Raw genomic sequence first — 56752 nt, 5'->3', positions numbered from 1 at the left:
CCGGCCGCAACGGTCAGCACTGCGGCCTTCGAGAGACGCTTCACGAGCTTTTCCTTTCCTTGTTCACTGGTTGTGCGGTCTGGTCAACGACGCTCGAGGCGGGGCGGATGCGGAGCATCACCCGAACAGCCGCCGGAACGGGGCGCCCAGGATGCTGAGCTGATAACCAGAAACCTGGGGGATCGTCAGATCTACTACCGGTCAAGGAGCTCCGCAGATGCGACCTTCCTTCCGGCGGACCGCCTCCGCCGCCTTGATGACGGCCCTTCCCGCCCTCGCCCTGGCGACGCCCCTGCCGAGCGCGGCGGAACCGCGGCCCGGTCCGCCGGGCGCGATCCCGGACCAGTACATCGTGACGCTGCACGACGGCACGGCGCCGCAGACCGTCCTCGAGGGGTTGGGTGTCCAGCCGTTGTTCACCTACCGGCATGCGATCGCCGGCTTCGCCGCCCGGCTCACCCCGGCCCAGGTGCAGAGGGTGCGTGCCGCGCCCGGCGTGGACGAGGTGGAGCAGGACGCGGTGGTCTCCATCCCCCTCGGGGAGGACGCCCCCGCCGACAGCGACCTGGAGCCTCCGTACCCCGGTGGCCTCCCGGGTGAGCCGACCGGACCCGTCGATTTCCCGCAGACGGCCACCGCCCCCGCGGCCCCGGCCCAGGGACCCGGGCCGGGACAGGGGCCATTCCCGGCGGGGCCGGTTCCACCCCCGGGGCAGGCGACGCCGGCACGGTCCGGCCCGCTACCGCCGGCGCCGGATCAGACGGTGCCGTACCAGCCGGCGCTGGGCTCGGTCGCCCCGGCGCCGGTCGCCCCGGAGCCCCGGACGAGAGGGCTGCGCGGCCTGGGCGGTTTCACGCCCTGGGGACTGACCCGGATCAACAACCGGGCCCTTGGGGGAACGGGCTTCGAGGTGCGTGCCACGGGCGCCAAGGTCACCTCGTACATCGTCGACAGCGGCATCGAGTTCTCCCACCCGGACTTCGGCGGTCGTGCCGTTCCCGGCTACGACGCGATCGGCGACGGCCTGGACGGCGGGGACTGCAACGGCCACGGCACCCATGTGGCCGGGGTCGTCGGCGGCTACTACACCGGGGTCGCGCGCAAGACGGCACTGGTGTCGGTACGGGTCTTCCCGTGCGTCGGGCGCACCTCCAACTCCGCGGTGATCGCGGGCGTCGACTGGGTGGCCGGGCACGCGAGGAAGCCCGCCGTGGCGAATCTGTCGCTCGCCGGGCGCTGGTCGCCGGCCGCCAACAGGGCTGTGGAGGGCCTGGCAGCCGCCGGGGTGTTCCCCGTGGCCGCGGCCGGGAACGACAACCTCAACGCGTGCTTCGTGTCACCGGCGAGCTCGCGGACGGCCTTCACGGTCGGGGCGATCGACCAGGAGGACCGCCGCGCCTGGTTCAGCAACTGGGGCACCTGCGTCGACATCCATGCACCGGGCATGGGCATCCTGTCGGCGTACCTCAACGGGAGCTTCCGCGACATGGACGGCACGTCGATGGCCGCTCCGCACGTCACCGGGATCGCCGCCCTCTACAAGGACACCCACGGTGACGTGTCCTTCAAGGACCTCAGCGCGTGGCTCACCGGTCACGCCGTCCGCAACGTTCCCATCGACGGCGGCTACGGCACCGCGCGGCTGTCGGCCTACACCAACGGCCTGTGACATGGCGGGGCCGCCGGAGGGAGTGCCCTCCGGCGGCCCCGGGAGATGGGACGGTCCGCGTCAGCCGTTGATGCAGACGTTGCCCGCGACGGGGTTGAGCAGGCCGAGCCCGTTCAGGCCGTTGCCGCAGACGTTGATCGGAACGTTGATCGGCACCTGGACGACGTTGCCGCTCAGGAAGCCGGGGGAGCCGAAGGCGAGAGCGCTGGCGTTGGCGCCGCCGCGGCCGAAGCCGAAGGTGTCGAAGCCGTAGCCCCTTCCGTAGCCCTTCTCGTAGCCCTTGCTGTGGCCGTAACCCTTGCCGTGGCCCTTTCCGTAGCCCTTGCCGCCGCCGTCCCAGCCCTCGGCGAGGGCGGTGGTGGCGGAACCGAGGACGAGGGCACCGGTGGCGGCCGTCAGGGCGACGGCCTTGGAGAAACGCTTCACTTCTGTTCCTTTCGGACTGGACGGACCAGAGGTCTTGATCTCATAACTACCCAATTTGTCCATGAATGTGCACTATCACCCGGATAGTGCTACCGGATGGCGCAGTGCGTGGTCGATCGTCAGCCCCGCCCTCCGGGACTGGCGTTCGGGTTTCCGCAGGACGAGGGGAACGGGCAAGGAGGCGCCGCGGTGACGGTAGGTCAGGTCGCGTGGACGGGCTTCTCCATCGCCCTGACGCCGCGTCGGCCGCTCCGTACGCGACCCGGCCCTTCAGCGCCGCACCAGGTGCCGGCGCATCGCGGCGATCCGGGTGGTGGCGCGTCGCCGGGGCGCGCGGTGCCGGCCCCTGCCCCTGTGCCGGACCTCCCGTGCGGCCGACGCGGCCGACGCGGCCACCGCGGCCCGGCGCCGCGGCACACCGGACTGCCGGGCCAGCAGCGGGGCCGGGGTGGTCAGCAGCATGGCCGCCGCCCAGGCGAGGGGCGCCGGGTCGGCGTGGCCGAGGGGGAACGCGGCGAACAGCGCACCGGCGAGCAGGGCCGCCCACAGCAGGGGGACCCCGAAGGCGGCGAGCCGGTCCGGGCGGGCCGGGCCGGTCCCGGCGTTCCTGCGCGGCGTGCGCCGCAGCAGTGCCCCGCCGAGGGCGGTCAGGTGGAGCGGGGCCGCCAGCGCGGACACCGCCGCCCCGGCGGCTCCGGAGCAGCCCCTCGGCCGGTGGGGGCTGACGTTGCGTCCGCGGATGCCCAGGCAGAGGGCGATCCGGAACGCGGCGGCGGTGCCGTGGAGGGCCAGCCACACCGCGGGGTCGAAGGCGGCCCCGGGGGCGCCCACCAGCAGGAGGAGGACGCAGGCGAGCACGGTGACGAGCCAGCCGAGCCCCGCGAGGGGGTAGCGGGTGGCAGCCAGCGTGTAGGTGAGCAGGCTGCCGGGGCGCAGCTTCCACGGGGCCTTCCAGAACTGGCGCAGGAGGGACTCGCAGGCGCCGCGGCTCCGGCTCCGCTGCAGGGCGAAGAAGTCGGCCCAGGAGGACGGTCCGCCGCCGACGGCCACCACGTCCGGGGTGTGCACCGAGCGCCAGGTGCGGCCGGTGACGGGATTGCGGCGGCTGTGGATCGCCAGCCCGGTGGCCAGGTCGCCGGCGGCGGAGTCGTAGAGCCCGCCGGCCTGTCGCAGCGCCGAGACCCGGACGGCGTTCGTGGTGCCGGTGAACAGGGCGGAGCCGTAGCGGTTGGCGGCCCGCTGGACGGACGCGTCGACGAGCAGGCGGTGGCTCTCGGCGGCCCTGGTCACGACCGTGCCGTGGTCGCCGTGGACCTGCGGGCCGACGACGAACGCGATGTCCGGGTCGCGGAAGTAACCGAGCGTCCGCTCGAGGTAGTTGGGCAGCGGGATCTGTCCGGCGTCGACGCAGGCGGTGAACTCGTAGGCGTCGCCGTGGGCGTCGAGCCAGGCGTTGTGGTCGCCGTGCCGGGTGCCGGCGCGGAAGGGGCCCTCGGGCCGGTTCCAGCGTTCGACGCCCTTGCGGGTGAAGTGCCGCACGCCCAGCGTCTCGCAGAGTTCCCGGACCTGCGGGTCGCCCTCCGCGTCCAGCACCCATACGTCGAGCGGGCCGTCGTGCCGTACGCGCACGGCGCCTTCCAGGGTGGCCCGCACCGCGGCCAGGGACTCCCCGGCCGGGGCTGAGGCCAGCAGGGCCACCCGAGTGCCCGGTACCGGGGCGACCGGGACCGGGTCGCGGGCGACCAGGGCGGCGTGGGCGTGGGAGGCGGCGGCGACCAGTCGGCAGAGCCCGACGAGCCCGAGGCAGACCAGCACCGCGACGTCGGCGGCGTACGCCCACTGCGGCACGGACTCGAGTGCCGTCCAGTGACGCGGCTGCAGCAGCCAGGCCGGCACACCCAGCGCGGCCAGGGGAGCCGCGACGAGCAGCAGCCGGGTGCGGGCCCGGTGGCCCTCGCGGTAGATCAGGGAGCGGTACCTGACCCGGTACAGGACTCCTGGCCGCGGCGGGTCGCTGAGAGCTCCGGCAAGTGTGCCGTGGCGCGCGTAGTCGTGGGGGCGGGGAGCGCCGGTGTCCGGCGCCGACCGGCCGTCGTCGCCGGTGGCCGGTGAGGGGACGAGCCCGCCGGTCCGGGCGGGCGTCTTGCGCATGCTGCTGGGCGTGATCGTCACGGCGACCCCGTAGGAGGAGGGAGGAGGAGAGAGGTGAAGGAATCACCGGAAGGTGCGAGTCAGGACAAAAGCCCTGATGGGCACTGAGAAAGTAGCAAACGGCCCTAGACTTGTCCGACAAGCCGACAATCGGCGTGGCGTGTGTGCGAGCGTTGCCCGCTTTACCCGGCGCGGATAGGCTGTGTTCGCGATACCGATCGCTATGCGAAATATCGAACAGGTGCCGGAGAGAGCGAGCAGAGATGGGACGTCTCGTACCCGCCGTGACCAGAGCCCTGGACATCCTGGAGCTCTTCCTCGAAGGCGACGGCACGATGTCCGCGCCCGAGATCACCCGCAGGCTCGGTCTGCCGCGCACCACCGTGCACGAGCTGGTGACGACCCTCGCCGCGCGCAGCTATCTGGTGCCGCAGGCCGGCCAGCCGGGCCGCTACCGCCTCGGCGTGCGCACGTACCAGCTGGGCAGCCGCTACGCGGAGCAGCTCGACCTCGCCGCCGAGGGCCAGCAGGTGGCCCGTGCGGTCGCGGAGACCTGCGACGAGACGGTGCATGTGGCGATCCTGGAGGGCGCCGACGTCATCTACATCGCCAAGGTGGACAGCACCCACGCGGTGCGGATGGTGTCGGCCGCCGGGCGGCGGCTGCCCGCGCACTGCACCTCCGTGGGCAAGATGCTGCTGGCCTCGCTGCCGCCGGACGACCTCGACGAACGCCTGCCGGGCGACGGCCCGCTGAAGGCGATGACCGAGCACAGCATCACCACGGCCGGCGAACTGCGGCGCCAACTGGACGCGGTGCGCGAGCGGGGCGTCGCCGTCGAGCGGCGCGAGTCCAACCCCGACGTCTCGTGCGTCGCCGCCCCGGTCCGCGACTCGGCGGGGCGGGTGGTGGCCGCGCTCAGCATTTCGGTGCCGATGATCCGCTGGAGCGAGGAGCGCCGGGTGGAGCTGGAGGAACTCGCCGTCAAGGGCGCGGCCGACCTGTCCGAGCGTCTCGGCTACCGGGGCGGTGCGCGGTGAGCGCCGTCGAACTGGCCCTGAAGGCCGGGGCGCGGCTCGGTGAGGGCCCCACCTGGGACCCGGTCGCCGCGCGGTTGCTGTGGGTGGACATCCTCGCCTCCCGGGTGCACTGGTACGACCCGGCCGGCGGAGGCGACACCGTGATGGCGACCGAGCAGCACGTCGGCGCCGCCAAGCCGCGCGCGGGCGGCGGCGTGGTGGTCAACCTGCGCGACGGGGTGGGACTGTACGACGCGGACGGCGCCTTCCGCTGGCTGCACCGCGACCCCGTCCCCGGGCGGCGGGGCAACGACGCCGCCGTGGACGCCGCCGGCACCCTGTGGGCCGGCACCATGCGCTACGACGAGGCGCCCGGCGGCGGCACCCTGCGCCGGATCGCGCCGGACGGCACGGTCGTGCCGGTGCTGGACGACGTGACCGTCAGCAACGGCACCGACTGGAGCCCGGACGGCTCCCTGATGTACTACGTGGACAGCCCGACCCGGCGCATCGACGTGTTCGACGTCGACCGCGACACCGGACTCGTGCGCGAGCGACGGCCGTTCGCCGTCGTCGAGGAGTCCGCGGGAGTCCCGGACGGGCTCACCGTGGACGCCGAGGGCTGCGTCTGGGTGGCCCTGTGGGACGGGGCGGCCGTCCGCCGCTACACCCCGCGGGGCGAGCTGGACCGGGTGGTGGAGGTGCCGGTGCGGCGGCCCACGGCGTGCGCCTTCGGCGGTCCGTCCCTGACGGATCTCTACATCACTTCCGCGAGCACGGGTCTTGACCCCCGGGAGCTGGCGGAGCGGCCCCTGTCGGGATCGCTGCTGGTGGTGCCGGCGGCCGGGCAGGGGATGCCCGATGTGCCGTTCGGCGGTGGAACCTGTGGTGGTTCGGGGTCGATTCGGGGCTGATCGCCGCCCTGAACCCGCATGTCCCAGGTTTCACAGAGGTTTCACGGGATCAACGGGCTTCTCATATGTACGTCGTATCGCTGCGTCCCATACGCTGCCCGGGCAATGGACTACTGCGCAGCCTGCCGACGGCACATCAACGGCGCCCTCTCTTGCCCGGGGTGCGGAACGCCCGCCCACCAGCTCAGCGAGCAGGGGCCCGCTGACGCGCCCGGGCGGGAACCCGCCACCGGCGACGGAGCGAACACCGGGACCTTCGAGGGCGGCCGTGCGGAGCGCCGCAAGTCCGGGGAGCGGGGCCCGCGCCGCTCCGGAAGCCGGGTCCGCACCCGCCGGGTCCGCGCCCGCCGCCGTTCACGGCTGCTGGTCGGCACTCTGGTGGGCGCCGCGATCGTGCTCGTCGGCTGGAGCGTGGCGGAACTGCCGCTCGCCGGCTATGTGACGGAGGCGAACTCGGCCGCCCCGGAGCACTCGCCGGCCGGCGGCGCCTCCCCGGGCACGGCCGCCTCGCCCCGCAGCGGCGCCTCCGGAGCCCCGACGGCGCCCGAGCACGCGGGCGCCACGGCGTCCGCGAGTGCCAGTGCGAGTGCGAGCGCCTCCGTGTCGCCCAGCGTCTCGGAGAGCGCCGAGAAGCCGCCGTCCCCCACGGTGTCGGTCTCCGCCACGGTCAGCCACACGCCCACCGTCCCCTCCGTGGGCGCCACCCCGGAGGACGACGGGGGCGGTTCTCCCACCTCCGCGGCCCCGCCGCACTCGGCGCCGGCCTCCCCGCCGGTCGCCCCGACGCCGCCGCCGAAGCCCCCGTGCAACCGTTTCCTGTGGTGGTGCACCTGACGGGCGCCGTGCCCGTCCCCCCCCGGATCCTCCGCCGTTCCGTTCCACATCCTTTGCGCGGCCGTGCTCCAGGTGCGGCCGCCGCTCGCCTCCGCCGGCGCTCCGGTGCGCGCGGGGACACGCCGACAGCGCTCTGTTTGACTTACTCGGATCTCCCGCCTCATGGTGACTTGAGAATCAAAAGTTTGGAGGCGTTCCGCATGCCCAAGAGTCGCGAATGGCACCTGGTCGCCCGTCCTCACGGGTGGCCGCAGCCGGAGGACTTCGCACTGCGTGAGACCGAGGTCCCCGCGCCCGGGCCGGGGGAGATCCTCGTGCGCAATCTCTTCGTCTCGGTCGACCCCTACATGCGCGGCAGAATGAACGACGCCAAGTCGTACGCGGAGCCGTACGGGCTGGACGAGCCCATGCAGGGCGGCGCGGTCGGCCGGGTCGTCGCCTCCGGTGCCGAGGACTTCGCCCCCGGCGACCACGTGCTGCACTTCCTCGGCTGGCGCGAGTACGCCCTGGTCAAGGCGAAGAGCGCGGTCAAGGTCGACCCCGGCCTCGCCCCGCTGAGCAGCTACCTGGGCGTGCTCGGGATGACCGGTCTCACCGCCTACGCGGGTCTGCTCCGCGTCGCCGCCCTCAAGGAGGGCGACACGGTCTTCGTCTCCGGCGCGGCCGGTGCGGTCGGCAGCCAGGTCGGCCAGATCGCCAAGCTCAAGGGCGCCGCACGGGTGATCGGCAGCGCCGGCTCGGACGAGAAGGTCGCGCTCCTGCGCGAGGAGTACGGCTTTGACGCCACCTTCAACTACAAGAACGGCCCCGTGGCCGAGCAACTCGCGGCGGCCGCGCCCGAGGGCATCGACGTCTATTTCGACAACGTGGGCGGTGAGCACCTCGAGGCGGCCATCGGCGCCCTCAACCTCCGCGGCCGGGTCGCCGTCTGCGGGATGATCGCCCACTACAACGCCACCGAGCCCGCCCCGGGCCCCCGCAACCTGTTCCGGCTCATCCAGAACCGGCTGCGCATCGAGGGATTCCTCGTCGGCGACCACTACGATCTCCAGCCGCTGTTCGTCGAGGAGGTCGGCGGCTGGATCCGGGAGGGCAAGCTGCGCTACCGCGAGACCGTCGTCGACGGCATCGAGAAGAACCTGGATGCCTTCCTCGGGGTCCTGCGCGGCGACAACATCGGGAAGATGCTGGTGCGTCTGCCGGAGTAGGGCGGGGCGGACGGTGACGGCAACGGGAGCGGAGAGAGGGCCGGAGCCGCAGGTGGCCGAACGCCCGCTCCGCGGCCGGAACGCACGCCGCCGGCCGTCCCCATGGCCCCTTCGACGCGGGCCCGTATCGCGCCGGCGTGCCGCTCGGCGCAGATCCGGGCCCCTCGGAGGGTAAGCGGCGCGCTGTCGCGGGTACGTAGACGGCGAGGTCCCGCACAGCCCCGTCGGCCGCCGCATCTGCCGGTGGCCGGGGGGCTGACCCCATACGCCCCGGGGAGGTCCCTGACAGCCTCTCCGGGGTACGGGCCCGCCGAGCCGGCCCGCGCCGCCGGCCCCGGTTCCGTACGCGCGGACCGGCGCCACCGCCGCTTCGGGCGTCCACCGCGGCGAGGAAGGGCGCCGTCCCGTTCTGCGGGCGCACACCGCCGACCCGGTACCGGCGGCCGCTCGGTGACGATGAGTCAGCTTCCGTGCGGTGCGGTCCCCCGGGCGGACCCCGTCCGATTGCGGGCCGCGGGCCAGGACACGACGCTCGTGCCAACCGCACCGCTCTCCAAGGCGCCCACCCCCAGGAGCCGCGTTGACCGTACGCAAGCGCATCCGTCCGTTCCTGGCAGGCGCGGCACTCCTCCTGGCCGGGTCGTCCATGATCCCGAGCGGCTCCGCGCGGGCCGGCGAACCGCCCGCACCCGCTGTCGCCGACTGCACGGTGAACGGCCGGCCGGTCGCCGGAAGCGCCGTCACCGGCGGCCAGGGTTTCGACGAGATCGACTGCCCGTACGGCGTCCCCGCCGGGGTGGTGGTCGCCGGGGGCGGCGGCATCGACGTCATCACCGTCCGCGGCGGCAACGCGGGGAGCGTCGACGGCGGCGACGGGGCCGACATGATCGAGATCAACGGCGGGAACAGCGGGCGCGTCGCGGGAGGCGCCGGCGGCGACCTGGTCGACCTGATCGGCGACGCCGACGCCAACTCCGGCATCGTCAGCGGCGGGCCGGGCGACGACGTGCTCTTCCTGCGGGCCGAGGACACCGCCGGCACCGGAGTCGTCACCGGTGACACCGGCTCGGACGTCTGCCTGTTCGACCCGGACCTCTCGGGCGCCCGCGACTGCGAGGTCATGGTCTGAACCGTACGGCTCGCGGTTCGCATACCCTGTCGCGCATGCGAGATCTCGCCGCCGGTATACGGCTCTTCGTGGACGGCCAGCGATGGGTGCTGCGGCACGGACGCTGGTTCGGCTTCGGGCTACTGCCCGCGCTGATCACCTTCGTCGGCTACGCGGCGGCACTGGTCGGCCTCGCCTTCTGGGCCGACGACGCCGCCGCCTGGGCCACGCCCTTCGCCGACGCCTGGGACTCGCCTTGGCGCGGCTTGTTCCGCGGGCTGCTCACCGCGGTCGTCTTCGGCGGCGGCCTGCTGCTGTCGGTGATCTCCTTCACCGCGGTGACCCTCCTGGTCGGCCAGCCCTTCTACGAGTCCCTCGCCGAGCGGGTCGACGTCTCCGAGGGCGGCGCCCCGGACGCGCCCGAGGTCCCGCTGTGGCGCGATCTGCTGCGCTCCGCCCGGGACAGTTTGCGGGTGCTGGTCCGGGTCGCGGCCTGGAGCGTCCTGCTCTTCGCCGCCGGCTTCATCCCCGTCGTCGGCCAGACCGTCGTCCCCGTGTTCGGCTTCTGCGTCTCCGGGTACTTCCTCGCCCTCGAACTCAGCGGCGTGGCCTTCCAGCGCCGGGAGGTGCCGCTGCGGGAGCGGATGCGCGTGCTGCGCGGGCGGATGGCGCTCACGCTCGGGTTCGGGGTGCCGCTGACCCTGTGCTTCCTGGTACCGCTGGTCTCCGTCGTGCTCATGCCGGGCGCGGTGGCCGGAGGGACCCTTCTGGCGCGGTCCCTGATGCCGCCGCAGGACGACCCGGAGCGCTCGCGCGAGGACCCGGAGCCGCGACCGGAGCCCGAGGCGCCCGTGCGGCCGCCGCTGGACCTGCGCAAGCCCTGACGTCCTCGCCGCCCGGACGACCGGCGCCGACGTGACCGGGTCGGCCGGCGGTGGCCGGCTCGGCAGGGTGAGGCAGGACACCGAGCGGCAGAACCGGCCGCTTCGCCTCGGCTGAGGCGGACCGCGCGGATCCGTCACCGGTTGCCTCCGAGGATGCCCCGGTCTTCAGGTCGGGGAGGAATCGGACCCCTGCGGAGCAGGGCAGGGGAAGAGCAATCGCCGTCAGGGCGATTGGTCGTCTGCCGGGACGTTGTCGCGCCCGACCTCCAGCCGGTGCACGATCTCGGAGTTGAGGGACCGTCGGTCGCGCTTGGCGACGGCGACGAGCCACGCGTGAAGGTCTGCGGGCAGGCGGAGTGTGATGCGTACTTCTTCATGATTCATGCCTCAACTGTAGTGGTAGGCTGGTGTCATGACGGCACGGCAGACAGTCGCGGAGGGTACGGGGCATGCCCGGTACACCTACCGGCTCCGCGTGTCGTCGACCGCCCGCGCCGGCCTGGAGGCCGAGTGGGCGCGCTGCCGGTGGGTGTGGAACGAGTGCGTGGCCATGTCCCGCAAGGTCCACGCCGCGAACCGCGCCCGCCCGGACGACAAGGTGACGTGCGGCCCGGCCCAGCTCGACAAGATGCTGACCGAAGCCCGCACCGCGATGTCGTGGCTGCGGGAAGGCGCATCGGTGCCGCAGCAGCAGACCATCCGCGACTTCGCCACATCCCGTGCGAAGGCACTCAAGGACATCAGGGCCGGGCTGCCGGTGAAGCAGCGCGCGGGCATGCCCAAACCGAAGAAGAAGCGGGAAGCGCTGCCGACGCTGAACTACACCACCCGCGGCTTCCGCCTCAAGGACGGGCGTCTGCACCTGGCCGGCGGAATCGTCCTGCCCGTGGTCTGGTCGCGCGGCCTGCCGTCCCCGCCGTCGAGCGTTCGCGTGTACCAGGACAGCCTCGGTCACTGGTACGCATCGTTCGTCGTCGTGACCGCAGTGCAGCCGCTCCCGGAGACAGGCCGCGTGCTCGGCGTGGACTGGGGCGTCAAGGAGACCGCCACCACCACGAGCGACGCCCACGACCTGCCGCACGCGCAGCACGGCAGGACCGCCGCGCAGAGGCTGGCCCGTTACCAGCGGATGATGGCGCGCCGTAAGCCCGCGCGCGGCCAGGCCGCGTCCAACGGCTACCGCCAGGTGCAGGCCCAGGCCGTGAAGCTGCACAAGAAGGTGGCGTGGCAGCGGCAGGACATCGCCCGCACATGGGCCAAGCGCGTCGTGACCGACCACGACGTCATCGCGGTCGAGGACTTCCGGCCGAAGTTCCTCGCGAAGACCACCATGGCGCGTAAAGCTGCCGACGCGGCGATCGGCGCCACGAAGACGGCCCTGATCGAGATGGGCCGCAAGCACGGGCGGGACATCCGTCTCGTGCATCCCGCGCACACCACCATGGACTGCGCGGCGTGCGGAGCGAGAACCAAGCACGCACTTCCTCTTTCGGAACGTACCTACACCTGCACCGCGTGCGGAGTCGTATCCCCCAGGGACAAGAACTCCGCGCGCGTGATGCTGGTCCGGGCTGGTCTCAACCCGGCTGGCGTCGAGGGCGTAAGACCTCCGGGGGCGCTGCTCCCGGAGGCAGCCTGAGCCAGGAATCCCCTCCCTTCAGGGAGGGGAGGTGTCAAACAGCTGAGGCCCGAGCGGGCCGAGGAGGCGCCTCACCACCGGGGGAAGCCCCTTGCACCGCTGACAGACCGGTTCGCCGTCGGGGGCGAAGCGGAGGGAACCGTTCCGCGCCCGCCGGGTGACCTTACTGCGGAGGACAAGCCCGCGAGGGGGAGGGCGTCATGGCGCAGCGCACCAACCAGTACGACGACAACCCGCAGAGCTACCGCGCCTATTGGGTGGGCCGCGGCTACGAGCACGACGCGGAGGTCGTCGCGTTGCGCCGGCTCCTCGACGGGCGGCACTTCGGCCACGCCGCGGACATCGGAGGCGGCTACGGCAGGCTCGTCCCCGTGCTGCGGGAGTTCGCCGACCGGGTCACGCTGGTGGACGCCAGCCGCAAGCAGCTCGACGACGCGGAGCAGTACCTCAAGGGGATCGCCGGGGTGAGCATGCGGCTGATGAGCGCGGGCGGCCTGGGCCTGAACTCCGAGAGCGTGGACCTTGTCACGATGATCCGCGTCATGCACCACCTGCCCGACCCGCGGGACGCCCTGACCGAGGTCGCCCGGATACTGCGCCCGGGCGGCACCGCCGTCATCGAGACCGCCAACCTCGCGCACGCCGCCAACCGGCTGCGCTACGCGGCGCACCGCAGGCGGGTGCCGCGGTCGCCGGTGGACATCCGCTCGCCGGAGAACCGCGAGCGCGACAGCATCCCGTTCGTCAACCACCATCCGCGCACGGTCGCCGCGCAACTCGAGGCCGCGGGGCTGCGCGAGGAGCGGCGGTTGTCGGTGTCCAACCTGCGCAGCACGCGGCTGAAGCGGGTCGTCCCGCACACGGCGCTGGTGCGGGCCGAGGGCGTGCTGCAGTCCCCGCTGGCCCGCGTGGGGTTCGGGCCGAGCATCTTCTTCCTCGTCCGCAAACCGGGCAGGGCTCTGCCGGCCTAGGACCGCCCCGCGGATGTGCGCCCCGCACCTTAAGTCCGTGCCCTCGGCGCCCGTCCCCGTGCGGCCGGGCGGTGGGCAGCCTCCGGGCCGTGCGGCGCACGGGACCAGGACCCGGTGACCGGGGGCGCCTGGCGGAGGCGGGCCCCGGTGAGGAATGCTCGGGGCGACCGACCCGTACCCGACCGCCCAGGAGGTCCCCCGCGATGCGGCTGCCGCTCCACCCCGGTGTACCCGCCGACGTACCGCGGCCCGAGGCCGAGGAACTGCGCCTGGAAGGGGCGGTGCCTCAGGAGATCCTGCGGCGCAGCGGTTTCCACACCGCGGCACCGCGGTTCGCCCGGGCGCTGGCGGAGGCCCGCGACCCGGCCGAGGCCGCCCGGGTCGTACGGCGGCATGGGCGCGCCCTGTGGCGGGCCGCGGTGGACCGGGCGCAGCGGCGCGGACCGGTTGAGGGCGACCTGAGCCACGACGACGACCGGCCGCTGTACTGGGCCCGGCTCGCCCTCGGCAGGGAACTGCGGCGGTGGGAACCGGCGTTCCGGTTGCCCGAGGCCGTCGGCGCGGCGCTGGCCGCCCGCCTGGAGCGCGCGTCCCGGGGGCAGGACGCCGACCGCCCGCCGGTGGCCCAGGGCGTCCGGCGCGTCCTGCTGACCGGCTTCGACCCCTTCCTGCTCGACACCGACATACGCCGCAGCAATCCCTCCGGGGCAGCGGCGCTCGCCCTGGACGGCGTCGTGCTGGACACCGCCTCGGGCCCCGCCCGTGTCGAGACGGTCGTCTTCCCGGTGCGCTGGGACGACTTCACCGTCGGCGCGGTCGAAGGCGTGCTGCGCCCCCGTTTCCGGCCCGGACCGCGCCGCGTCGACCTCTTCGCCACCGTCAGCCAGGGCCGGGACGGACGCTTCGACCTCGAGCGCTTCAACGGCGCATGGCGCGGCGGCCACCCCGACAACGCCGGCCTGTCCGCCACCGGCCCGGTCCCGGTCGCCGGCCTCGGCCGGCCGCCGCAGTGGACGGCGTCCACGCTCCCGTACGCGGTGATGGCGGCCGCCGGCACGGGCGCCTACCCGGTGTACGACCGCACCACCGTCACCGAGGTCCCCGCCGGGGCCGCCGCCCCCGTCACCCACGACGGCGGCCCGACGTCCGGTTCCGCCGCGCGCGCCGGGGGCGGCGGCGACTACCTCTCCAACGAGATCGCCTACCGGGCCACCCTGCTCCGGGACACCCTCGCGCTGCCCGCACCGGGCGGCCATGTGCACACCCCGGTGCTCCACTTCGGTCCCGGCAACACCGACCCGGCCACCGGTGAGGTCACCGACCCCGACGTCGTCGCCCAGCGGCTGGCCGTCACCGCGCAGATCCGCGCCCTCCTCGTCGCGGCAGCGGGCACGCTCGGCTGACGGAGCCGCACCAGCGCCGCCGAAGCCGGTCCGCGAGACGCCGGTCTGCGCGTCGGGCCCGGGGCTGCTGCCGCTGCTCGGCGGGCCTGCCGAGCGGTCGTGCCCGCCGCCGTACCGGCGGGACGCCGGTGACCGGTGCCGGGGCCTCCTGACGCACCCGCCCGCGCGGGCCGGTCGCTCACCGGCCGGCGCGGGCGCGGGTCACCTGGCGGGCGACCGGAACGAGTGGCTCTCCAGGGCCCTCCACTCGCTGCAGGAGCTCTTCCCGCCGGGGGCCTCGTTGACGGCGCAGTGCGTCTCGACGACCCGGCCGTCCCGGGTGATCGCCTTGACCCACACACCGGAGCCCGCGGCGGTCACCGTCGCGCCGCAGACACCGCGCGGATAGCCGCGGTTGCCGCTGAGGGAGTGCCAGACGAAGCGCCCGCGCGGGAGGGTGCGGCCGCCGATGAAGACGCGGCCGTCGAACACCGCGACGGTGATCTCCTGGTCGCCCCCGCGGAGGGTGGAGTCGATGCTGACGCAGTCGCCGGCGCGGCCGCCGAGGTTGCCGCCCTGGTCGTCGCGGGGCTGCTGCTGGCGCTGGTCGCCGCGCTGGTCCCGGCCCTGGTCGCGCTGGTCGCCGCGCTGCTCCCGGCCCTGGTCGCGCTGGTCGCCGCGCTGGTCCCGGCCCTGGTCGCGCTGGTCGCCGCGCTGCTCCCGGTCCTCGCCCTCGTTCCGGCCGTTGTCACCCCGGTCGGTCTCCCGGCCGCCCCGCTGGTCCGTGCGCTCGCGGCCGCCCCCGTCGCGGTCCTTCTCCTTCCCCCCGCCCTCGCCCTCGCCGTCTTCCTCTTCCTCGTCGTCGGAGGCCACGCTTCGCGTGCCCGGTGGCCGGGGGTCGTCCACGGCCGCCCTGGTGGCAGCCGCGCTGCTCATGCTGCCGGGGGTGGTGGCGAGCACGGGCGCCGTCGCCGCGGCCGCGGCGACGGCGAGTGGCACGACCACGCCGGTCAGCCGTCCGTACCGCCGGAACGTGCGCGGCGAGGGCGACCTGCGGTCAGGACTCATGGGTGACTCCTCGTCGGATGCGGAAGCCGCAGGGCTTGATCGACGGGATGCGTACCCACCGGTGCGCGCACTGTCCGCCGCTGTCATTCCGGTGGCCCCGTACGGCCGCGAAGGGTTCACCCCGTGCCGGTCCCCGGGTCGACAGACGGGGGCGGCCGGGGGGAGAATCCCCGGCCGCCCCCGTCCGTGAGGAGCGTGGCGCCGCTCAGTGGGTGTCGAAGGAGTGCACCGTGGTGGAGCGGTAGGTCTGCCCCGGCCGCAGGACCGTCGACGGGAACGAGGGCTGGTTGGGGGAGTCCGGGAAGTGCTGGGTCTCCAGGCAGAAGCCGTCGCCCTGCCGGTAGACCCGGCCCGAGGAGCCGGCGAAGGCCCCGGTCAGGAAGTTGCCCGTGTAGAACTGCACACCCGGTTCGGTGGTGGCGATGCGCATGACCCGGCCGGAGACCGGCTCGGTGACCGTCGCGAAGTGCTCGGGCGCGGCCGTGCGGCCCTTGTCGAGCACGAAGTTGTGGTCGATGCCCTGCCCGTAGAGGATCTGCTGGTGCGCGGAGCGGATGTCGCGGCCGATCGGCTTCGCCGAGCGGAAGTCGAACGGGGTGCCCGCGACGGGCGCCAGCTCACCGGTGGGGATCAGGGTGGCGCCGACCGGGGTGTAGCGCCGGGCGGCGAGCTGGACCTCGTGGTCGTAGACGTCGCCGTCGCCCTCGCCGCGCAGGTTGAAGTACGTGTGGTTGGTGAGGTTGACGACCGTCGCCTTGTCGGTGGTGGCCGAGTAGTCGATCCGCCACCGCGCGTCGGCGGTCAGGGTGTAGACGACCTTGACCTTCAGGGTGCCGGGGTAGCCCATCTCGCCGTCCGCGCTGGTGTGGCGCAGCACGAGCCCGGCGTCCGATCCCGCCGTGAAGCTCTCGACGGACCAGACCCGCTTGTCGAAGCCGCGGTCGCCGCCGTGCAGGCTGTTCGGGCCGTCGTTGACGGGCAGCTGGTACGTGTGGCCGTCCAGGGTGAACCGCCCGTTCGCGATGCGGTTGCCGTAGCGCCCGATCAGCGCGCCGAAGTACGGGCTGTTCGCCACGTAGCCGGCCAGGTCGTCGAATCCGAGGGAGACGTTGGCGCGGCGGCCGCGCCGGTCGGGCAGTTCCAAGGTCTGGACGGCGCCGCCGTACGAGAGCACCTTGAGGGTGATCCCGCCGTTGCTGACCGTCCAGATGTCGACCTTGGTCCCGTCCTCGAGGGTCCCGAAGTGTTCCTTGCTCACCTTGCTCCTGCCCGCGGGCCTGTGCCTGGCGTCGGCGGCCTGCCGCGCCTGGGCGGCCTTTCCGGCCGCCCAGGCGTTCGTCCCGCCGATCGCGGGCGCGACCGCCCCGAGTGCCGCGCCTGCGATCAATGTACGTCTGTCCACGTGCGGCTCCTTCGATAGGTAGCTGCTCTACGAACCGACCTTGCGCTTGTTCCAGACGTCGAAGCCGACCGCGGCCAGGAGCACCAGACCCTTGATGACCTGCTGGTAGTCCGTGCCGATGCCGACCAGCGACATCCCGTTGTTGAGCACCCCGAGCACCAGGCCGCCGATGATGGCGCCCAGCACCGTGCCGACGCCGCCGGTGGCGGAGGCGCCGCCGATGAAGGCGGCCGCGATGGCCTCGAGCTCGAAGTTGATGCCGGCCTGCGGGACGCCGGCGTTCAGCCGCGCCGCGTAGACCACGCCGGCGAGCGCGGCGAGCACGCCCATGTTCACGAAGACCAGGAAGACGACCCGCTTGTCCTTGACGCCGGAGAGCTTGGCCGCCGCCTGGTTGCCGCCGAGCGCGTACACATGGCGGCCGATCACCGCGTTGCGCATCACGAAGCCGAAGACGATGAGCAGCCCGGCGAGGATGAGCAGCACGATGGGCACGCCGCGGTAGCTGGCGAGGGTCAGGGTGAAGGCGACGACGCAGGCCACGATGGCGAGCAGCTTCAGCAGGAAGAAGTTGCGCGGCAGCACGTCCAGGTCGTAGGCGAGCTGCTGGCGGCGGTCGCGGACCTCCTGGACGACGGCGATGGCGATCACCACCAGACCGATGAGCAGCGTCAGGTTGTGGTAGTTGGTGTGCGGCCCGACCTCGGGCAGGAAGCCGTTGCCGATCTTCTGGAAGCCGCTCGGGAAGGGCGAGATGGACTGGCCCTCGAGGAAGATCTGCGTGCCGCCGCGGAAGAGCAGCATGCCGGCCAGGGTCACGATGAACGACGGGATCCCGACGTACGCGATGAAGTAGCCCTGCCAGGCGCCGGCGACCGCGCCGATGAGCAGGCAGGCGACCAGGGCCAGCGGCCACGAGACGTGGTGGTGGATGATCATCACCGCGGCGGCCGCGCTGACGAAGGCGGCGAGGGAGCCGACGGACAGGTCGATGTGACCGGCGATGATCACCACCATCATGCCGATGGCCAGGATGAGGATGTAGCTGTTCTGGCCGATGAGGTTGGTGACGTTCTGCGGTTTGAGCAGGATGCCACCGGACCATATCTGGAACAGCGCCGCTATCAGCACCAGCGCGATGATCATGCCGTACTGGCGCATGTTGCGCCGTACCGCCTGCAGCAGGAGGCCGGCGGCTCCGGCCCTCGGGCCGCCGTCCCCGACGGCCGCGGCCGTGCCCCCGGCGGGCGGTGGAGGAGTTGTGTCGGTCTTCACCGGGCTGCCCATCTCAGATACCTCGGTCCATGGTCATGTGGCGCATCAGCACTTCCTGCGTCGCGCTCTCGCGCGGGATCTCCCCGGTCAGCCGGCCCGCCGACATCGTGTAGATGCGGTCGCACATGCCGAGCAGCTCCGGCAGTTCGGAGGAGATGAAGACGACGGCCTTGCCCTGGGCCGCCAGGTCGTTGATGACCGTGTAGATCTCGTACTTGGCCCCGACGTCGATGCCCCGGGTGGGTTCGTCGAGGATGAGGACCTCCGGCTCCGCGAAGATCCACTTGCTGAGGACGACCTTCTGCTGGTTGCCGCCGCTCAGCTTGCCCGTGGTCTCGAAGACCGTCGGGGCCTTGATGTTCATCGTCGAGCGGAAGGACTCGGCGACCCGGGCCTCCTCGTGCTGGTTGACGACACCGCGCCGGGCGACCTTGGACAGGGCGCTCAGCGAGATGTTGCGGCTGATGTCGTCGATGAGGTTCAGCCCGTAGTGCTTGCGGTCCTCGGTGACGTAGGCGATGCCGTGGTCCACCGCCTCCGGGACGGTGCGGGTGCGGATCTCCTCGCCGTGCAGGTAGACCCGTCCGCTGATGCCGCGACCGTAGGAGCGGCCGAAGACGCTCATGGCCAGCTCGGTGCGGCCGGCCCCCATCAGCCCGGCGATGCCGACGATCTCGCCGCGCCGGACGTTGAGGGAGACGCCGTCGACGACCTTGCGCTGCTGGTCGATCGGGTGGTGGACGGTCCAGTCCTCGACGGCGAAGGCCACCTCGCCGATCTCCGGTTCCCGCTCGGGGAAGCGGTGGTCGAGGTCGCGGCCGACCATGCCGCGGATGATCCGCTCCTCGGTGACGGTGCTGCGGCCCTCCTCGTCGGTGGCCTTCATGTCGAGCGTCTCGATGGTCCGCCCGTCCCGCAGGATGGTGATCGAGTCGGCGACCCTGGCGATCTCGTTGAGCTTGTGCGAGATGATGATGCAGGAGATGCCCTGCTCCTTGAACTCCAGGATGAGGTCCAGCAGCTTGCGGCTGTCCTCGTCGTTCAGGGCGGCGGTCGGCTCGTCCAGGATGAGGAGCTTGACCTCCTTGGACAGCGCCTTGGCGATCTCGACGAGCTGCTGCTTGCCGACGCCGATGTCCGCCACGCGGGTGGACGGCGGGTCGGCGAGACCGACCCGCTTCAGCAGCCGCCCCGCGTGCCGCATCGTCTCGTTCCAGCTGATGACACCCCGGCTGGAGTGCTCGTTGCCGAGGAAGATGTTCTCGGCGATGGACAGGTAGGGCACCAGGGCGAGTTCCTGATGGATGATCACGATGCCGCGCTGCTCGCTCGCGCGGATGTCGCGGAACTCGCAGGTCTCCCCGCGGAAGAGGATCTCCCCTTCGTAACTGCCGTGTGGATAGACCCCGCTGAGCACCTTCATCAGGGTCGACTTGCCCGCACCGTTCTCACCGCAGATGGCGTGGACCTCGCCCTCGGCGACAGTCAGGGTGACGTCGGAGAGCGCCTTGACCCCTGGGAAGGTCTTGGTGATGGAGCGCATTTCGAGGACGGGTCCGGCCATTCCTGCTTTCCGTTCTCCTCGGGTCGGGGGACGTGGACGGCCGGGGCACGTGCCCCGGCCGCGGAGTTACTTGAGCTCGGACTCCTTGATGTAGCCGGAGTCGATGAGGGCCTGCTTGTAGTTGGACTTGTCGACGCTCACCGGCGGCAGCATGTAGGTCGGGACGACCTTGGTGCGGTTGTCGTAGCTCTTGGTGTCGTTGATCTCCGGCTTGCCGCCGGTCAGCACCGCGTCGCCCATCTGGGCGGCCACCTTGGCCAGCTCGCGCAGGTCCTTGTAGACCGTCTGGGACTGCTCGCCGGCGATGATCGACTTGATCGAGGCGACCTCGGCGTCCTGGCCGGTGACGATCGGCAGCGGCTTGTTGCCGGTGCCGTAGCCCACGCTCTTCAGCGCCGAGATGACACCGCGGGAGATGCCGTCGTACGGGGACAGGACCGCGTCCACGTCCTCGGAGGTGTACGACTTGCTGAGCAGGTCGTCCATGCGGGCCTGGGCGGTGGCGCCGTCCCAGCGCAGGGTGGTGATCTGGTTGAGCTCGGTCTGGCCGCTCTTGACGACCAGCTGCTTCTTGTCGATGTACGGCTTGAGCACGTCCATCGCGCCGTTGAAGAAGTACCTGGTGTTGTTGTCGTCCGGTGAGCCGGCGAAGAGCTCGATGTTGAAGGGGCCCTTCTTGCTGCCGTCCTTCAGGCCGAGCTTGTCGACGATGTAACCGCCCTGGAGCTGGCCGACCTTGAAGTTGTCGAAGGTCGCGTAGTAGTCGACGTTCGCCGTGCCCAGGATGAGGCGGTCGTAGGAGATCACCTTGATGCCCGCGTCGTGGGCCTGCTGCAGCACGTCGCTGAGGGCCGAGCCGTCGATGGCCGCGATGACCAGGAGCTTGTCGCCCTTGGTGATCATGTTCTGGATCTGGGCGACCTGGTTCTCGACCTTGTCGTCGCCGTACTGCAGGTCGGTCTTGTAACCCAGGTCCTCGAACTGCTTGACCATGTTGGCGCCGTCGGCGATCCAGCGCTCCGACGACTTGGTGGGCATGGCGATGCCGACGGTGCCGCCCTTCCCACCGTCCTTGTCACCGCCACCGGTGTTGTCACTCTGCCCGCAGGCGGTCGCGGTAACGCCGAGGGCGAGGGTGGCCACCAGCGCGGCGGCGGTGCGCAGACGTGCGGCTCTGGCGATGCGCATGGCTGATCAGATCCTTTCGGCGGCCAGGCGGGTGTCGGCCGCCTGGTCGGTGTCGGTCGCGATGTCCTGGGGGAAGCGGTGGAGCGGGCCCGGCAGCCGCGCGCCCAGCGGGGAGCGCCCGCCGTCCGCGCCGAGCCGGGAGAGCAGGTCGAGCACGAGGCGGCCGCGCCGGACCCGCTCGCGGGCGGTCGCCAGGGCGACCTCCCGCAGCTGGCGTCCGTACGGGTAGATGCCGGGTGCCTTGCTCAACCCGAACTTGAGGTAGATCGGAGCTCCGCGGCGGATCAGCTCCGCCGCGTCGTAGAGCCGTACAAAGCCGCCGAGGTCGTCCGGGGCCTCGATGTAGAAGTCCATCGGAGCCCGGCTGACCCGGCGGATCTCGGTGATCTGCTGGAGGGTCAGGTCGGAGGGGATGTTGACGGAGTCCGCGCCCAGCCGCTCCCACACCGCGTAGGCGGCCGGGTTGACCGGGCCGACCAGCGCCGAGACCTTGAAGGTGGTGTCGGCCGGCAGCAGCCCCTGCTCGCGCAGCCGGTGCAGCAGCCACAGCACGCCCTCGTCGGCGACGAGCAGGCAGCGCACCCCCAGGGCGGCCGCCCGCAGCGCGTCCTCGACGCAGCCGGCCACCTGGTCGTGGCCGCGGGCGCGCAGGCCCCCACCGCGGGAGTCGGTGCGGGTGGCGGCGCCGGCGTCCCAGGTGCCGCGCGGACCGGTGAACAGGCAGAGCTCGATGTCGCGTTCGGCACAGGCGGCGACCATCTCGGTGATCTCCGCGTCCGTCAGCATCCAGATGCCGCTGCCCTGGCTGATCCGGTGGACCGGGACGTCCAGCCGCTCGCTCTCCTCCAGCACGGCGGCCAGCACCTCCGGTCCTTCCACGGAGGGGATCTCGGTGCGCCAGGTGCCGCCGTCTGGGAAGGAGTGCGGGGAGGCGTCGGCCGGGTCGTCCGCCGGCGCGCCGTGACCGAGGAGGGCGAGCGCGTACTCGCCCGGCTGCCGGCGACCTGAGGCGGTGCCGGCCGTGCCGGGGCTCGGGGTGGGTGCGTCGGTCACGGTGCTCCTTCGTTCTCGCCGTTCGGGATATCGGACGACGTTCGGTTCACAGGGTCGGGGAAGGCACGGACGGGACACCGTGTGTCCGCCGCGCGGAGAGCGGTCATGGACGCAGCAGCACCTTCCCCACTGAGGGGTCCCGGCTCCCCAGCAGCTCCAGGGCGTCGGCGTACTCCTCCAGGGGCAGCTCGTGCGTGATCAGCGGTGCCGGGTCGAGGATCCCGGCGTCGAAGGCCCGTACGGCGTGCGCCCAGGCGGCAGGCGGCGCCCCGAAGACCGTGTGCACGGTCAGCTGGCGCACCACCAGGTCGGTCGGGTCGAGTCCGAGCGCCCCCGGCGCGGGGATGCCGGTCAGGGCCAGCCTGCCGCCGCGGCGCAGCAGCCCCGCCGACGCACGGGCCGCCGAGGCGGACCCGGCGGCCTCGACCACCAGGTCGTACCGCCCCTCCACGTCCGCCAGTTCACCGGCCGTGCGGAACCGCGTGGCGCCGAACTCGGCGGCCAGCTCCTCGCGGACCCGCCCGGTGCCCACCACCAGCAGCTCCGCCGGCGACACCGCCGCCAGCAGCTGCACCGCCAGCATGCCGAGCGTGCCGGTTCCGACGACCGCCACCCGCTCACCCGGCGCGGCCGGGGCCTTCAGCAGCGCCGCCGCCACACACGCGGCCGGCTCCAGGAGCGCCGCGGTGCGCAGGTCGGCGGCGTCGTCCAGGACGTGCAGCAGCCGGGCGGGCAGCGTCAGGGTGTCGGCCATGGCGCCGGGCCGGGTGAAGCCGGTCTCCTCGTACGGGGCGCTGCACAGCGTCGTCTCCCCCGCGTGGCAGCGCTCGCAGACCTGGCAGTTGCGGAAGCCCTCGCCGACGGCCTTCCGGCCCACCAGCCCGGGGGCCACCCCGGCGCCCACCGCCTCCACCGTGCCGGACCACTCGTGCCCCGGGGTGACGGGGTAGCGCACGTACCCCTCGGGGCGGGTGCCGGCGTACATCTCGCGGTCGCTGCCGCAGATGCCCGCGGCGTGCACCCGGACCAGCGCCTCGCCCGGACCCGGCGGCACCGGTTCGGTCGGCGCGATCCGGTGCCGGCCGGGCCCGTCGAGCACGACGGCGCGGGGGGTGCGGACGGTCACCGCGTGCCCTTCGGCTTCCGGCGCTCCCAGCCCTCGGCCCACAGGTCGAACCGGGCCTGCTGCTGCGGGAACTCGGCGGCGGCGTCGACGTCGAGCTCGACACCGAGGCCCGGGGCGTCCGAAAGGGTGAAGTACCCGTCCTCGCCCACCACGGGAGCGCCCTTGACCACCTTCTTGATCTCGGAGTCCGCGAAGTCGTTGAAGTGTTCCAGGATCTTGAAGTTGGGGGTGCACCCGGCGAGCTGGAGGCTCGCGGCGGTGAGTACGGAGCCCCCGACGTTGTGCGGGGCGACCAGCACGTAGTGGGTCTCGGCGGTAGCGGCCAGCTTGCGGACCTCGTTGATGCCGCCGATGTGCCCGAGGTCGGGCTGGATGACGTCGGCGGCCTGCAGCTCGAACAGCTCGCGGAACTCGTAGCGGTCGTGGATGCGCTCACCGGTCGCGATCGGCAGGTCGGTGTGGGCGGCCACCTTCGCCAGGGACTTGAGGTTCTCCGGGGGCACCGGCTCCTCGATCCAGCTGGGCTTGAAGGGCGCCAGCTCCTTGGCCACGCGGATCGCGGTCGCCGGGCTGAACCGGCCGTGCATCTCCACCAGCAGCTCGACCTCGGGGCCGATCGCGTCGCGCACGGCCTCGATGAGGGATATGGAGTAGGAGGTCGCCGCGTGGTCCAGCTCGAAGTGGCCGGTGCCGAAGGGGTCGATCTTCAGCGCCCGGTAGCCGCGCTCCACGACCGCGCGGGCGGCCTTGTGGTAGGCCTCCGGAGTGCGCTCGGTGGTGTACCAGCCGTTGGCGTACGCCTTGACCTTCTCGTTCACCTTGCCGCCGAGCAGCTGCCAGACGGGGACGCCGAGGGCCTTGCCCTTGATGTCCCAGCAGGCCATCTCGACGAGGGCGATGCCCGACATGACGATCTCTCCGGCCCGCCCGTAGTCGCCGTACTTCATCCGGCGGACCAGGTCCTCGACCGCGAACGGGTCGGAGCCGGCTATGTGGTTGACCTCCGCCTCGCGGAGGTAGCCGAGCAACGCGTCGGTGTGGCCGAGCATGCGGGTCTCACCCACGCCGGTGAGTCCCTCGTCGGTGTGAACGAGGATGTAGGTGAGATTCCGCCAGGGAGTGCCCACGACATGGGTGCTGATGCCGGTGATGCGCACGGGAAGCCGCCCCTCACAGGGTGTCGTTCGAGATTTCGTCACACGTTCGAAATGCTGAAGGGAACGTAGTTACGGGTCCCGGCGGTGTCAATGGGTGTGTCGGGCAGGTGTCTGCGATGTTGCCGAGTTGAGTCCGTTCGCGGGTGGCGCGTGCCGCATCGGCGTCCGAAACGCCGGACGCCGATGCGGTCCTGGGTCCACCCGGCCCGGTCGGCCCGGTCGGGGCCCGGTCAGCCGCCGGCCGCGCCCGGCCCGAAGGCCGCCGCGTACACCAGCCGAGCGAGTTTGGCCTGACCCGCCTCACTCGGATGGAACCAGTCCCATTTGCTCAGCTCCTTCTGGGTGAATCTGTAGTCGAAGACCATGCCGCCGTCGTAGCGGCAGCGCTCATGGCGCGCGCACTCCTGGCGCAGGACGTCGTTGTACGCCATCACCCTTTCGCGTACGGTCTGCCGCCGTTTCTGAGCCTCCGAGGTCATCGACTCGGCGTCGCCGAGCATGGACGGGCACAGGCCCAGCTTCCAGACCTGCCGCCCCAGCACGTTCTGCCGGCCGACCTCCCACAGGCGCATCAGGTCGGGCACGCTCGCGACGAAGACCTGGGTCTTCGGCAGTCCGCTGTCGATGGTCCGCAGGGCGGCGGAGAAATCCCGGCGGTATTCGGCCACCGGGGTCATGCGGTCGGTGCTGCGCGCACAGGCGTCGTTGGCCCCCATCAGGATCGTCACCTGCTGCGGCCGCAGTGCGACCGCCTTCTTCGCCTGCGCCGGCAGGTCGCGCATCTTGGCGCCGCTGGCCGCCAGGTTCCAGCTCTGGGCGCTCGGCTTGTCCAGCACCCGGGCAGCCAGGCTCTCCACGGAGCTGCGGCTGCCGGTCGCCCAGGACAGGTCCGGACAGTCCGTCAGGATGCCGCAGGCGTCGTAGGCACGGGTGATGGAGTCCCCCAGGGCGGCCAGCGAGGCGGGACTGGTGTCCCACGCGTAGGCCGGGCGCTGCACCGCCCCTGGCTGCCCCGCGGTGCCGGCCTCGGCGGCGCCCGGACCGTTCGCGACCGAGCAGCCGGCCGTGAGGGCTGCCGTGAGCAGGGCGGCCAGCGTGGTGAGGGCGCCGCTGACCGCGCGCGGGAGCGACTGGCGCATCCGTTCTCCCTCGGACGAGTGGGTGACTTATCGCTGATCCCGACGGTACGTCACTCCTCGCCCCACGCCGCGCGGTAGCTTTTTCCCTGACAGGTGGTGCGAAAGAGGTGATCAGAGGTCAGATCTTGTCTCATTCGTTATGATTAGTGCAGAATGTCCACTGCTGTCCCGGATGGCTCGGTTATGGGCATGAGGCCGCTGGGGAAGGCGTACCTCGTCCCACACTGGAGGTCCCGGTGACGACACGTGGAGTTCTGTACGTGCACTCCGCGCCCCGCGCGCTGTGCCCGCACGTCGAGTGGGCCGTCGCGGGCGTGCTCGGCGTGCGTGTGAACTTGGACTGGATCCGCCAGCCCGCCTCTCCGGGCACCTGGCGGGCCGAGTTCTCCTGGCAGGGGGAAGCCGGCACCGCCTCCAAGCTGGCGTCCGCGCTGCGCGGGTGGAACCTGCTGCGCTTCGAGGTCACGGCGGAGCCCTGCGCCGGCGCCGAGGGGGAGCGCTACAGCAGCACCCCCGAACTCGGCATCTTCCACGCCGTCACCGGCATCCACGGGGACATCCTCATCCCCGAGGACCGGTTGCGCGCCGCGCTCGCCCGCGCCCGCAAGGGCGAGGCCGACCTGGAGACGGAAGTCGCCAAGCTGCTCGGCAAGCCGTGGGACGACGAGCTGGAGCCCTTCCGCTACGCGGGGGAGGGTGCGCCGGTGCGTTGGCTGCATCAGGTCGTCTGACGCTGAACCTTCCACCCTGGCGCCGTGGTGTTTTCGGGTGACGGCGGTTCTTGGCCGCGGGTCGCGGCGGTGCCGGGCCACCACACCTTGGCGCCGATGTCCACGACCAGTGCGGGCAGCAGCAGCGAACGCACCAGCAGCGTGTCCAGCCGCCGCTACGCGGGGGAGGGTGCGCCGGTGCGTTGGCTGCATCAGGTCGTCTGACGCTGAACCTTCCACCCTGGTGCCGTGGTGTTTTCGGGTGACGGCGGTTCTTGGCCGCGGGTCGCGGCGGTGCCGGGCCACCACACCTTGGCGCCGATGTCCACGACCAGTGCGGGCAGCAGCAGCGAACGCACCAGCAGCGTGTCCAGCAGCACGCCGAAGGCCACGATGAAGGCGATCTGCACCAGGAAGGCCAGCGGGATCACGCCGAGCGCCGCGAAGGTCGCCGCCAGCACCACGCCCGCCGAGGTGATCACCCCGCCGGTGGCGGTGAGCCCGCGCAGCACGCCCTGCCGCGTGCCGTGCAGGAGCGTCTCCTCGCGGACCCGCGTCATCAGGAAGATGTTGTAGTCCACGCCGAGGGCGACCAGGAAGACGAAGCCGTACAGCGGCACCGAGGCGTCCGTCGCGGAGAAACCGAACACGTGGCGGAAGACCAGCGCCGAGACCCCCAGCGTGGCGGCGAAGTTGAGGGCCACTGTGGCGACCATGATCAGCGGCAGCAGCAGGCTGCGCAGCAGGGCCGCCAGGATCACCAGGATGATCGCGAGGACGATGGGGACGACGAGGGTGCGGTCGCGCTCGGCGGTGTGCTGGGTGTCCACCTGCTGGGCCGTGTAGCCGCCGACCACCGCCTCCGCGCCGGGCACGGCGTGCACGGCCGCGCGCAGCCGCTGCACGGTGGCCTTGGCCGCGTCGCTGTCGGCGGCGTCCTTCAGTGTCACCTCCAGCAGGAACCGGCCGCCGGCGACGAGCGGCTCGCCCCCGCCGGGACGGCCCGAGGCGGTCAGCGGTGCTACGGAGGCGACGCCGCCGGTGCCCGCCGCGGCCCGGGTGACCGGGTCGAGCCGGTCGGCCTCCGCGATGACCACGGCGGGGTTCCCCGAACCGCCGGGGAAGTGCTCGCCGAGGGCGCGCTGGGCGGTCACGGAGGGCGCCTGGCGGACGAAGATCTCGTCCAGCGGCACGCCCCGGGCGGTCAGCATCGGTGCGAAGGCCGCACAGCCCACCAGCACCGCCAGGCTCACCGCCCAGACCCGGCGCGGCGTGCGGTCCACGAGAGCCGCGACCCGCCGCCACACACCCTCCCCCTCCGGACGCCTCTCCCGCGGCCGGGCGGGCCAGTAGGCGGTCCGGCCGAACAGCAGCAGCGCCGCGGGAAGGAAGGTCAGGCTGCTCGCGACCGCGCAGACGATGCCAATGGCGCCGACCGGCCCCAGGGCCCGGTTGTTGGTGAGGTCGCTGGCCAGCAGGGCGAGCAGGCCGAGGGCCACGGTGGCCGCGCTGGCGACGATTGCCCCGGCGGACCGGCGCAGCGCCGCGCGCATCGCCGCGAACCGGTCGTCGCGCGCCGCGAGTTCCTCCCGGAAACGGGCGGCGAGCAGCAGGGCGTAGTCGGTCGCCGCGCCGATGACGAGGATCGACAGGATGCCCTGGACCTGGCCGTCGACCCGGACGGTCCCGCGGTCCGCCAGCGCGTACACCACCCCGCAGGCCAGGGCGAGCGAGAAGACCGAGCCGACGATGATGACCAGGGGCAGCAGCACCGCGCGGTAGACCAGCAGCAGGATCACCAGCACCACACCGAGCGCGGTGAACAGCAGCAGCCCGTCGATTCCCGCGAAGGCGTCACCGAGGTCGGCCTGCGAGGCCGCGGGACCGGCCACGTGCGCGGTGGTACCCGCCACCCCGGCCGCCGACCGCGCGATCCGGTCGACGGCGTCGCCGACCTCGCGGCCGAGGTCCGGCCGGAGCTGTACGACGCCCTGCAACGCCCGGCCGTCGTCGGAGCGCAGCACGGGGGAGGGGCGCCCGGTCACCCCCTGCGTGCCGGCCAACGAGGCCAGGGCGGCCGTGGCGGCCCGCTGCTGGGCGTCGGTCACCGTGCCCCGGTCGGCGGTCCAGACGACGATCGCGGGTACGGTCCCGTCACGGCTGAACGCCTCCCGCTCGGCGATGGCCTTCGTCGACTCGGCGCTGCGCGGCAGGAAGGAGGCCTGGTCGTTGATGGAGACCTCGCCGAGCTTGCCCGCGTACGGGCCCAGGGCGCCCCCGACGCCCAGCCAGGCGACCAGCATCACCACGGGCAGCAGCCATCGGACGACGCGCGGCAGGGAAGTCATCGCTCTCTCCCGTGGGATGCGGAACCGGGGACCTCTTCGCGGGGAGAATACATCTCACCGATTGACTATCTTCACCATTGAGGTTATTTACGATGGGGGAGTGTCCGACAACCTCCAGGACGAGTCCCCGACCGGACTGCGCGCCTTCGCCGTGCAGCTGCGCCGCATGAACAGCGAGTTCAACCGCGTCGCGCAGGACTTCGCGCAGAGCCAGAAGCTGCACCACACCGACGTGCAGGCGCTGGTGGCCGTCCTGGACGGCGACGGCCGCGGAGGGGCCATGACCCCCGGTCTGCTGCGCGAACGCCTCAACCTCACCTCCGGTGCCGTCACCGCCTGCCTGGACCGGCTCGAACGCGCCGGGCACATCCGCCGCACCCGCGACGCCGCCGACCGCCGCGTGGTCCACCTGCACTACGCCCCGCGCGGCAGGGAGGTGGCGCGCGAGTTCTTCCAACCCCTGGCGGAGCGCACCGATGCGGCGCGCGCCCGCTTCACCGAGGACGAACTCGCCGTCGTCCTGCGCTTCCTGGCCGCGATGAACGACGAGCTGACCGCCCTGCGCGCCCCCGACCAGGACTGAGCGGGCCTTACGGCCCCGCCGCGCCCGCACGGGCCGCGGCGGCGATGTTGCGCGCCATGCCGCCGAAGACCACGGAGTGGAAAGGCGACACGCTCCACCAGTACGCATGCCCCGCCAGCCCGCGCGGATGGAACAGGGCCCGCTGCCCGTAGACGGTGCGCCCGGCGTCGTCCCGGCCGACCGTCAGTTCCAGCCAGGCGAGCCCCGGCAGACGCATCTCGGCGCGCAACCGCAGCAGCCGGCCCGGCTCGATCTCCTCCACCCGCCAGAAGTCCAGCGAGTCGCCCGCCCGCAGGTGCGCCGCGTCCCTCCGTCCCCGGCGCAGCCCCACCCCGCCGACGAAGCGGTCGAGCCAGCCGCGCACGGCCCAGGCCAGCGGGAAGGAGTACCAGCCGTTGTCGCCGCCGATGCCCTCGATGACCCGCCACAGCGCCCCGGGTGAGGCGTCCACGACCCGCTCGCGGTGGTCGGTGTACAGGGAGCCGCCCGCCCAGCCCGGGTCCGTCGGCAGCGGGTCGCTCGGCGCCCCCGGCACCGCGGCCGAGGACCAGCGGGTGACCACGTTCGCCTCCCGGATGCGCTGCAGCGCCAGGCGCAGCGCCGACTCGACGCCGATCATTCCCCCGGGCGGATCGGGGACCCACCGCGCGATGTCGTGGTCCCGGCAGACGACCTCGTACCGCAGCGACTCCGTGAGCGGTCGTGCGAGGGACGCCGGAACCGGGGTCACCAGCCCCACCCAGTGGCTCGACAGGCGCGGCGTCAGCACCGGCACCGGCACGATCAGGCGCCGCGGCAGCCCCGCCACCTCGGCGTACTTCAGCATCATGGCGCGGTACGTGAGCACGTCCGGGCCGCCGATGTCGAAGGCGCGGCTCACCCGCGGCGGCAGCGTGGCGCAGCCCACGAGGTAGCGCAGCACGTCCCGTACGGCGATCGGCTGGATCCGGGTGCCCACCCAGCGGGGGGTGACCATCACGGGCAGCCGCTCGGTGAGGTAGCGCAGCATCTCGAAGGAGGCCGATCCGGAGCCGATGATCACCGCCGCCCGCAGCGCGGCCGTGGGCACGCCGGAGTCGAGCAGCACCCGGCCCACCTCGGCACGTGAACGCAGGTGCGGGGAGAGCTCCCGCTCGGGTGCCCCGGCCGGGGTCAGGCCGCCCAGGTACACGATCCGCCGCACGCCCGCGGCCCGCGCGCGGGAGCCGAAGACCTCCGCGGCCTCGCGGTCGGTCCGCTCGAAGTCCCGCCCGCTGCCCAGGGCGTGCACGAGGTAGTACGCGACGTCCACACCCTCCATCGCCGCCGCAACCGACCGCGGGTCGGTGACGTCGCCCCTGACGATCTCGACCTCCCCCGCCCACGGGTGGTCGCGCAGCTTGCCGGGCGTACGGGCCAGGCAGCGCACCCGGTAGCCGGCCGCCAGCAGTTCCGGGACGAGCCGGCCGCCGATGTAGCCGCTGGCGCCCGTCACCAGGCAGGTGAGGCTCATCGCGGGCTCGCCGCGTCCCGGGCGAAGGGGCCGGCCGCAGGCTCGGGCGGCAGCAGGGCGCGCACCAGGGCCCCCCGTGCTCCCAGAACCCCCAGCGCTCCCAGAGCCCCCAGCGCTCCCAGGGCCGCCACCGCCGTCAGGGCGACCGGGAGCAGAAGCGGTACGAGCGGGGCCCCGGCACGCGGCGGGGCCGGCGCGGGCAGCGGCGGGACCGCGACCGGGCGGGCGGCGGTCCGCAGGCGCGGGCTCATCGGACTCCTTCCGTTTCCGGGGCGGCGGTGGTGCCTGCCGAGGGGACGACGGGCGGCACCGGGCCCCTCCGGGCCCCGGTGGCGCGCGGGGCCGGAGGACGGCCGGGCGTACCCGGGAGGGGACGGGCCTCGGGCGTCACCGCGGGCGCCCCACCGGCCGTGGCGCGCCGGCGCGCGCTTCGTCACCGTAAGTCATCGGATCGCCCCTTCCCTGAGGCTCTCCGTCATTATCGGCCGCCCTCCGCGGTGCCGCCCGCCACATCATCCGGCGCTGCGCCCGGGGCACCCCGGACCTCCGCGCCGTCGGGCCGCGCGCCACGGGCGTCGCGGAAGCGGGCGAGGGCCCCGCCGAGGTCGACCAGGGGAGCCGGGTAGCGCAGGGCCGCCCGTTCGGCCTCGGGGAGCTGCCAGGGGCGGTGCACGGCGCCGCCCTCCACACCGGCCAGTTCCGGCACCCAGCGGCGGACATAGGCGCCGTCCGGATCGAAACGGCGGGCCTGCACCAGGGGGTTGAGCACCCGGTTCGGGCGGGTGTCGGTGCCGGTGCCCGCCACCCACTGCCAGTTCAGCTGGTTGTTGGCGATGTCGCCGTCCACCAGCCACTCCAGGAAGTGCGCGGCGCCGATCCGCCAGTCGACGTACAGCGTCTTCGCCAGGAAGCTCGCGGCCAGCAGCCGTGCCCGGTTGTGCATCCAGCCCTCGTGCCGCAGCTGGCGCATCGCCGCGTCGATCACCGGGTAGCCGGTGCGTCCCGCCCGCCACGCCTCCGCCTCCGGGCCGTCGCCGCGCCAGCGGTCGCCGCGCGGCCGCAGGTCCCTGGAGGCGGCGTCGGGGCGGGCGGCCAGCACCTGGTGATGGAACTCCCGCCAGGCGAGCTGCCGTACGAAGGCGTCCGCGCCGGGACCGCCCGCGTCGCGGGCGCGCCGGACCAGCTCGGTGGCCGACAGGCAGCCGAAGTGCAGATACGGCGACAGGCGCGAGGTGGCGTCGCCCGCCAGATCGTCGTGGCGGTCCTCGTAGGCGGCGAGTCCCGACGCGCTCCAGGCCCGCCAGCGCTCGCGCCCCTCGGTCTCCCCTCCGGCGGGCAGCCCGGGTGACGTGCCCCCCGGCGCCTCGGGCAGCGGCCGGGACACCACGCCGTCCGGGACCGGGACCGTGTGGGGCGCGCCCAGCGGGTCGCGCAGCTCCACGGCCTGCCAGTGGCCGAAGTACGGCGTGAAGACCCCGAAGCTGTCCTTGCCGGCCGGGGTCACCGCGCCGGGCGGCACCGCGGTCAGCACGGAGTCGTGCACCCGCAGTTCGCGCCGGGCACCGGTCAGCGCCGCCCGCAGCCGCTCCTCACGCCGCGCGGCGTAGCGGCTCACCCCGGCGGCGACATGCACCTGGCGGGCGTCGGTCTCCTCCGCGACCCGGCACGCCTCGCGCGCCACGTCCCCGCGGCGCAGCACCAGCCGGCCGCCGCGTCTGCGCAGCCCCGCGTCCAGGTCGGCGAGGCAGTCCGCGAGGAACGCGGCGCGGTTGGGGGTGGCGAAGCCCGCGGCCTCGATGGCCTCGTCGAGCACGAACAGGGGCACGACCTGTTCCGCGGAGTCCAGGGCGGCCCGCAGGACAGGGTTGTCGTGCAGCCGCAGGTCGGCGGTGAACAGGCAGATCGACGTCGTCAAGTCCGGTGCTCACTCCTCCTGGCCGGGGTCCCGCCCGGTGAGCCTAGGACGCGGCTCCTCCCCGCGGCGTGAGGCGCACCGTCCCGTCCTGCCGCGTCGAGATCCGCGCGCCGGCGGGCGGGGCCGCGCCGGGTGTCCTCACCCCGCTCGTGCCGACGTCGGTCTCCTGCCCATGCCCCGGGGCCCCGACCCCGCTGCCCGGGGCACGCGAGGTCGAGGCGACCCGCGCGGAGGCCGCTGGTCCGGGGGCCGCCGCCAGGGCGCGCACCGGTGGCCTCGGGGAGAGGGCGGCGCCCGTGTCCTTGGGGAGGCGGATTTTTGGGGTCCTCGCACCACCTGGCGGTCTACGGTCGTGACGCAGGGGGCGTGCGCGGGCTGCCGGACCGGGCGACCCACCGGCGCGGCGGTCACCGTCGCCAGGCGTCCGTACCGGCCGTCCGCGACCGCGGAGGGCTGCGGGGACGCCGGCGGCCGCAGGCCGCGCCCTGGCGCGGGGCGCACCCTCCGGCTTGCAGCGTCCGGCGTCCGGCCTGCGGCGCCGCGAGCGCTGCGGATGGGTCCGTCGTACCGTGGCAGTCATGTCCGACACCACCTCAGTAGCAGTCCTGGGCACCGGCATCATGGGTGCCGCGATGGCCCGCAACCTCGTCAGGGCGGGCCTCGACGTCCGTGTGTGGAACCGTACGAAGGAGAAGGCCGAACCGCTCGGCAAGGACGGCGCACGCGTCGCCGACACCCCCGCGGAGGCGGTGGACGGCGCCGACGTGGTGCTGACCATCCTGTTCGACGCGGACTCCGCCCTCGACACCATGCGGCAGGCGGCGCCGGGCCTGCGCAAGGGCGCGGTCTGGGCGCAGGCCACGACCGCGGGCGTGGGCGCCCCGGGGGCGTTCGTGCAGTTCGCCCGCGAGCACGGCATCGTGTACCTCGACTCGCCCGTGCTGGGCACCCGGCAGCCCGCGGAGAACGGGCAGCTCCTGGTGCTGGCCGCCGGGCCGCAGGAGGCCCGGCAGCGGGTCGCGCCGGTCTTCGACGCGATCGGCAGCCGCACCGTGTGGGTGGGGGAGGACGCGGCCGAGGGCACGGCCAGCCGCCTGAAGCTGGTGATCAACAGCTGGGTGCTGACCGTCACCCATGGCACCGCCGAGGCCCTCGCGCTGGCGAAGGGCCTCGGCGTGGACGCCGCGGACTTCCTCAAGGCCGTCTCCGGCGGCCCCCTCGACATGGGCTATCTGCAGGCCAAGGGGGCGTCGATCCTGGCCGGCGACTTCGCCCCCAGCTTCGGCGTGCGGACCGCGGAGAAGGACGCCCGGCTGATCGTGGAGGCGGGGGAGTTTGTCGGCGTCCGGCTCGACGTGGCAGCGGCCGGCGCCGAACGTTTCCGCCGCGCGGCCGAACTCGGGCACGGCGAGGAGGACATGGCCGCCTCGTACTTCGCGAGTTTCGAGAAGTGATCAGCTGATGTGCGGGAAGAGGCTGGTGAAGGACGCGGCCGCCTCGACCGCGTCCCGGCCGAAGGGGGCGTCCAGGTCCCAGATGAGGAAGAGAAGGAAGGCGATCAGGGCGCTGTAGAGCCCGGCGAGGACGAGTTCGCGTCGGGAGCGCCTGATCTGCAGGCCGAAGATCAGCCCGACCGCGACGAGGGCGCCGGTGACCAGGCCGAACCACACCACCCCCGGCATGGTCGGTCCGGCGTTCTCGCCGCGCGCGGTGCGCGCGTCGTCGACGGCCGCGACCTGGTCGACGATCGGCTGGTACGCCTGGTTGGCCAGCGGGGTGCGCGGTTCGAAGCCCGTCACGTCGCGGCGCAGCCGGTCCAGGAGTTCCGAGCCGCGGCGGGTGTTCTCCCCGTGCTCGAGCATGTGGGGCAGTTCGGTGCGCGCGACGTAGGAGACGTACGCGTCCACGTCGGCGTGCACCTGGTCGCGCACGTCGGCCGGGTAGACCTGGACGCGCTGCCGTACCTCGTGCAGGGCCTGGGTCTCGCGGTGCAGGGTGTCCTCGGCGGCGCCGCGCGCCTCCCACACGCCGGCGATGGCGAGGCCGAGGACGATGGCGTACACCACGCCGATCATCATCGTCATGTACTCGATGACGTCGGGGGTCTCCGAGGGGTCGTCGTCATCGCCGATACGGCGCTGGTTGATGAGCACGATGGTCAGCACCACGGCGCAGGCCGCGGCCATCACGATGCCCAGGACGAGCCAGTCCGACATCGGTCACCTCCGAGAGCGGGCTTGGGAGCGGGGCTTGAGCGCTGCGGCGGACAGGACCGCCGGGGCCGTGACGAGCAGCATCAGGTGGACGATGCTCGGCCCCTGGGGCGGGGGCGGCGCGCTCGCTTTGCGGTAGGCGACGGGCGGGAGTTCCGCGCGCTGTGCGGGAGTCGGCGTGGGCGTCGGGGGCGGGGTCGGCGTGGGCGTCGGAGCCGGCGGTGGGGGCGGGGTGGGTTTCGGAGCGGCTGGGGCTGGGGGCGGCGGTGGGGGAGGGGGCGGCGGTGGGGGAGGGGGCGGTGGGGGAGGGGTGGGTGTGGGGCGCGGCGCGGGCGCGCAGGGCTGCCTCCAGGACACCGAGGCCCGTGAACCGCCGCTGCCCGTACGGGCCTTCACCGTCGACTCGTACGCGGGGCAGTGCCGCCGCCGGACGGTCGCGGACGAGCCGTGCTTTCCCGTCCGGGCCTCCACGGTGTCCGCGCCGTGGGTGACCCGGGCGTGTGTCTCCCCGTCACGGGTGGTCTCGACCCGGACGGCGCCGCCGCCGACCTCCACCCGCAGGGTCCCGTCGGGCAGGTACCGGACCACGGGCGGGCCCGGTGGCCCCGGCCGGTCGTGCGCGTGCGCCGTCCCCCCGGCCGCCCCCGGCACCAGCACCGTCAGCGCCGCGACCGCCGTGAGGCCGGCCGCCCTGAGAGTCCGCGCGGATGGGCGGGGCGGCGTCGCGGGTCGATGGCTCTCGCCTGGCGGCGTTGTCGTCGGTCGCCGCAGCTCCGCTGCGTCTCTCTCCGCCGTGCCGGACTCGGCCCTCCACCCGCTCCTCGGTCCACCCCACCTACCCGGGCGGCCTCTTAGCCAGATGCTCATGCTCACGATGGTGCGCGGCGCCGCACGCGGCCATCCGGGGGATGGGTTCAATCCCCCCGAAGGGCTGATTCGTCAGCTCAGTACGCGCCGCAGCGCACGCCGGGCGCGGTCGGGGGCGCCGCGGTCGCCGAAGAGCTGGACGGCGTGGTTGAGGGAGAAGTAGATCCCGTGCAGCTCGAAGACGAGCTGTTCCGGGTCGGTGTCCGGGGGCAGGTCGCCGTGTTCCACGGCGGCCCGGATGTCGCGGTTCAGCCGGCGCCGCCAGACGGCGTAGAGCCGGGCGACCGCGTTCCGTACCGGCCCCTCGCGGCCGTCGAACTCCACGGCGGAGGCGGTGAACAGGCACCCGCCGGGGAAGGCCTCGCGTTCGCGGTCGAGGTAGGTGACCCAGGCCTCGCAGATCGCGGTCAGCCGGGCGAGGCCCGGGGAGGCCCCCGAGGCGGGCACCCACACGGCCCTGGTGAAGATCTCCGATGCCCGCCGCAGGGCGGCGATCTGCAGCGCCTCCTTGGTGCCGAAGTGGCCGAGCAGCCCGGATTTGCTGATGCCGAGGTCGGCCGCGAGCCGACCGATCGTGAGGCCTTCCAGCCCCTCCACGGAGGCGACCGCGACGCTGCGTTCGATGATCCGCTCGCGGGTGTGCCGTGCCTCGGCGGCGGACTTTCGTGGGCTCATCCCGCCATCGTAACCACCTCTCCAGATTTAGAGTCCGATCGGTCGGTCGCTATAGTTCCGCCATGACTGCATCCCGTATCGCCGCCGTGGGGCACCACCAGCCGCACCGCGTCCTCACCAACGACGACCTGGCAGCCATGGTCGACACCAGTGACGCCTGGATCAGGCAGCGCACCGGCATCGCCACCCGGCACATCGCCGGCGAGGACGAGACGGTCGCCGACATGGCCGCCGCCGCCGCCGGCAAGGCACTCGCCGCGGCGGGCCTGGACCCTTCCGAGATCGACCTGGTCGTCGTGGCCACCTCCAGCGCCATGGACCGCTCCCCCAGCACCGCCGCCCAGGTCGCGGCCCGGCTCGGCATGACCGCGCCGGCCTCCTACGACCTCAACAACGCGTGCGCGGGCTTCACCACGGCGCTCGCCGCCGCAGACCACTCCGTCCGGGCCGGCGCCGCCCGGCACGCCCTGGTCATCGGCGCCGAGAAGATGTCCGACCTCACCGACTGGAGCGACCGCAGCACCTGTGTCCTGCTGGGCGACGGCGCCGGCGCGGCCGTCCTCAGCGCCACCGACGCCGCTGCGGGGGCGCTCCCCGGCGTCGGCCCGGTCGTGTGGGGCTCGGACCCCACCCGCGCCGACGCGGTGCGGCTGGCCGGCTCCTGGCAGCCCCGCTTCGCCCAGGACGGCCAGGCGGTCTTCCGCTGGGCCACCACGACCCTCGCCCCGATCGCCGAGGAGGCCTGCCGCCGTGCCGGCGTCGCGGCGGGCGAGCTCGGCGGCATCGTGACGCACCAGGCCAACCTGCGGATCATCGAGGCCGTCGTGCGGGAACTGGGTGCCCCGCAGGCGGTGGTGGCCCGTGACGTCGTCGACTCCGGCAACACCTCCGCGGCCTCGGTGCCGCTCGCCTTCTCCAAGCTCGTCGAGCGCGGCGAGCTCACCCCGGGCGCCCCCGTGCTGCTGCTGGGCTTCGGCGGCGGGCTCTCCTGGGCCGGGCAGGTCGTCGGCTGCCCCTGAGCCGGGAGACGACCGAGGGCCGGTCGCCGCGCGAGCGGCTGACCGGCCCTCAGAGGTGCCGTACGGCTCAGGCCTTGAAGGCCATGACCACGTTGTGGCCGCCGAAGCCGAAGGAGTTGTTGATGGCCACGATCGGGCCCTCGGGCAGCTTCCGGGCCTCGGTGGAGACCAGACCGGGGTCGATGTCCTCGTCCAGCTCGGTGATGTTGATCGTCGGCGGGGCGATCCGGTGGTACAGGGCGAGGACGGTGGCGACCGTCTCGATGCCGCCGGCGCCACCGAGCAGGTGACCGGTCATCGACTTGGTGGCGGAGATGGCCACGTGGTCGAGGTGCTCGCCGAGCACCTTGCGCAGTGCCTTGACCTCGGCGACGTCACCCTGCGGGGTGGAGGTCGCGTGCGCGTTCAGGTGCGCGATCTGCGCCAGGTCCAGGCCGGTCGCGGCGATCAGCTGCTCCAGCGCGGCGGCGATGCCGCGGCCGGTGGGCTCCGGCTGCGCGATGTGGTGGGCGTCCGAGGACAGGCCCTGGCCCAGCACCTCGGCGTAGACCCGGGCACCGCGCTTGGCGGCGTGCTCGGCCGACTCCAGGACGACGACGCCCGCGCCCTCGCCGAGGACGAAGCCGTCACGGCCCTTGTCGTACGGGCGGGAGGCGCCCTGCGGGTCGTCGTTGTTCTTGGACATCGCCATCATGTTGGCGAACGCGGCGATCGGCAGCGGGTGCACGGCCGCCTCGGTGCCGCCGGCCACCACGACGTCGGCGCGGCCGGAGCGGATCATCTCGTACGCGTAGCCGACGGCCTCGGCGCCGGACGCGCAGGCGCTGACCGGGGTGTGCACACCGGCGCGGGCGTTGACCTCGAGGCTGACGTTGGCCGAGGGGCTGTTCGGCATCAGCATCGGCACGGTGTGCGGGGACACCTTGCGCGGGCCGGAGTTCTTGAGGTTGTCGTACTGGTCGAGCAGCGTGGTGACGCCGCCGATGCCGGAGGCGATGACCGTGCCCAGGCGGTCGGGGTCGACCGAGCTGTCCTCGCCGGCCTTGGCGGTGAAGCCGGCGTCGGCCCAGGCCTCACGGGTGGCGATCAGGGCGAACTGCGCCGAACGGTCCAACTTGCGGGCGACCGGGCGGGGCAGGACCTCCAGCGGCTCGACGGCGATCTGTGCGGCGATGCGCACCGACAGCTCGGCGGCCCAGTCCTGCTCCAAGGGTCGGACGCCGGAACGTCCGGCGGTCAACCCTTCCCAGGTCGACGCGCTGTCCCCGCCCAGCGGAGTGGTTGCGCCGATACCGGTGACGACCACGGAGTGATTGGTCGGGCTCACAGGGATTGTCTCTCCACGTCTAGAAGGGCGGGCGACAGACACGTCGTCCTGGGGTGGTTCAGTCTCAGGCCTGGGCCTTGAGGATGTAGTCGACGGCGTCGCCGACGGTCTTCAGCTGCTTGACGTCGTCGTCCGGGATCTTGACCTCGAAGCGCTCCTCGGCGGCGACGACGACCTCGACCATGGACAGCGAGTCGACGTCCAGGTCGTCGGTGAAGGACTTGTCCAGCTGGACGTCCTCGGTCGGGATGCCGGCGATCTCGTTCACGATCTCCGCGAGACCCTCGACGATCTCTTCCTGGGTGGCCATGGTGGCGCTCTCCTTCTTCGTGCTGGTTACTGCGGGCTGCGGCGGGCGGGAGTGCGCGCCGCGTGAGTGTTGCCTAGGGGAGGGTAACGACAGTGGCGGCGTAGACCAGCCCTGCCCCGAACCCGATGATCAGTGCCGTGTCGCCGCTCTTGGCCTGACCGGTGGCGAGCAGGCGCTCCATCGCGAGCGGAATCGACGCGGCGGAGGTGTTGCCGGTGGTCTCGACGTCGCGGGCGACAGCGACGTGCTCCGGCAGCTTGAGCGCCTTGATCATCGAGTCGATGATGCGCATGTTGGCCTGGTGCGGGATGAAGACATCCAGGTCGTCCGCGGTGATCCCGGCGGCGTCCAGCGCCTGCTGGGCCACCTTGGCCATCTCGAACACCGCCCAGCGGAAGACGGTCTGACCCTCCTGGGTGATCGCGGGGAACTTCAGCTCCCCGTCCTCGGCCACCGGCAGCTGCGCGACGTCGCCCACGCGGAAGCGGTCCCACGGCACGGTCTGGGTGATGGTGCCCGCCTTGTCGCCCTCCGAGCCCCAGACGGTGGGGCCGATCTCGGGCTCGTCGGCGGGGCCGATGATCACGGCGCCCGCGCCGTCGCCGAAGAGGAAGGCGGTGGCGCGGTCCGTCTTGTCCGTCAGGTCGCTCAGCCGCTCGACGCCGATCACCAGGACGTGCTTCGCGCTGCCCTCGGAGACCATGCCCTTGGCGAGGGTCACCGCGTAGGTGAAGCCCGCGCAGCCCGCCGAGATGTCGAAGGCGGCCGGCTTGCCCGCGCCGATCCGGTGCGCGATCTCGGTCGCGACGGCCGGGGTCTGCTTGAAGTGCGAGACGGTGGCGACGATGACGCCCTCGATGTCCTCGGCCGAGATCCCCGCGTCGGCGATGGCCTTGCCCGCGGCGGTGATCGACATCTCGGCTACGGTCTCGTCCGGGCCGGCCCAGTGCCGGGAGGCGATGCCGGAGCGCGAGCGGATCCACTCGTCGCTGGACTCGATGTTCTCCAGGATCACCTCGTTGGGCACCACGCGGGTCGGCCGGTAGCCGCCGACGCCCATGATGCGCGCGTACGGGGAGCCTTTGCTGGGCCTGATCTTCGCCATGTGTGCGGGGACTCCTATTCCTGGGTGCCGTGCTCGGCCACGATCACGCGGGCGGCCTCGAGGTCGTCGGGGGTCTTCAGGGCCAGGGTCGTGACGCCGGGCAGCGCGCGCTTGGCCAGGCCCACCAGGGTGCCACCCGGGACCAGTTCGATGATCGCGGTGACGCCGAGTTCCTTGAAGGTCTCCATGCACAGGTCCCAGCGGACCGGGTTGGACACCTGGGACACCAGGCGGGAGACGATCTCGGCGCCCGAGCGCACGACCGTGCCGTCGGTGTTGGACACGTACGGCAGCGCCGGGTCGGAGACCGCCAGCGTCTGCGACAGCTCCTCCAGCACGGCCACGGCCGGAGTCATGTGGTGGGTGTGGAACGCGCCCGCCACCTTCAGCGGGATGACCCGCGCCTTCTCCGGCTTGTCCGAGGCCAGCTCGGCGAGCTGCTTGGCCGTGCCGGCCGCCACGATCTGTCCGGCGCCGTTGATGTTCGCCGGGGTGAGCCCGAGCTTCTCCAGGTGGGCGACGACCGCCTCCGGGTCCCCGCCGAGCACGGCCGCCATGCCGGTCTCGGTGACCGCGGCGGCCTGGGCCATCGCGGTGCTGCGGGTGCGGACGAAGGTCATCGCCGACTCGGCGCTCAGTACGCCGCCGACGGTCGCCGCCGTGATCTCACCGACGCTGTGACCGGCCACGGCGCCCAGCGCGGACCGCGCGGCGGCCGTGTCGCCGAACAGCTGCTCCGCCGCGAGCAGTCCGGCCGCGACCAGCAGGGGCTGGGCGACGGCGGTGTCACGGATCTCCTCGGCGTCCGCTGTGGTGCCGAAGCGGGTGAGGTCGAGACCGGCGGTCGCGGACAGACCGTCGAGACGGCCGGCGACACCGGGGAGTTCGAGCCAGGGGTTCAGGAAGCCGGGGGCCTGGGCGCCCTGGCCGGGAGCGACGAGTACGAGCACGCTTTCAACTCTCTCCTGCGCGGGGCGATCCCCGCCCGTGGGGACAGGGACCAAGAACCGACGGGCGATTTGTTGGTGTCCCACAAAGGCTCCGAGCGCATCTAGGGTGTCTGCCCGGACTCGGAGAGTCGGCCCAGGATGAGAGCGATGCGTAGGGTGAAGGCGGAGCGTACGTCCGAGGGCGACCACCCGGTGACGTCCGTCACACGCCGGAGCCGATAGCGAACGGTGTTGGGGTGAACGAACAACATCCGGGCGGCTCCTTCCAGCGACGAGGCCTGTTCGAGGTAGACGGACAGCGTCTCCAGCAGTGCCGAACCAGCTTCCTCCAACGGCCTGTAGATCTCCTCCACCAGCTGATCGCGGGCGTGTCGGTCGCCCGCCATCGCGCGCTCGGGGAGCAGGTCGTCGGCGAGCACCGGGCGCGGCGCGTCGGGCCAGGCGGCGCACGCCCGCAGGCCCGCGGCCGCCGCCTGGGCGGACTTCGAGGCCGCGAGGAGGTCCCCGACCACGGGCCCGGCCACCACGGGCCCGGGCGCGAACGGCCCGATCAGCGCCTTGGCGACCCGCAGCGGTTCGCCGTCGCCGCCCGCGACCACGATCAGCCGGTCCCCGAGCACTCCGGTCAGCACCTGCAGCTTGGCGTGGCGCGCCGCCCGCCGGATCGCCTCGACGGTGAGCTCGCTGTCGCCGTTCGGCGCCGTGCCGAGCACCACCACGATGTTGTCGGGGGAGCTCCAGCCGAGCGCCGCCGCCCGCGACAGCACGCCTTCGTCCGCCTCGCCGGAGAGCACCGCGTTGACCACCAGGGACTCCAGCCGGGCGTCCCAGGCGCCGCGTGCCTCGGCGGCCTGCGCGTACACCTGGGCCGTCGCGAAGGCGATCTCCCGCGCGTACACCAGCAGCGCCTCGCGCAGCACGGACTCGTCTCCGGGGGCCGCGACCTCGTCGATCGCCGACTCCATGACCTCGATGGTGGTGCGCACCATCTCCACCGTCTGGCGTAGCGAGATCGCCCGGGTCAGCTCGCGCGGGGCGGTGCCGAAGACGTCGGTGCTGATCGCCTGCGGGGTCTCCGGGTGGCGGAACCACTCCGTGAAGGCCGCGATCCCCGCCTGGGCCACCAGCCCGATCCACGAGCGGTTCTCCGGGGGCATGGCCCGGTACCAGGGCAGCTGTCCGTCCATCCGCGCGATCGCGGCCGCAGCCAGGCGCCCCGCGGACTTCTCCAGCCTCCTCAGCGTGGCGGAGTGCGGGTGGTCGCGGGCGGGGTCGAATGCGTTGAGCGCGGGTTCTGGCACGGGTACAAGCCTGCCTTATCCGGGCGGATGGATGGCACGGACCCCTCACCTGCGCGCTCCGTGGCTCGGCGCGGAGGCTCCGGGGGGCCGTCCCGCCGGCGCCGCAGCGCGGGGCGGTCCGGCGAGGCGGTCGGCGCCGTGCCCCGTTGACGGGGCCCGACCCGGCCGGGGCCCTATGACGGTCACCGCCCGGTCCGCGCCGGTCCGGCACGGCGGCCGTTCTCCCGCGGCGCCGGTCAGACCTCTGCCAGCACCGCGTCCGTGAGCGCCGGCCACACCGGCAGGGCCCACTCGCCGAAGTCGCGGTCCGTCAGGACGACACAGGCGACGCCGGCTTCGGGGTCGACCCACAGGAAGGTGCCGGACTGGCCGAAGTGGCCGAAGGTGCGGGGGGAGGACGCGGCGCCCGTCCAGTGCGGTGACTTGCGGCCCCGGATCTCGAAGCCCAGGCCCCAGTCATTGGGGTTCTGGCCGCCGTAGCCGGGCAGCACGCCCTTCAGGCCGGGGAAGGCGACGGAGGTCGCCGCGGCGACGGTCTGCGGGGCCAGCAGTCGCGGCGCCTGCAGCTCCGCGGCGAAGCGGACCAGGTCGTCGACGGTGGATACCGCGCCCGCGGCCGCCGAACCCGGGCAGTCTGTGGCCCGCATGCCGAGCGGCTCCAGCACCGCCTGCCGCAGGTACTCGGCGAACGGGATCCCGCTGGCCTTGGCGATGTGGTCGGCCAGCGCGTCGAAGCCGGCGTTGGAGTAGATCCGCCGCGTGCCGGGGGCCGCCATGGCCCGGTGCTCGTCGAAGGCGAGGCCGGAGGCGTGGGCGAGCAGATGCCGTACGGTCGAGCCCTCGGGGCCGGCCGCCTCGTCGAGCTCGATCGCGCCCTCCTCGACCGCGACCAGCGCCGCGTAGGCGGACAGCGGCTTGGTCACCGAGGCCAGCCGGAAGCGCCGCCCCGTCTCGCCGTACGACCCGACGACCGTGCCGTCACGGCGCACGACCGCCGCCGCGGCCGTCGGGACAGGCCAGTTCTCGATCGCGCTCAGGCTGCTCAGGCTCCGCATGACCGCGAGCCTAACGAATGGCCTTGCCTGGAGTGCACTCCAGGGTTTTAGCGTGGAGGCTATGACCGTGACGCAGGTGGCCAAGAGTGAGCCCGGCAGCGTGCTCAGCTGCTCCGAGGGTGCACGGCACCCGCTCCCGGACGGCAGGGACCGCTACACGATCAGCGAGGTGGCGGACATCACCGGTCTGAGCGCCCACACGCTGCGCTGGTACGAGCGCATCGGGCTGATGCCCCACGTCGACCGCTCGGCCACCGGGCAGCGCCGCTTCACCAACCGGGACCTCGACTGGCTGGCCTTCGTCGGCAAGCTGCGGCTGACGGGGATGCCGGTCGCGGACATGGTCCGCTACGCCGAACTGGTGCGGCTGGGGGACCAGACCCTCTGCGCCCGCCGGGAGCTCCTGGAGTCGACCCGGCGCGACGTGCGGCGGCGGATCGCCGAGCTGCGGGACACCCTCGCGGTCCTCGACCACAAGATCGACACCTACGCTGACGCCCGTCGGGCGCCGGAGAGGGCATGAAAGGCATGAGCGACAACAGCAAACCGATCGCCAAGGTCGCGCTCGGTACGGATGGCCCCCTGGTCGGTGTGCAGGGCCTGGGCTGCATGGGCATGAGCGAGTTCTACGGCCCCACCGACGAGGCCCCCGCCCGCGCCACCCTGGAGGCGGCACTGGACCTCGGGGTCACGCTCTTCGACACCGCCGACATATACGGCCTGGGCGCCAACGAGGAGTTCATCGCGCCCTTCGTCCGCGCGCACCGGGACGAGATCACCCTGGCCACCAAGTTCGGCATCGAACGCAAGGCCGACGATCCGCATCACCGGGGTGTGCGCAACGACCCGGAGTACATCCGGCAGGCCGTCGACGGCAGCCTGCGCCGCCTCGGCGTGGACGTCATCGACCTGTACTACATGCACCGCCGCGACCCCGCCGTGCCGCTGGCCGAGTCCGTCGGCGCGATGGCCGAACTCGTGCGGGCGGGGAAGGTCAGGCACCTGGGCCTGTCGGAGGTGACCGGGGCCGAACTGCGCGAGGCCCACGCCGTGCACCCGGTCGCGGCCGTGCAGTCGGAGTGGTCGCTGTTCAGCCGTGACGTGGAGATATCGCTGACTGGTGCCGCCGCCGACCTGGGCGTGGCCCTCGTGCCGTACTCCCCGCTGGGCCGCGGGTTCCTCACCGGCTCCTTCCAGGACGCCTCGCAGTTGTCCGCGGACGACTTCCGGCAGTACCAGCCCCGCTTCTCCGGGGAGAACGCCAAGCGCAACCTGGACCTGCTGGAGCCGCTGCGCGAGATCGCGACGGCGCACGGCGCCACGCCCGCCCAGATCGCCCTGGCGTGGGTGCAGCAGCGGGCGCGGGTGCACGGGCTGGCCGTCGTGCCGATTCCGGGTACGCGCAGGGCCGAGCGGGTGCGGGAGAACGTGGCGGCGACGCGGATCGTGCTGGACGAGGGCGAGCTGGGGCGGTTGGAGCCGATCGCGGGGCAGGTCGCGGGTGACCGCTACCCGGACATGTCCTCGACGTCGGCGGCGCGCGAGTAGCTGTCGCGGTCCGGGGCGGGCCGTGTCCGCGCGGTCCGCTGGATCGCCGCGACGACCGCCGCCGCGAGCGGCAGCGACTCGTGGACGAGCCCGTAGCCCAGACCGAAGACCACGGTGGCCGGGTCGTCGTCCGGGTTGCCGGCGCCGCGGCCGTCGCCGTCACGCGGCAGCAGCCGCAGATGGCCGCCGAGCATCTCGGGGGAGCGCCAGTCCACCCCGGACAGCTCGCTGACCGGGAAGTGCTGGTCACCTGCCTTCCACTTGGCGGTCGAGGCGCCGGTCCAGAACCAGCGGAAGGACACCGTCTCGCCGTCGAAGGAGGCCTTGCCGTCGTAGGCCTTGAACGACAGGGGCGCCGAGGGCGCCTCCACCAGGTGCCGAGGGGCGGGGCCGGCGTCCGCGCCGCCCCCGGCGGCGGTGATCGCGGAGAGCAGCTGCTCGGCGTAGTACTCGGCCAGCAGCTCCCGCTCGGCGGGCAGCACCAGACGGTAGGGGTCGGAGATCTCCTTGAGCTGGCCCCGCGCGGCCACCATCAGCGGATCGGCGCCCTGCCGCGGAAGCGCGCGCAGCACGACCGTGCCCCGCCGCCACGGGGCGAGCTCCACGCCCGACAGGGCCGCGTACGGCAGGCGCCGCCGCGCCAGGGTCTGCAACAGCTTCGAGTTGCGCATGCCCCGCTCGTAACGGATGAGCACCGCATCGGCGTCGAACTCCCATACGGCGTTGGATCCGGCCAATACGTCACCCATACGGGTCATGGTAGGCCGCGTCGTCGTTTCGGGAACCGGCCGGGCACGGCCGGACTAGGCCATGTCCGCCGTGCAGTCGCTGCCGGGGGCGCACCGGACGTGCGCGTAGCGGCCGAGGGCGATGCTGGTGAAGTTGGCGAGGCTGTCGGTGCCGGCGCGGAAGTACCCCGCGTGCCCCTCGGCGGCATCGGAGGTCACCACACGGGCGCCGAAGGATCGGGAGACGGGGTCGGCGCCGTGCCCGAGCCCGGCGAACTCCATGTGCGGTACGTCGCTGATCCAGTCGGTGCTGTCGCGTGTCGCCCACACCCGGGCGGTCGTGCCGAGGTCGGCCGCCTTGTCCACCCGCATCCCGGGGCTGCCGAGGACGATGATGTCGGAGACCCGGCCGTGCGGCAGTTCGGGGGCGGCGACCCCGCACAGCACCGAGCCGTAGGAGTGGCAGAACAGCGCGACGTGGCCGCGGGCCGGCAGCGCCCGTACCAGCGCGGCCAGCCGGACGGCGCCCTGCTCGGCCAGCTCCCCGGTGGAGGCGTCCAGCCCGACGCCCTGCGGGGTGGTGTAGTCGGCCCAGGCGATGACCGCCGTGCGCGTGCGGGGGGCTGCGGCACGCTCGGCGGAGTACAGGGAACGCGCCATCCCGACCGGGGCGCGGGTGGGATCGGCCGCACGTTCGAAAGAGAGCACGTCGGTGTCGACGCCGGGCACGACGAGCGCCACGCGCTCGGCGTCGCCGAGGTCGCCGAAGACCTCGGCGGCCCGGCCGCGGCCGGTGGGATCGAAGGCGAGGATCTGTCGTCCGCCGGCGAGCAGGGAGGCGTAGCGGTCGGCCCGCTGCGCGGCGTCCTGGCGGCCCTCTGCGGTCAGTTCGGGGCTGTGCGAGCGGGCGGTCTCCTCGGCGCGGGCCGTGACGAGCGAGCGCCGGTTGGCCTGGTAGCGCAGCGTGAGCGGGGCGCCGTCGAGGTTGCCCACGACGAGCGGGTAGCGGTCGGCGAGCCGCTTGCCCGACTCCGGTCCGATCGCGCCGAAGAAGCGCGCGATGACGCCCGGGGCCGCCTGGGGGTCGGGGAGCGGACGCCCGCCCACCGAGCCGTGCCGCCACGCGGCGGTGGCCACCGACAGCGCGTTCCCGCCGCCCTCGTGGTGGCGCAGCACGGTCCAGCCGGTGGTCGCCAGCATCACGAAGACCACGGCAAGGGCCAGGAAGGCGCGCAGGGAGGGGGAGCTGAATCGCTCGTCGGCGAGGTTCACTGGGGGACACCCTAGGAGACGCCGTACACCGCCCGGAGCACGCAGTGACTCACGTCACGTTTGGAGCAGGGAGATTCCGGACAGACCGCGGTGTTCGTCCCAGGGCTGCGCCAGGACCGGGACCAGCAGGTCGAGATGCTCCTCGGTGATCCGGCGGATGGACTCCACAGTGGTCTCGTCGCCGTTGCCCCACAGGCGCTGCGCCGCCCGGATGACCCCGCCTACGGCCGACACCAGCACCCGCGGCCGCGGGTCGGCCGGGTCCAGGCCCTCGCGGGCGGCGATGACCGAGGCCAGCTGCTCCTCGACGAGCGCCGAGTGGCGCATCTGCGCGGACAGCAGCGTCGGCGTCGACTCGATCACCCGGTACATCGCCATGTACGTGGGCAGCGGTACGACGGCGGCGATGACGGCGCCGATGCTGTGCCAGGACTCGTTCAGCGCCGCGCGCAGCGCCTCGAAGGGGGCCTCGCCGGCCGGGCGCTCGGCCACCGCGCCGACGAAGGCCGCCTCGACGATGTCCTCCAGTGCGAGCGCGACCTCCTCCTTGCCCGCGAAATAGCGGAAGAAGGTGCGCTGCGAGACCTCCACCTCCGCGGCGATCTCGTCGACGGTCGTGCGCTCGTACCCCTTGACGACGAACAGCTCGATCGCCGCCCGTATGAGGGCGTCGCGCGTGCGCCGCTTCTTGCGTTCGCGCAGCCCGCACACGGGTGCCGCGCACGTCGCGTGCTTCATCTGCCGTCCACCTCCGTTGGGGCCACGATACTTTCCGTGCAACCTGTCAGTTACCAGCGCATGTCTGCTTTGGTCACTTGTCAGTCTCTGCCATATTCTCCTGCCCATGACCCAAGGCTCCGTCGTCACCGACAAGGCCCCGGAACCGATACCGGCGCCTTCCAAGAAATCCCTCCGCGGTCACTCCTGGCTGACCCTGTTCTCGGTCGCCGTCGGCGTCATGGTGGTGGCGCTGGACGGCACGATCGTCGCCGTCGCCAACCCGGCCATCCAGGCCGACCTGGGCGCCTCCCGCGAGCAGATCCAGTGGATCACCACCGGCTACATGCTGGCCCTGGCGGTCTCCCTGATCACCGCGGGCAAGCTCGGCGACCGGTTCGGCCACCGCCAGACCTTCCTCGTCGGCCTCGCGGGCTTCGCCCTCACCTCCGGCCTGATCGGCGTGTCCAGCGGCGTCGGCATGGTGATCGCGCTCCGCGTCCTGCAGGGCGTCTTCGGCGCGCTGCTGCAGCCCGCCGCGCTCGGCCTGCTGCGCGCCACCTTCCCGGCCGAGAAGCTCAACATGGCCATCGGCATCTGGGGCATGGTCATCGGCGCCTCCACCGCCGCCGGACCGATCGCGGGCGGGCTGCTCGTCGAGCACGTCAACTGGGAATCGGTCTTCTTCATCAACGTGCCCGTGGGCCTGGTCGCGCTCGCCATGGGCCTGGTCATCCTGAAGGACGTACGCGCCGAGAACGCCCCGCGGTCCTTCGACATCCCAGGCATCGTGCTGCTCTCCGGCGCGATGTTCGGCCTGGTGTGGGGCCTGATCAAGGCACCTGAGTGGGGCTGGGGCGATCCGCTGACGCTGGGCTTCCTGGTCGGCTCGGTGCTGCTCTTCGTACTGTTCGCGCTCTGGGAGAACAAGTCCGCCGAGCCGCTGATCCCGCTGCGGATGTTCCGCTCGGTGCCGCTGTCCGCGGGCACCGCGCTGATGGTGCTGATGGCCTTCGCCTTCCTGGGCGGCCTGTTCTTCGTCACCTTCTACCTGCAGAACGTGCACGGCATGTCGGCGGTGGAATGCGGCGTCCACCTGCTGCCGCTCACCGCGATGATGATCGTCAGCTCGCCCGTCGCAGGCGCGCTGATCACCAGGTTCGGCCCCAGGGTGCCGCTGGTCGGCGGCATGGTGTTCACGGCGGTCGCCATGTTCGGCATGACGAGCCTCGAGGCCGACTCCGGCACAGCGGTCATGTCCCTCTGGTTCGGACTGCTGGGCCTCGGCCTGGCCCCCGTGATGGTCGGCGCCACCGACGTCATCGTCGGCAACGCCCCGCTGGAGCTGTCGGGCGTGGCCGGCGGCCTCCAGGGCTCCGCGATGCAGGTGGGCGGCAGCCTCGGCACCGCCGTGCTGGGCACGGTCATGGCCTCGCGGGTGGACGGTGTGCTGCCCGAGAAGTGGGCCGCCGCGGGCCTGCCCCCGCTGAAGGGCGAGCAGGCGGCGCAGGCCGCCGACGCGGTCGTGGTCGGTGTGCCGCCGGTCGCCAAGGACACCCCGGCCGAGGTCGTCGCGCTGGTCACGAAGGTCACCCATGAGACCTTCCTTTCGGGAATGGGCCTCGCCTTCACCGTCGCCGGCGTCGTGGCCGCCTTCGCGGCGGCCATCGCCTTCCTGACCAAGCGCGGCGTCAACGCGGACGCCGCGGGCGGCGGCGTGCACATCTGACGCCGGAGAACCCCCTATCCGGGTGAACGAGGCCCGGGGCCCTTGGCGGCCCCGGGCCTCGCCGTTCACCGTGGAAGCACGGCCACCACGGGGGAGTGATCCACATGCACGGCGCAGTACCGGCAGCACTGACCGCCCTGGCAGCACTGACCGTCCTGGGCCTTGTGCTGACCGCGGCAGCCGCGGCCCGGGCAGCCCCGGCCACTCCGGCGCTCGCTGCCGGGCCGCCCCGGCCGCCGCGGCGGGCGGTCCCGCCACTCGCCGCGATCCGGGCGAGCCGCGCCCATGGGCCGGAGGCGGCTTCCGCGGGGCACGTCTCGTCCACGAACGCGCGGACACAGACATCGGAACCCCGTGCGCCGCTGCCGCCGGGGACGTCCGCGAAGTCGCCGGCCCACCGGTCCGGCGGGCCGGTGACGACCCGCCGGAGCGCCGGCAGCGCCACCCCAGGGCGACTTCACGACGTTCCCGTCCGGCACAGGGGTCCCGGAGCCACGGCACACGGTCCGCGCCTTCCGGATGGCCGGCCGGTGACCGGGCCCGCGGGGAGCCGGGAACGACCGAGGCCCCCGCCGCGTGGTCGCGACGGGGGCCCCGGGTGGGGCGACGGCCTTACGCGTCGCCGCCCGCGGCGCCGGGGTCGGCGGCCGCGACGTCGAGCAGCTTGTAGCGGTCGATCGCCTGCTTCAGCACCGAGCGGTCGATCTTCCCTTCCCTGGCGAGCTCGGTGAGCACGCCGAGGACCACCGACTGGGCGTCGATGTGGAAGAACCGGCGCGCCGCGCCACGGGTGTCGGCGAAGCCGAAGCCGTCGGCGCCGAGCGACTGCCACGTGCCGGGCACCCAGCGGGAGATCTGGTCCGGGACGGCCCGCATCCAGTCCGACACGGCCACGAAGGGGCCCTCGGAGCCACTGAGCTTCCGCGTCACGTACGGGACGCGCTGCTCCTCCTCCGGGTGGAGCAGGTTGTGCTCCTCGGCCTCCACGGCGTCACGCCGCAGCTCGTTCCAGGAGGTCGCGGACCACACGTCGGCCCGGACGTTCCACTCCTCGGCGAGGATCCTCTGCGCCTCCAGCGCCCACGGCACCGCGACGCCGGACGCCAGGATCTGCGCCGGGATCGCGCCCGCCTCGGCGGACCGGTACTTGTACAGGCCCTTCAGGATGCCCTCGACGTCCACGTTCTGCGGCTCGGCCGGCTGGACGATCGGCTCGTTGTAGACGGTGAGGTAGTAGAAGACGTTCGGGTCCTCGCCGGGGGCGGGCTGGCCGTACATGCGGCGCAGGCCGTCCTTGACGATGTGGGCGAGCTCGAAGCCGAACGCCGGGTCGTAGGCGACGACGGCCGGGTTGGTCGAGGCCAGCAGGTGCGAGTGGCCGTCGGCGTGCTGCAGGCCCTCACCGGTGAGGGTGGTGCGGCCCGCCGTGGCGCCCAGCACGAAACCGCGCGCCAGCTGGTCGGACATCTGCCAGAACTGGTCGCCGGTGCGCTGGAAGCCGAACATCGAGTAGAAGACGTAGACCGGGATCAGCGGCTCGCCGTGGGTGGCGTAGGAGGACCCGGCGGCGATCAGCGAGGCGGTGCAGCCCGCCTCGGAGATGCCGTCGTGCAGCATCTGGCCGGTGGGGGACTCCTTGTAGGCCAGCAGCAGCTCGCGGTCGACCGACTCGTACGTCTGGCCCAGCGGGTTGTAGATCTTGGCCGACGGGAAGAGCGAGTCCATGCCGAAGGTGCGGTACTCGTCCGGGGCGATCGGCACGAAGCGCTTGCCGATCTCCTTGTCCCGCATGAGGTCCTTCAGCAGCCGGACGAAGGCCATGGTGGTGGCGATCGTCTGCTGGCCGGAGCCCTTGCGGGTCGCCGCGTAGGCCTTGTCGTCCGGCAGCGCCAGCGGCTTCGCGCGCACGACGCGGGTCGGGACGTAACCGCCCAGGCCCTTGCGCCGGTCGTGCATGTACTGGATCTCCTCGGAGTTCCGGCCCGGGTGGTAGTACGGCGGGGCGCCGGACTCGAGCTCCTTGTCGGAGATCGGCAGGTGCAGCCGGTCGCGGAAGCGCTTGAGGTCCTCGACCGTCAGCTTCTTCATCTGGTGGGTCGCGTTGCGGCCCTCGAAGTTCGGGCCGAGCGTCCAGCCCTTGACGGTCTGGGCCAGGATCACGGTGGGCTGGCCCTTGTGCTCACGGGCCGCCTTGTACGCCGCGTAGATCTTGCGGTGGTCGTGGCCGCCGCGGCCCAGGTGCAGGATCTGGTCGTCGGTGAGGTTCTCGACCATCGCGCGCAGCCGGTGGTCGTCACCGAAGAAGTGCCGGCGGATGTAGGCGCCGGTCTCGGTGGCGTAGGTCTGGAACTGGCCGTCGGGCGTGGTGTTGAGCTTGTTCACCAGCACGCCGTCGCGGTCCTGGGCGAGCAGCGGGTCCCAGGAGCGGTCCCAGATCAGCTTGATGACGTTCCAGCCGGCGCCGCGGAACTGCGACTCCAGCTCCTGGATGATCTTGCCGTTGCCGCGCACCGGGCCGTCGAGCCGCTGCAGGTTGCAGTTGACGACGAACGTGAGGTTGTCCAGGCCCTCGCGGGCGGCCAGAGAGAGCTGGCCGAGCGACTCGGGCTCGTCCATCTCGCCGTCGCCGAGGAACGCCCACACGTGCGACTGCTCGGTGTCGGCGATGCCGCGCGCCTGCAGGTAGCGGTTCATCCGGGCCTGGTAGATCGCGCCCAGCGGGCCGAGGCCCATGGAGACGGTCGGGAACTCCCAGAAGTCCGGCATGAGACGCGGGTGCGGGTAGCTCGACAGGCCGTACGGCGCCTTGGACCTCTCCTGGCGGAAGGCGTCGAGCTGGGTCTCGGAGAGCCGGTCCAGCAGGAAGGCGCGGGCGTACACGCCGGGGGAGGCGTGACCCTGGAAGAAGATCTGGTCCCCTCCCTTGCCGTCGTCCTTGCCCCGGAAGAAGTGGTTGAAGCCCACGTCGTACAGGGAGGCGGAGGAAGCGAAGGTGGCGATGTGCCCGCCGACGCCGATCCCCGGCCGCTGGGCCCGGGACACCATGACCGCCGCGTTCCAGCGGGTCGCGTTCAGGATGCGCCGCTCGACGTCCTCGTTGCCGGGGAAGAACGGCTCGTCCTTGGTCGCGATGGTGTTGACGTAATCCGTGCTGCGCATCTCGGGCACAGCGACCCGCCGCTCGCGGGCCCGCTCGATCAGGCGGAGCATGAGGTAGCGGGCGCGCTCACGTCCGCGCTCGTCGATGGCGGCGTCAAGCGAGTCGAGCCATTCCGCCGTCTCCTCGGGATCGAAATCCGGGACCTGGCTGGGAAGGCCGCCAATGATGATCGGGTTGCGATCTGATCCGGAAGCCACGCTATTCCTTCGCTTCTAGGGTCTTGCTCTGCTGGGTCGCGCCGCCTCCATCGTGTACCGCGCGTTCGGGATACGTCATCTCTACCGAGTGGTAACCACCACTAAGTGAGACAGACCCCCCTCTTGCAGACCCTCTTGAGGCTCGCGCGTGGCTGTCCGGTGGCCGTTCGACCAAACGGCAACTCTACGCCCAGTCGGACGTACGACCGACCGCAGCGCCGATTGGGTAGAAATCCTGGCATAGTGGAGTGAGCTACGTCACCCCTCACGGTTCGGGTTGCGGTGACACGTCAACGTTTGGGCGGGATGGGCGGCTGGGTACTTGCGCGATCCGCCGCGCCCGTGTGGACTACCGCCCATAACCCCGCACTGGAGCGGGAAGACGACCCCCATGACAGGAGGCAGAGCGTGAGCGCGACCGCGGGCCACGCGGAGGAGCAAACCAACCCGGCGAGCCGGCTTGGTTTTGAGCCCGGACAGGTGGTCCAGGAGCTCGGCTACGACGACGACGTCGACCATGAGCTCCGCGAGGGTATTGAGGGGATCACGGGCGAAGAGCTCGCGGACGAGGAGTACGACGACGTCGCCGACGGCGTCATCCTGTGGTTCCGTGATGATGACGGCGATCTGACCGACGCCCTGGTCGACGCCACGTCCGCCATCGACGAGGGCGCCCAGATCTGGCTCATGACCCCGAAGACCGGCCGTGACGGGCACGTCGAGCCGAGTGACATCGGGGAGGCCGCGCAGACCGCGGGCCTGGCCCAGACCAGCAGTGTCAACGTCTCCAAGGACTGGACCGCCAGTCGACTGGTGACCCCCAAGACGGCGAAAGCCGGCAAGCGCTGAGCAGCGCCGCAGGCCGCACCGCGCCCCCGTGACCGAGCGTCGCGGGGGCGCGGTGCGTTTGCCGGGACCGCGATGCGTTGGGCGTGGGCCGCGGCGCCCCGGCGGGGGCCGCGGTGCGAGACTGGCGGCAGGGCCCGGGCGCGGGCTCCGTCACCGTCCACAAGAGAGGTGTGTCCCCCATGGCGCTCGCCGTCGGCGACCAGGCCCCGGACTTCGAACTGCGGGACCAGCACGGCCGGACCGTGCGGCTTTCCGACTTCGAGGGTGCCAAGAAGGTCGTGCTGCTCTTCTACCCCTTCGCCTTCACCGGGGTCTGCACGGACGAGTTGGGCGCGCTCCGCGACGAACTGCCGGCCTTCCAGAACGACGAGGTCCAGCTGCTCGCCGTCTCCACCGACTCGATGCACACCCAGCGGGTCTTCTCCGACCAGGAGGGCCTGGACTTCCCGCTGCTGTCCGACTTCTGGCCGCACGGCGAGGTCTCCCGCGCCTACGGGGTCTTCGCCGAGGACAAGGGCTGCGCGCTGCGCGGCACCTTCGTCATCGACGAGAAGGGCGTGGTCCGCTGGACCGTCGTCAACGGACTGCCGGACGCCCGTGACCTGAACGAGTACCTCAAGGCGCTCGAAGCCCTGTAGTCGCGGGGAACCGGGTACTAGCCTCGGGGCGTTGATCCTGATACGACCTCGAGACAAGCAGAACGCGACGACATGGGAGGACTCGTGGGAGTCAGCCTCAGCAAGGGTGGCAACGTATCGCTGACGAAGGAGGCCCCCAACCTCACGGCCGTCGTCGTCGGCCTCGGGTGGGACGCCCGCACCACCACGGGCGTGGACTTCGACCTCGACGCCAGCGCCCTGCTCACGGGCGCCGAGGGCAAGGTCCTCTCCGACCAGCACTTCGTCTTCTTCAACAACCTCAGGAGCCCCGACGGCTCCGTGGAGCACACCGGTGACAACATCACGGGTGAGGGCGAGGGCGACGACGAGCAGATCAAGGTGGACCTGGCAGGGGTGCCGACCGAGGTCGCCAAGATCGTCTTCCCGGTGTCGATCTACGACGCCGAGACCCGTCAGCAGTCGTTCGGCCAGGTCCGCAACGCGTTCATCCGGGTGGTCAACCAGGCCGACGGCAGGGAGCTCGCCCGGTACGACCTCACGGAGGACGCCTCGACCGAGACGGCGATGGTCTTCGGGGAGCTGTACCGCCACGGTGCCGAGTGGAAGTTCCGGGCCATCGGCCAGGGTTATGCGTCCGGCCTGCGCGGCATCGCGCAGGACTTCGGCGTCAACGTCTGATTCGCCGGGGCCTCGCGGTCCGCGTCCTGCGGGCCGCGAGCCCCCGCGGAGGAGGAGTACAGCATGGGCGTGACGCTCGCCAAGGGGGGCAACGTCTCTCTCACCAAGGCCGCACCCAACCTGACCAACGTGCTGATCGGTCTCGGCTGGGACGCGCGCTCCACCACCGGAGCGCCCTTCGACCTGGACGCCAGCGCGCTGCTGTGCGCCTCGGGCCGGGTGCTCGGCGACGAGTACTTCGTCTTCTACAACAACCTCAAGAGCCCGGAGGGCTCGGTCGAGCACACCGGCGACAACCTGACCGGTGACGGCGATGGCGACGACGAGGTCCTGCTGGTGGACCTGACCGCCGTGCCCGAGCGGGTCGACAAGATCGTGTTCCCGGTGTCGATCCACGACGCCGATGTCCGCGGCCAGACCTTCGGGCAGGTCAGCAACGCTTTCATCCGGGTGGTCAACCAGGCCGACCAGAGCGAGCTGGCGCGCTACGACCTCTCCGAGGACGCCTCCGGCGAAACGGCGATGATCTTCGGGGAGTTGTACCGTTACGGCGGTGAATGGAAGTTCCGAGCCGTTGGCCAGGGGTATGCATCAGGGCTCCGGGGCATCGCCCTAGACTTTGGGGTCAACGTTTCGTAAAGGGATTGGATATCCAGTGCTCCTCCGAACTTTCGGGTGGTCGTTCGGCGTCACCGCCGCCGGCCTGGCCCTCGCCGGTTTCCTGTGGGGTGCCAAGGGGTTTGCCCTCGTGGCCATCCTGTCGGTGCTGGAGATCTCGCTCTCCTTCGACAACGCGGTGATCAACGCGGGCATCCTGCGGAAGATGAACGCCTTCTGGCAGAAGATCTTCCTCACCGTCGGCATTCTGATCGCCGTCTTCGGCATGCGCCTCGTCTTCCCGATCATCATCGTGTCGATCACGGCGAAACTCGGGCCCATCGAGGCCGTCAACCTGGCGATCAACGACAAGGAGAAGTACGAGCACCTCGTCACCTCCGCGCACCCGTCGATCGCCGCCTTCGGCGGGATGTTCCTGCTGATGATCTTCCTCGACTTCATCTTCGAGGAGCGTGAGCACAAGTGGCTCGCCTGGCTGGAGAAGCCGCTGGCCAAGCTCGGCAAGCTCGACACGCTCTCCGTGGTCGTCGCCCTCGTCGCCCTGCTGATCACCGCCACCACCCTGGCCACCGACGTCTCGCACGGCGGTGGCGACAAGTCCTCCACGGTGCTGCTCGCCGGCATCGGCGGCCTCCTGACCTACCTCATCGTCGGCGGTATCTCGAGCTACTTCGAGGACCGGCTGGAGGACGAGTCGGAGGAGGCCGACGAGGAACTCGACGAGCTGAGCGCGGGCGGCAAGCCGGCAGGCAGCGGATCCTCGGCCGTCGGCCTGGCGGGCAAGGCGGCGTTCTTCCTCTTCCTCTACCTCGAGGTCATCGACGCGTCGTTCTCCTTCGACGGCGTCATCGGCGCGTTCGCGATCTCCAACGACATCTTCATCATCGCCCTCGGCCTGGGCATCGGTGCGATGTACATCCGGTCGCTCACCGTCTTCCTGGTCCGCAAGGGCACCCTGGACGACTACGTCTACCTGGAGCACGGCGCGCACTACGCGATCGGCGCGCTGGCGGTCATCCTCCTGGTCACCATCAAGTTCGAGATCAACGAGGTCATCACCGGCCTCGTCGGCGTCGTCCTGATCGGCGCCTCCTACTGGTCCTCGGTGGTGCGAAACCGCCGTCTCGGGGAAAGCTCCGAGCAGCGGGACGACAAAGCGGAGGTGACGAGCGGGGTCTGAGCCCTGTCTCGTCAGGACAACCGGTACGCCGCCCCCCGCCCACCCGGCGGGGGGCGGCCCGCGTGCAGGGGACGGACGGACATGTGGAACTTCCTGCGGCCGAGCGGCGGCTTCAACGCGCAGTTCGACGTGGCGAACGCGCACACCATCGAGCTCACCAGGCGGCACCAGGCCGTCTCCCTGTCCAAGCAGGGCGCGGCCGCCGGCAATCTGCGCATCAACCTGTCCTGGCAGATGCGCACCTCCGACACCGGCGGCTGGAACCAGCGCAGAGGCTCCTGGCTCAGCCGCCAGACACAGTTCTTCAGGCCCGAGCCGGTGCAGGCCGCCGGCCCCGCCATGGTCAACGTCGACCTCGACCTGGCGTGCATGTACGAGCTCGCCGACGGCACCAAGGGGGTCGTCCAGC

General features: G+C 72.3%; 52 protein-coding genes (2 of these 52 running past the window's edge). 23 read left to right on the top strand and 29 right to left on the bottom strand.

Annotated features, from left to right (window positions below; translation table 11 throughout):
- A protein-coding gene (locus AC3ET4_RS07470; RefSeq protein ID WP_431947218.1) for a chaplin crosses the window boundary here: on the bottom strand, positions 1-44 show its 5' portion. 232 nt of this gene lie to the left of the window's left edge; only the first 44 of its 276 coding nucleotides appear in the window; it begins with the start codon at positions 42-44; its stop codon lies beyond the left edge, outside the window.
- A gap of 173 nt (positions 45-217) precedes the next feature.
- On the opposite strand from AC3ET4_RS07470, the gene AC3ET4_RS07465 reads away from it, so the two are divergent.
- On the top strand, positions 218-1669 hold the full coding sequence (locus tag AC3ET4_RS07465; RefSeq protein ID WP_431947216.1) for a S8 family peptidase: 1452 nt from the start codon (positions 218-220) through the stop codon (positions 1667-1669).
- 60 nt (positions 1670-1729) lie between these two features.
- On the opposite strand, the gene AC3ET4_RS07460 is transcribed toward AC3ET4_RS07465, so the two are convergent.
- Together AC3ET4_RS07460 and AC3ET4_RS07455 are read right to left on the bottom strand one after the other, a co-directional pair.
- A complete protein-coding gene (locus AC3ET4_RS07460; protein ID WP_431947214.1) occupies positions 1730-2095 on the bottom strand; it encodes a chaplin in 366 nt (121 codons plus the stop codon).
- Positions 2096-2365: 270 nt separating this feature from the next.
- Entirely contained in the window at positions 2366-4267 is a 1902-nt protein-coding gene (locus tag AC3ET4_RS07455; protein WP_431947212.1) for a glycosyltransferase family 2 protein, read from the bottom strand.
- Between the two features lie 242 nt (positions 4268-4509).
- Between AC3ET4_RS07455 and AC3ET4_RS07450 the strand changes: the two genes are divergently transcribed.
- The 6 genes from AC3ET4_RS07450 (at position 4510) to AC3ET4_RS07425 (ending at position 10213) form a co-directional block, all read left to right on the top strand.
- The gene (locus AC3ET4_RS07450; protein ID WP_431947210.1) at positions 4510-5286 is read left to right on the top strand and encodes an IclR family transcriptional regulator; all 777 of its coding nucleotides are present in this window, start codon (positions 4510-4512) and stop codon (positions 5284-5286) included.
- Positions 5283-6179, top strand: coding sequence for an SMP-30/gluconolactonase/LRE family protein (locus tag AC3ET4_RS07445; protein ID WP_431947208.1), 897 nt, complete (start codon positions 5283-5285; stop codon positions 6177-6179). Before AC3ET4_RS07450 ends, AC3ET4_RS07445 begins: the two co-directional genes overlap by 4 nt.
- Before the next feature lie 105 nt (positions 6180-6284).
- The gene (locus tag AC3ET4_RS07440; protein WP_431947206.1) at positions 6285-7013 is read left to right on the top strand and encodes an SCO2400 family protein; all 729 of its coding nucleotides are present in this window, start codon (positions 6285-6287) and stop codon (positions 7011-7013) included.
- A gap of 200 nt (positions 7014-7213) precedes the next feature.
- Complete coding sequence (locus AC3ET4_RS07435; protein WP_431947204.1) at positions 7214-8221, top strand: NADP-dependent oxidoreductase; 1008 nt, start codon at positions 7214-7216, stop codon at positions 8219-8221.
- A gap of 580 nt (positions 8222-8801) precedes the next feature.
- Complete coding sequence (locus tag AC3ET4_RS07430) at positions 8802-9350, top strand: hypothetical protein (RefSeq protein WP_431947202.1); 549 nt, start codon at positions 8802-8804, stop codon at positions 9348-9350.
- 35 nt (positions 9351-9385) lie between these two features.
- Positions 9386-10213 carry an EI24 domain-containing protein gene (locus AC3ET4_RS07425; RefSeq protein WP_431947200.1) on the top strand — a complete coding sequence of 276 codons (828 nt, stop codon included), beginning with the start codon at positions 9386-9388 and terminating at the stop codon, positions 10211-10213.
- A gap of 222 nt (positions 10214-10435) precedes the next feature.
- Here the strand turns inward: AC3ET4_RS07425 and AC3ET4_RS07420 are convergent, their stop codons facing one another.
- A complete protein-coding gene (locus AC3ET4_RS07420; RefSeq protein WP_431947198.1) occupies positions 10436-10597 on the bottom strand; it encodes an Arc family DNA-binding protein in 162 nt (53 codons plus the stop codon).
- Between the two features lie 28 nt (positions 10598-10625).
- On the opposite strand from AC3ET4_RS07420, the gene AC3ET4_RS07415 reads away from it, so the two are divergent.
- The 3 genes from AC3ET4_RS07415 to AC3ET4_RS07405 all read left to right on the top strand — a co-directional run bounded on the left by AC3ET4_RS07415 (position 10626) and on the right by AC3ET4_RS07405 (position 14226).
- Complete coding sequence (locus tag AC3ET4_RS07415) at positions 10626-11852, top strand: RNA-guided endonuclease InsQ/TnpB family protein (RefSeq protein ID WP_431947196.1); 1227 nt, start codon at positions 10626-10628, stop codon at positions 11850-11852.
- 200 nt (positions 11853-12052) lie between these two features.
- Positions 12053-12823 (top strand): class I SAM-dependent methyltransferase, encoded by a 771-nt coding sequence (locus tag AC3ET4_RS07410; protein ID WP_431947194.1) that lies wholly within the window; start codon positions 12053-12055, stop codon positions 12821-12823.
- 203 nt (positions 12824-13026) lie between these two features.
- Positions 13027-14226: a pyroglutamyl peptidase gene (locus AC3ET4_RS07405; RefSeq protein WP_431947192.1), complete on the top strand. Its 1200-nt coding sequence runs from the start codon at positions 13027-13029 to the stop codon at positions 14224-14226.
- A gap of 201 nt (positions 14227-14427) precedes the next feature.
- On the opposite strand, the gene AC3ET4_RS07400 is transcribed toward AC3ET4_RS07405, so the two are convergent.
- From AC3ET4_RS07400 to AC3ET4_RS07360, 9 genes are all read right to left on the bottom strand, one after another.
- The gene (locus AC3ET4_RS07400) at positions 14428-15273 is read right to left on the bottom strand and encodes a hypothetical protein (protein WP_431947190.1); all 846 of its coding nucleotides are present in this window, start codon (positions 15271-15273) and stop codon (positions 14428-14430) included.
- 205 nt (positions 15274-15478) lie between these two features.
- Positions 15479-16660: an aldose epimerase family protein gene (locus AC3ET4_RS07395; protein WP_431947228.1), complete on the bottom strand. Its 1182-nt coding sequence runs from the start codon at positions 16658-16660 to the stop codon at positions 15479-15481.
- Between the two features lie 42 nt (positions 16661-16702).
- On the bottom strand, positions 16703-17962 hold the full coding sequence (gene mmsB / locus AC3ET4_RS07390) for a multiple monosaccharide ABC transporter permease (RefSeq protein ID WP_431947188.1): 1260 nt from the start codon (positions 17960-17962) through the stop codon (positions 16703-16705).
- A gap of 1 nt (position 17963) precedes the next feature.
- Positions 17964-19514 (bottom strand): multiple monosaccharide ABC transporter ATP-binding protein, encoded by a 1551-nt coding sequence (gene mmsA, locus AC3ET4_RS07385; protein WP_431947186.1) that lies wholly within the window; start codon positions 19512-19514, stop codon positions 17964-17966.
- A 66-nt stretch (positions 19515-19580) separates the two neighbouring features.
- Positions 19581-20702 (bottom strand): multiple monosaccharide ABC transporter substrate-binding protein, encoded by a 1122-nt coding sequence (gene chvE, locus AC3ET4_RS07380; protein WP_431947184.1) that lies wholly within the window; start codon positions 20700-20702, stop codon positions 19581-19583.
- Positions 20703-20708: 6 nt separating this feature from the next.
- Complete coding sequence (locus AC3ET4_RS07375) at positions 20709-21755, bottom strand: hypothetical protein (protein WP_431947182.1); 1047 nt, start codon at positions 21753-21755, stop codon at positions 20709-20711.
- A 103-nt stretch (positions 21756-21858) separates the two neighbouring features.
- Entirely contained in the window at positions 21859-22881 is a 1023-nt protein-coding gene (locus tag AC3ET4_RS07370; protein WP_431947180.1) for a zinc-dependent alcohol dehydrogenase, read from the bottom strand.
- Positions 22878-24038 carry a mandelate racemase/muconate lactonizing enzyme family protein gene (locus AC3ET4_RS07365; RefSeq protein WP_431947178.1) on the bottom strand — a complete coding sequence of 387 codons (1161 nt, stop codon included), beginning with the start codon at positions 24036-24038 and terminating at the stop codon, positions 22878-22880. Before AC3ET4_RS07365 ends, AC3ET4_RS07370 begins: the two co-directional genes overlap by 4 nt.
- A 230-nt stretch (positions 24039-24268) precedes the next feature.
- Complete coding sequence (locus AC3ET4_RS07360; RefSeq protein WP_431947176.1) at positions 24269-25177, bottom strand: SGNH/GDSL hydrolase family protein; 909 nt, start codon at positions 25175-25177, stop codon at positions 24269-24271.
- Between the two features lie 236 nt (positions 25178-25413).
- Between AC3ET4_RS07360 and AC3ET4_RS07355 the strand changes: the two genes are divergently transcribed.
- Positions 25414-25908 carry a DUF3145 domain-containing protein gene (locus AC3ET4_RS07355; protein WP_431947174.1) on the top strand — a complete coding sequence of 165 codons (495 nt, stop codon included), beginning with the start codon at positions 25414-25416 and terminating at the stop codon, positions 25906-25908.
- Positions 25909-26099: 191 nt separating this feature from the next.
- Here AC3ET4_RS07355 and AC3ET4_RS07350 read toward each other — a convergent pair whose 3' ends face one another.
- Positions 26100-28235: an MMPL family transporter gene (locus AC3ET4_RS07350; protein WP_431947172.1), complete on the bottom strand. Its 2136-nt coding sequence runs from the start codon at positions 28233-28235 to the stop codon at positions 26100-26102.
- A gap of 166 nt (positions 28236-28401) precedes the next feature.
- Between AC3ET4_RS07350 and AC3ET4_RS07345 the strand changes: the two genes are divergently transcribed.
- Positions 28402-28818 (top strand): MarR family winged helix-turn-helix transcriptional regulator, encoded by a 417-nt coding sequence (locus AC3ET4_RS07345; protein WP_431947226.1) that lies wholly within the window; start codon positions 28402-28404, stop codon positions 28816-28818.
- 7 nt (positions 28819-28825) lie between these two features.
- Here the strand turns inward: AC3ET4_RS07345 and AC3ET4_RS07340 are convergent, their stop codons facing one another.
- From AC3ET4_RS07340 to AC3ET4_RS07330, 3 genes are all read right to left on the bottom strand, one after another.
- The gene (locus AC3ET4_RS07340) at positions 28826-30310 is read right to left on the bottom strand and encodes an SDR family oxidoreductase (protein ID WP_431947170.1); all 1485 of its coding nucleotides are present in this window, start codon (positions 30308-30310) and stop codon (positions 28826-28828) included.
- Entirely contained in the window at positions 30307-30561 is a 255-nt protein-coding gene (locus AC3ET4_RS07335) for a hypothetical protein (protein WP_431947168.1), read from the bottom strand. The genes AC3ET4_RS07340 and AC3ET4_RS07335 overlap by 4 nt, the downstream gene beginning before the upstream one ends.
- 227 nt (positions 30562-30788) lie before the next feature.
- Complete coding sequence (locus tag AC3ET4_RS07330) at positions 30789-32225, bottom strand: cryptochrome/photolyase family protein (protein WP_431947166.1); 1437 nt, start codon at positions 32223-32225, stop codon at positions 30789-30791.
- Positions 32226-32803: 578 nt separating this feature from the next.
- On the opposite strand from AC3ET4_RS07330, the gene AC3ET4_RS07325 reads away from it, so the two are divergent.
- Entirely contained in the window at positions 32804-33679 is an 876-nt protein-coding gene (locus tag AC3ET4_RS07325) for an NAD(P)-dependent oxidoreductase (protein ID WP_431947164.1), read from the top strand.
- Here AC3ET4_RS07325 and AC3ET4_RS07320 read toward each other — a convergent pair whose 3' ends face one another.
- The gene (locus tag AC3ET4_RS07320; protein WP_431947162.1) at positions 33680-34441 is read right to left on the bottom strand and encodes a bestrophin-like domain; all 762 of its coding nucleotides are present in this window, start codon (positions 34439-34441) and stop codon (positions 33680-33682) included.
- 936 nt (positions 34442-35377) lie between these two features.
- Positions 35378-35980 (bottom strand): TetR/AcrR family transcriptional regulator, encoded by a 603-nt coding sequence (locus AC3ET4_RS07315; RefSeq protein WP_431947160.1) that lies wholly within the window; start codon positions 35978-35980, stop codon positions 35378-35380.
- Positions 35981-36042: 62 nt separating this feature from the next.
- Between AC3ET4_RS07315 and AC3ET4_RS07310 the strand changes: the two genes are divergently transcribed.
- Positions 36043-36999, top strand: a complete 957-nt coding sequence (locus tag AC3ET4_RS07310; RefSeq protein ID WP_431947158.1) for a beta-ketoacyl-ACP synthase III — start codon at positions 36043-36045, stop codon at positions 36997-36999.
- A gap of 67 nt (positions 37000-37066) precedes the next feature.
- Here the strand turns inward: AC3ET4_RS07310 and fabF are convergent, their stop codons facing one another.
- The 6 genes from fabF to AC3ET4_RS07280 all read right to left on the bottom strand — a co-directional run bounded on the left by fabF (position 37067) and on the right by AC3ET4_RS07280 (position 43047).
- Positions 37067-38326: a beta-ketoacyl-ACP synthase II gene (gene fabF, locus AC3ET4_RS07305; protein ID WP_431947156.1), complete on the bottom strand. Its 1260-nt coding sequence runs from the start codon at positions 38324-38326 to the stop codon at positions 37067-37069.
- Positions 38327-38390: 64 nt separating this feature from the next.
- Complete coding sequence (locus tag AC3ET4_RS07300) at positions 38391-38636, bottom strand: acyl carrier protein (RefSeq protein ID WP_018556746.1); 246 nt, start codon at positions 38634-38636, stop codon at positions 38391-38393.
- A 73-nt stretch (positions 38637-38709) separates the two neighbouring features.
- Positions 38710-39741, bottom strand: coding sequence for a ketoacyl-ACP synthase III (locus AC3ET4_RS07295; RefSeq protein WP_431947154.1), 1032 nt, complete (start codon positions 39739-39741; stop codon positions 38710-38712).
- Between the two features lie 14 nt (positions 39742-39755).
- The gene (locus AC3ET4_RS07290; RefSeq protein ID WP_431947152.1) at positions 39756-40691 is read right to left on the bottom strand and encodes an ACP S-malonyltransferase; all 936 of its coding nucleotides are present in this window, start codon (positions 40689-40691) and stop codon (positions 39756-39758) included.
- Positions 40692-40792: 101 nt separating this feature from the next.
- Positions 40793-41992, bottom strand: a complete 1200-nt coding sequence (locus AC3ET4_RS07285) for a PucR family transcriptional regulator (protein ID WP_431947150.1) — start codon at positions 41990-41992, stop codon at positions 40793-40795.
- A gap of 236 nt (positions 41993-42228) precedes the next feature.
- Positions 42229-43047: a serine hydrolase domain-containing protein gene (locus tag AC3ET4_RS07280; RefSeq protein WP_431947148.1), complete on the bottom strand. Its 819-nt coding sequence runs from the start codon at positions 43045-43047 to the stop codon at positions 42229-42231.
- Positions 43048-43108: 61 nt separating this feature from the next.
- Between AC3ET4_RS07280 and AC3ET4_RS07275 the strand changes: the two genes are divergently transcribed.
- Together AC3ET4_RS07275 and AC3ET4_RS07270 are read left to right on the top strand one after the other, a co-directional pair.
- On the top strand, positions 43109-43570 hold the full coding sequence (locus AC3ET4_RS07275; protein WP_431947146.1) for a MerR family transcriptional regulator: 462 nt from the start codon (positions 43109-43111) through the stop codon (positions 43568-43570).
- A gap of 5 nt (positions 43571-43575) precedes the next feature.
- Positions 43576-44595, top strand: a complete 1020-nt coding sequence (locus AC3ET4_RS07270; protein ID WP_431947144.1) for an aldo/keto reductase — start codon at positions 43576-43578, stop codon at positions 44593-44595.
- On the opposite strand, the gene AC3ET4_RS07265 is transcribed toward AC3ET4_RS07270, so the two are convergent.
- Genes AC3ET4_RS07265 through AC3ET4_RS07255 form a run of 3 tightly spaced genes read right to left on the bottom strand, consistent with a single transcriptional unit; the run spans position 44556 to position 47333 of the window.
- Positions 44556-45344: a DUF4429 domain-containing protein gene (locus AC3ET4_RS07265; protein ID WP_431947142.1), complete on the bottom strand. Its 789-nt coding sequence runs from the start codon at positions 45342-45344 to the stop codon at positions 44556-44558. The two genes, AC3ET4_RS07270 and AC3ET4_RS07265, sit on opposite strands and share 40 nt — an antisense overlap.
- Before the next feature lie 54 nt (positions 45345-45398).
- A complete protein-coding gene (locus tag AC3ET4_RS07260) occupies positions 45399-46595 on the bottom strand; it encodes an alpha/beta hydrolase (RefSeq protein ID WP_431947140.1) in 1197 nt (398 codons plus the stop codon).
- 54 nt (positions 46596-46649) lie between these two features.
- A complete protein-coding gene (locus AC3ET4_RS07255) occupies positions 46650-47333 on the bottom strand; it encodes a TetR/AcrR family transcriptional regulator (protein WP_431947138.1) in 684 nt (227 codons plus the stop codon).
- Positions 47334-47439: 106 nt separating this feature from the next.
- Between AC3ET4_RS07255 and AC3ET4_RS07250 the strand changes: the two genes are divergently transcribed.
- Complete coding sequence (locus AC3ET4_RS07250) at positions 47440-49041, top strand: MFS transporter (protein WP_431947136.1); 1602 nt, start codon at positions 47440-47442, stop codon at positions 49039-49041.
- A gap of 612 nt (positions 49042-49653) precedes the next feature.
- Here the strand turns inward: AC3ET4_RS07250 and aceE are convergent.
- On the bottom strand, positions 49654-52398 hold the full coding sequence (aceE, locus tag AC3ET4_RS07245) for a pyruvate dehydrogenase (acetyl-transferring), homodimeric type (protein ID WP_431947134.1): 2745 nt from the start codon (positions 52396-52398) through the stop codon (positions 49654-49656).
- A gap of 408 nt (positions 52399-52806) precedes the next feature.
- Between aceE and AC3ET4_RS07240 the strand changes: the two genes are divergently transcribed.
- From AC3ET4_RS07240 to AC3ET4_RS07215, 6 genes are all read left to right on the top strand, one after another.
- The gene (locus AC3ET4_RS07240; RefSeq protein WP_026250565.1) at positions 52807-53247 is read left to right on the top strand and encodes a DUF3052 domain-containing protein; all 441 of its coding nucleotides are present in this window, start codon (positions 52807-52809) and stop codon (positions 53245-53247) included.
- A gap of 179 nt (positions 53248-53426) precedes the next feature.
- Entirely contained in the window at positions 53427-53885 is a 459-nt protein-coding gene (locus tag AC3ET4_RS07235) for a peroxiredoxin (protein ID WP_431947132.1), read from the top strand.
- 84 nt (positions 53886-53969) lie between these two features.
- Positions 53970-54545, top strand: coding sequence for a TerD family protein (locus AC3ET4_RS07230; protein ID WP_431947224.1), 576 nt, complete (start codon positions 53970-53972; stop codon positions 54543-54545).
- Positions 54546-54608: 63 nt separating this feature from the next.
- The gene (locus AC3ET4_RS07225) at positions 54609-55184 is read left to right on the top strand and encodes a TerD family protein (RefSeq protein ID WP_431947130.1); all 576 of its coding nucleotides are present in this window, start codon (positions 54609-54611) and stop codon (positions 55182-55184) included.
- A 16-nt stretch (positions 55185-55200) separates the two neighbouring features.
- Positions 55201-56343: a DUF475 domain-containing protein gene (locus tag AC3ET4_RS07220; RefSeq protein WP_431947128.1), complete on the top strand. Its 1143-nt coding sequence runs from the start codon at positions 55201-55203 to the stop codon at positions 56341-56343.
- A gap of 81 nt (positions 56344-56424) precedes the next feature.
- Positions 56425-56752, top strand: the 5' end (the start) of a protein-coding gene (locus tag AC3ET4_RS07215; RefSeq protein WP_431947126.1) for a TerD family protein. Its footprint extends 404 nt past the window's final position; only the first 328 of its 732 coding nucleotides appear in the window; the start codon lies at positions 56425-56427; the stop codon falls past the right edge of the window.

The organism is Actinacidiphila sp. bgisy167, from assembly GCF_057707665.1.
This window is presented reverse-complemented; position numbering and strand designations above follow the sequence as displayed.

Bases quoted from the DNA above. Each gene is read 5' to 3' on its own strand.
- AC3ET4_RS07465 (WP_431947216.1), top strand. From the start codon at position 218: ATGCGACCTTCCTTCCGGCGGACCGCCTCCGCCGCCTTGATGACGGCC.
- AC3ET4_RS07450 (WP_431947210.1), top strand. From the start codon at position 4,510: ATGGGACGTCTCGTACCCGCCGTGACCAGAGCCCTGGACATCCTGGAG.
- AC3ET4_RS07440 (WP_431947206.1), top strand. From the start codon at position 6,285: ATGGACTACTGCGCAGCCTGCCGACGGCACATCAACGGCGCCCTCTCT.
- AC3ET4_RS07435 (WP_431947204.1), top strand. From the start codon at position 7,214: ATGCCCAAGAGTCGCGAATGGCACCTGGTCGCCCGTCCTCACGGGTGG.
- AC3ET4_RS07425 (WP_431947200.1), top strand. From the start codon at position 9,386: ATGCGAGATCTCGCCGCCGGTATACGGCTCTTCGTGGACGGCCAGCGA.
- AC3ET4_RS07420 (WP_431947198.1), bottom strand. From the start codon at position 10,597: ATGAATCATGAAGAAGTACGCATCACACTCCGCCTGCCCGCAGACCTT.
- AC3ET4_RS07415 (WP_431947196.1), top strand. From the start codon at position 10,626: ATGACGGCACGGCAGACAGTCGCGGAGGGTACGGGGCATGCCCGGTAC.
- AC3ET4_RS07410 (WP_431947194.1), top strand. From the start codon at position 12,053: ATGGCGCAGCGCACCAACCAGTACGACGACAACCCGCAGAGCTACCGC.
- AC3ET4_RS07405 (WP_431947192.1), top strand. From the start codon at position 13,027: ATGCGGCTGCCGCTCCACCCCGGTGTACCCGCCGACGTACCGCGGCCC.
- AC3ET4_RS07400 (WP_431947190.1), bottom strand. From the start codon at position 15,273: ATGAGTCCTGACCGCAGGTCGCCCTCGCCGCGCACGTTCCGGCGGTAC.
- mmsB (WP_431947188.1), bottom strand. From the start codon at position 17,962: ATGGGCAGCCCGGTGAAGACCGACACAACTCCTCCACCGCCCGCCGGG.
- mmsA (WP_431947186.1), bottom strand. From the start codon at position 19,514: ATGGCCGGACCCGTCCTCGAAATGCGCTCCATCACCAAGACCTTCCCA.
- chvE (WP_431947184.1), bottom strand. From the start codon at position 20,702: ATGCGCATCGCCAGAGCCGCACGTCTGCGCACCGCCGCCGCGCTGGTG.
- AC3ET4_RS07360 (WP_431947176.1), bottom strand. From the start codon at position 25,177: ATGCGCCAGTCGCTCCCGCGCGCGGTCAGCGGCGCCCTCACCACGCTG.
- AC3ET4_RS07350 (WP_431947172.1), bottom strand. From the start codon at position 28,235: ATGACTTCCCTGCCGCGCGTCGTCCGATGGCTGCTGCCCGTGGTGATG.
- AC3ET4_RS07345 (WP_431947226.1), top strand. From the start codon at position 28,402: ATGAACAGCGAGTTCAACCGCGTCGCGCAGGACTTCGCGCAGAGCCAG.
- AC3ET4_RS07340 (WP_431947170.1), bottom strand. From the start codon at position 30,310: ATGAGCCTCACCTGCCTGGTGACGGGCGCCAGCGGCTACATCGGCGGC.
- AC3ET4_RS07335 (WP_431947168.1), bottom strand. From the start codon at position 30,561: ATGAGCCCGCGCCTGCGGACCGCCGCCCGCCCGGTCGCGGTCCCGCCG.
- AC3ET4_RS07325 (WP_431947164.1), top strand. From the start codon at position 32,804: ATGTCCGACACCACCTCAGTAGCAGTCCTGGGCACCGGCATCATGGGT.
- AC3ET4_RS07320 (WP_431947162.1), bottom strand. From the start codon at position 34,441: ATGTCGGACTGGCTCGTCCTGGGCATCGTGATGGCCGCGGCCTGCGCC.
- AC3ET4_RS07315 (WP_431947160.1), bottom strand. From the start codon at position 35,980: ATGAGCCCACGAAAGTCCGCCGCCGAGGCACGGCACACCCGCGAGCGG.
- AC3ET4_RS07310 (WP_431947158.1), top strand. From the start codon at position 36,043: ATGACTGCATCCCGTATCGCCGCCGTGGGGCACCACCAGCCGCACCGC.
- AC3ET4_RS07300 (WP_018556746.1), bottom strand. From the start codon at position 38,636: ATGGCCACCCAGGAAGAGATCGTCGAGGGTCTCGCGGAGATCGTGAAC.
- AC3ET4_RS07295 (WP_431947154.1), bottom strand. From the start codon at position 39,741: ATGGCGAAGATCAGGCCCAGCAAAGGCTCCCCGTACGCGCGCATCATG.
- AC3ET4_RS07280 (WP_431947148.1), bottom strand. From the start codon at position 43,047: ATGCGGAGCCTGAGCAGCCTGAGCGCGATCGAGAACTGGCCTGTCCCG.
- AC3ET4_RS07275 (WP_431947146.1), top strand. From the start codon at position 43,109: ATGACCGTGACGCAGGTGGCCAAGAGTGAGCCCGGCAGCGTGCTCAGC.
- AC3ET4_RS07270 (WP_431947144.1), top strand. From the start codon at position 43,576: ATGAGCGACAACAGCAAACCGATCGCCAAGGTCGCGCTCGGTACGGAT.
- AC3ET4_RS07265 (WP_431947142.1), bottom strand. From the start codon at position 45,344: ATGGGTGACGTATTGGCCGGATCCAACGCCGTATGGGAGTTCGACGCC.
- AC3ET4_RS07255 (WP_431947138.1), bottom strand. From the start codon at position 47,333: ATGAAGCACGCGACGTGCGCGGCACCCGTGTGCGGGCTGCGCGAACGC.
- AC3ET4_RS07250 (WP_431947136.1), top strand. From the start codon at position 47,440: ATGACCCAAGGCTCCGTCGTCACCGACAAGGCCCCGGAACCGATACCG.
- AC3ET4_RS07235 (WP_431947132.1), top strand. From the start codon at position 53,427: ATGGCGCTCGCCGTCGGCGACCAGGCCCCGGACTTCGAACTGCGGGAC.
- AC3ET4_RS07225 (WP_431947130.1), top strand. From the start codon at position 54,609: ATGGGCGTGACGCTCGCCAAGGGGGGCAACGTCTCTCTCACCAAGGCC.